The sequence below is a fragment of the Sphingomonas zeicaulis genome (assembly GCF_050433225.1).
Classification (GTDB): domain Bacteria; phylum Pseudomonadota; class Alphaproteobacteria; order Sphingomonadales; family Sphingomonadaceae; genus Sphingomonas_D; species Sphingomonas_D zeicaulis.
Genome location: NZ_JBNPXQ010000001.1, coordinates 1,882,640 through 1,934,305, shown reverse-complemented (window position 1 = coordinate 1,934,305; position 51,666 = coordinate 1,882,640). Strand labels below are relative to the sequence as shown.

The window sequence follows — 51,666 nt, the reverse complement described above, 5'->3', positions numbered from 1 at the left end:
CCCCAACAAAGGTACCGCCGAGATCAGCGAAGCTTGGCCACGCGCCACCAATCTTCGCGTCGATCCGAAATCGCCTTGTTTCGCAGCAGTCCCGCGAAAAGCGGGAGAGGGAGATCTCGCGCCACGTCCTGAAGGGCGGGCTTTGCCAATTCGTGGGGGTGCCGATACGCTCATGCCAGATATAACGAGGAGGGTGGCTGAGATGTCGGCTTGGCGCGGAGTCGAGGAGTTTCTGGCGGTGGTCTCCGCAGGGAGCTTCACTGGCGCGGCCGAAGAACTGGGCGTTTCCAAATCCTTCGTCAGCAAGACGGTGAATGAGCTGGAAGCGCGGCTGGGCACGCAATTGCTGATCCGCACCACCCGCCGCCTGTCGCTGACCGCGGCCGGCGAGATCTTCCACGAACAATGTCATGCGCTGCAGGAACGGCTCGTCGAGATCGAGCAGCGCGTCACCCAGTTCCAATCGGCGCCGGTCGGGCGGCTGCGGATCGGGCTCAGCGACATCTTCGGCACCGACTACATGTCCGCACTGCTTGCCGATTTCAGCGCGCTGCACCCCGATATCGTGATCGAGCCGGTCGCCTATCTCCACGAATCCGACGTGCAGCAGGAGCGGTTCGACGTCGTCATCCGCTATGGCCGGCTGCCCGATTCCGCTGCCAAGGCGCGGCTGTTCGGCTATCTTTCCTACTGCCTGTGCGCCTCGCCCGACTATGTCCGCGAACATGGCTGGCCAGCCGCGGTCGAGGATGTCTCGCACCACCAATGCCTGACCGACGCGACCGGCGTGTTCGAGTTCAACGGCGGCGATCGCGTGCGGCTGAAGGGGCGGTGGAAGAGCAATAGCGGCGTCGCCCTGCGCTGGGCGGCGCGGCGCGGGCTGGGGCTGGCGCATCTGCCGGTCAGCGTGATCCGCGCGGATCTGGCCGGCGGCAATATCCTGGCCTGCGATGCGGAATGGAGCTTCCACGACAAGGAAGTTTGGGTGGTCTTCTCACCCGGCATCATGCCGGCGGCGACGCGATCCTTCATCGATTTCCTCGCCGCGCGCTTCACCAAGCAGAAGATCCGGCCATGGGACTGGCCGCGCATGTCGCCCACCAACTATCCGCACGGGATTGTCCACGAGCAGGCATGATGCGTTTGCCGCGATGGGCTTTCTCTTTCGGGAGCGCGGTCTAAGCTTCCTCCATGGCCGCAGCAGACGGCCCCAGCGTTAAGGAGGCGAGGTTGCCGCAGGTCGAGCGTTTTCCGATGGGCATTCCCTTCGGCTGGTTCTTCGTCGGCTATGCCGACGAACTTGCGATCGGCGAGGTGAAGCCGCTCCATTATTTCGGCCGCGATCTTGTGCTGTTTCGCAATGAGGGGGGCGTGGCTGGGCTGCTCGATGCATATTGTCCGCATCTGGGCGCGCATCTCGGCCACGGCGGCACGGTCGATGGGGAGAGCATCCGTTGCCCGTTTCACGCCTGGGCGTTCAAGCCCGACGGCTTCTGCAGCGACATCCCCTACGCCAAGGCGTTTCCGCCAATCGCCAAGCGCGAACCGATCGCGCGGCCCTATCCGATCCGCGAGGCCAATGGCGTGATCTGGGCCTGGTATCACCCGCTGGGCGTGGCGCCGCATTATGATGTGATAGCGCATGACGAGTTCACCCGGCCGGGCTGGGCGAAGCCGCGCCGGTTCGACTGGCGCTTCGCGAGCAATCCGCAGGAAATCGCCGAGAACGGGGTGGACGTCGCTCATTTCGAATTCGTCCACAAGATGGACGCGGTGCCGGAGGGCACGACCAGCTATGACGGGCATGTCCGCCACAGCCACGCCGCCGGCGAACGCGCGGTGAAGCTGCCGGATGGCACGACGAAGGTCATCCCTTCCACCGTCACCACGATCCAGAACGGCGCGGGGCAGAAATTCACCCAGCTTACCGGGGTCGTCACCTTGTCTCTGATGGTGCTGGCGACGCCGGTGGAGGCGGATGAGGTGGAGCTTCGCTTCTGCTTCACCCATCCCGAGGTCGCGCCCGACAGTTTCGAGGCGCGCGCGATCGAGGCGGCGATCGCCAACACCTGCGGCCAGACCGGCGTCGCGGGCGACATTCCGATCTGGCACCACAAGATCCACCGGAAGCGGCCTTTGCTATGCGACGGCGACGGGCCGATCCTGCGCTTCCGCCGCTATTTCGAGCAGTTCTACGCGGATGCGGACACGCCCGGCAGCATCGCCGCGGCGTGACACGAACAGGGCCGACATGCGGACGCGGAAGGAGGCTCCTTTCGCGACCGGAGGATCGCGCCCGGCAAAGACGAGGAGAGAGGATATGAGCCGACTTCGCTATCTTCAGGGGCCCGCCGCGACGCGCTCGGCAGGTGCGCTGCGTAACACCGTGCGCAGCGTCCGTGCGGTCTATGAGACCGACGAGGCGGTCGCGCGCGCCTTGCTGCCTCAGCCGCTGGTCGGGATCGAGCGGCCCGAGGTGTGGTTGCAGATCGCCCATGTCGCGATGCATGTCGCCGACGATCGCACAGTCGAGATCGGCGCGCTGACGATGGGGATCAACTGCACCTATGAGGGCACGCCCGGCGCCTATTGCTTCCACATGGCGATGGAAGGGGAGAGCGTCGTCACCTCCGGCCGCGAGCGTTTCGGCGAGCCCAAGAAGGTTGCCGAGACCAGCTTCGAGCGCCAGGGCGATCATGTCCGCGCGACCTGCAGCCGCCACGGCATCACCTATTTCGAAATTGAGGGGCGGATCGGCGCGGAGAATGACGCACCGCGGGCGTTCGAAGAATATTTGTTCTGCTACAAGGCGCTGCCGTCGATCGACACGCCCGGCCAGTTCGACGGGGATGTGTTCCTGACCCGCCTCAACTGGAAGCGCAGCTATACCACTCGCCGCGACATGACGGGCGAGATCCGGCTGGCCGAGTCGCCCTACGATCCGCTGATCGACATTCCCGTGCGCCGGCTGGTTTCTATGGAGTATGTCGAGGGCGCGACGCAGACCAGCGGGCAGATCCTGCGCACCGTGCCGGGCGACTGGATCGCGCCGCACTGGATCGGTCGCTATGACGAGCCGACCAACGGCGGCGTCGATCTCGCCCAGCCGGCGGAGAAGGCGGCCTGATGCAGTCGTTCGCGGGGCGGGTGGCGGTCGTCACCGGGGGTGCCAGCGGGGTCGGTCGTGCGCTTGCCGAGCAGCTTGCGGCGGCCGGCGCGCGGGTGGTGATCGCGGATATCGACGCGGCAAAGCTCGATGCGGTGGCGGCCGAACTGGCCGGCGACGTGGCGGGCATCGCGGTGGACGTCACCAAAGAGGCATCGGTCGAGGCGCTCGCCGGTCAGGTGTTCGACCGGTTCGGCGCGGTGCACCTGCTGTTCAACAATGCCGGCGTCGGACTGGGCGAGGCGAAGAAGACGATCTGGTCGCTGCCCGCAAACGACTGGCATTGGGGCATCGACGTCAATGTGATGGGCGTGGTCCATGGCATCAAGGCGTTCGTGCCGCGGATGCTGGCGTCGGGCGAGGAGGGGGTGGTGATCAACACCTCGTCCACCAATGGCGGGCTGCGATCGCTGCCCAACACGCCGATCTATGCCGCGACCAAGGCGGCGGTGACGAGCATATCAGAGGTGCTCCACCAGCAATTGCTACGGGAAGGTGGGACGGTGCGTGCCGCGGTGCTGTTCCCGGGGCCGCACACGGTCAACACCGCGATCATGGCCTCTCGGCTGGTGCGTCCGCGCGAATATGCCGGCGCCGAACCCGAGGAGCCGGTCGCCTATCGCACGATGCAGGATCTGCTGAAGACCACCGGGCTGCAGATGCAGTTGACCGAACCGGAGGAGGTTGCCAGCTTCGCACTGGAGGGGGTGCGGAACGGAAGATTCTGGCTGCTCCCCGAAAGCGAGGAGGGGGACAGGATGATCCGTTTGCGCACGGAGACGCTTCTGGCACGCGCCAATCCGGCATCGGCCTGGTGACGGCGCCGCCGATGGCGTCGATCCTGAAAAAAGCCGCCCCGGCGAGCGATGTCCGCACCGGCGGCGCCTATCGCTGGTATGTCGTGTTCGTGCTGTTCCTGGCGTACAGCTTCAGCGCGATCGATGCGCGGGTGCTCACCTTGCTGGTGGTGCCGATCAAACGTGATCTGCAGCTCAGCGATTTCGAGATCAGCCTGTTGCAAGGCTTCGCCTTCGCGATCCTCTATAGTTTGGCGGCGATCCCGATCGGCCGCTTCGTCGATACCAGCCGCAAGCGCACGCGGCTGGTGGTAGGCGGTGTGCTGTTCTGGTCGGCGATGACGATGGTCTGCGGCATGGTCCGCAGCTTCGGCGCGCTGTTCGCCGCGCGGGTTGGCGTGGGCGTGGGGGAGGCGACATTGAGCCCCTCCGCCTATTCGCTGATCAGCGACTATTTCGATCGCAGCCGTCGGGCGTTGGCGATCAGCTTCTACGCGATCGGCTATCCGATCGGCAGTGGGCTGGCCCTGATCCTGGGGGCGGCGCTGCTCGACCATTTCACTGCGCGGGGGCCGATCGAGATGTTCGGCCTCGGCGCGCACCAGCCGTGGCAGATGGTGTTCATCGCCGTCGGCTTGCCGGGTCTGCTGATCGCCGCGCTGGTGATGACGATCCGCGAGCCGGAGCGGCGCGAGCTGGCGGCGGCGCATGGCGCGCGGATGCCGCTGTCGGCGGTGTTCTCCTATCTCGGAGAGCGCTGGCAGCTCTATGGCATGTTGCTGGGATCAACCGCGTTGATCGCCATGCTCGCGATCGGCACCAGCGTCTGGTACCCGACCTTCCTGATCCGCACCTATGGCATGAGCACGGCCGAGGTCGGCTTCTATTTCGGCACGGTGATGCTGGTGTGCGGCACGATCGGCACCCTGACCGGCGGCTGGTTCGCCGGGCGGTTGGTGCGGAGCGGGCAGGCCGATGCCAATATGCGCATCGTGCTGGTCGCGACGATCCTCAAGGGCGTCCCGTTGGTGATCGGCCCGCTGATGCCGACGCCGCAACTGGCATTGGCGTTCATGGCACTGGGCACATTGGTCGGGCAGGCCTCCCAGGGCGTGCTGCTCGCGGCGATCCAGGATGTGACGCCCAACCAGCTTCGCGGCCAGGTGACCGCGCTGACATTACTCGGCGTCAACCTCGTCGGCATGGGACTGGGCGGCTCGGTTATCGCGGCGATCACCCAGTTCGGCTTCGCCGACGAGGGCGCGCTGCGCTACTCGATCGCGATCACCGGGGCGGTGGTGCTGCCGTTGATCGTGCTGCTGATCGTGGCAGGAATGCCGGCGTATCGGCGGGGGCTGCAGGAGATGACGGATGGCCGGTAGCGCGGGATTTTAACCCCTCCTCTGAAGGAGAGGGGCTGAACATTCCTCCAAAACAAAAGGGGCCGGTCCTACGACCGGCCCCATTACCCCCTTCTGCCTGCGTGCTTACTCCGCGGCGGCGGCCATCGCATGGTCGTCGTTGGCGGAGCGGGGATCTTCGCTGACGGCGGTCGTCCATTCCCATTCGCCCGGCGGCGGCGGGTTGGTGATGCCGAATTCCTCGCGCAGATCCTTGATCTGCCAGTCGAGATAGTCGCGATAGGGGATCAGGAACAGCGGGTGCTTCCACGCCCGGCCCTGCGCGGCGCCGATATCCTCGGCGTCCAGCTCCACCTTGAAGGCCTCCGGATAGAAAAGGCCGCTCTTCAGTGTCGTCTTGGCCTTCAGATAGGAACTGACGCGGTTGAAGAAGGCGGCCAGCTCCGGCACGAAATATTTGTAGAGCGCGCGCGAATTGGCGGCGAGCAGCGCGACTTCACCAGCATGATTGGTCTCGAAGCCGGTAATCATATGCTCGATATCGTGGGTGTGCGTCCGTTCCTTCATGTAGAAGTCGAAGTCGGTCTTGATCTCCATTCCCTGGAAGAAATGGTCCATATTGTAGCCGCTGTTGACGACGAAGTCGTAGATCACCGCGCGCAACGTGCCGGGTTCGGCCCCGGCCAGTTCCTCGGTCTTGAACAGTGAGACCTTGCGGCCTTCAAGCCAGTTCTTGAACTCCGGCAGGCGAGCTTTCTCTTCCTCGAAGAGCTGGAAGATGCGCGGCCAGTTCTCAAGCTCCATCAGGATCTTGACGACATTGGGGATGAAGGCGGTGTTCGGCAGGTCCGGCCCGTTCCGGCGCAGCATCTCCTGCGCAATCAACGTGCGCAGCTCGCCATGGTTGAGATAGGGTGACGAACTGATCAGCGTCGAACTCTCGGTCGTGAACTTCTGGCCGCTGCCGTTGTAATAGGCGAAGTCAGCGTCGCTGACCCGCGACGAGATTTCATTATCCATGCGCTCTCTCCCAATGGCTGGGGCGCCAGGCGGTCGCTCGCACGCCGCCGGCATCCATTTCGGAACCTAATTCCTTAATTGGTTGACGGCAAGCGAAATGGCGGCGAGATGCTGGCCGTCCACCGCGATTTGCGTATCATCGGGCGCAGCATGATAACGCAGGAGATGATGATGGATGCGGATCGTCTGGCGATTGCAAATCAACTGGGGCGCTTTGCCCGTATCCTTGACGCGCGGGACTGGGCCGCGGTGGGCGAGGTGTTCGCAGAAGATGTCGCGTTCGACTATGGCGACGGGCAGGAGCAGGCGGGCATCGCCGCGCTGCGCACGCAGTTCAGCAGTCATCTTGATGGCTGCGGGCCCTCCCAACACCTGATCGGCAGCGTGATGATCGCCTTCGACGATGCCGGGGCGACCAGCCACGCCTATGTGCAGGCGCGGCATCAGGGGCGGGGGGATCGCAGCGATCGCATCTTCGATACACATGGCGACTATGTGGATCGCTGGGAACGCCGCGCGGAAGGGTGGCGGATCGTCCGGCGTGATGCGCATTGGTCGATGCACATTGGCGATCCCGCCATACTTGGCCCAGGCTGACCGAGAGGATCGTACATAGGATGTTTCGAGCGCGGCCGTTGGCACGGCCGGTGTCCGCGCGCTAATCGCAGGACAAAGAGGAAGGGAAGGATCATGGGGAGCATCATCGTCACCGGCGCGTTCGGCGCGCTTGGCCGTGCGGTCGTGGCGGAACTGGGCGCACGCGGGCTTGAGGTGGTCGCTGTCGATATCGCCCCCGCGCCCGATGGCTTCGGCGCGCGGCTGGCGCTGGGGGGTGTCGACCTTGCCGACGAGCAGGCGGTGGAGGCGGCCTATGCGACGGCAGCGGCCGAGACCGGCGCTATCGATGGCCTCGTCAACGTCGCCGGCGGCTTCGTGTGGCAGCCGGTCGAGGGCGGCGCGCTGGAGAATTGGGACCGGATGTATCGCATGAACCTGCGCACCGCGGCGGTCTCGTCGCGTGCGGTGCTGGCGCATCTCGCGGCGCCGGGCGGGGTGATCGTCAACATCGGCGCTGCCGGCGCGGCCCAGCCGGGGATGGGGATGGCGCCCTATGCAGCGTCCAAGGCGGGCGTGCGCGCGCTGACCGAGAGCCTGGCGGAAGAACTGCGCGGGCGCGGCATCCGCGTCAACGCCATCCTGCCGACGATCATCGACACCCCCACCAACCGCGCCGACATGCCCGAGGCGGACGTTTCCGGGTGGGTGCAGCCGATCGGCGTTGCCCGCACCGTCGCTTTCCTGCTCTCCGCCGAGGCGGGCGCGATCACCGGGGCGAGCATCCCACTGTCGCTGCCGGGCTAAGACGTTCGCTCAAAGGAGGGCCTAGGCAATTGTGCGGATCGACGCCGCGATGATGGCGCGTCGGGGCCGGCATCGGGTCTTGCGCTCGCGGTCGCTCGGGTGGCACGGCGGCCGTGACACGCAAAGGGAGATTGCCGATGGATGTCGTTGGGGTGATTGGCGCCGGCCAGATGGGCTCGGGCATCGCGCAGGTGGCCGCACAGGCCGGCATCAAGGTGTTGCTGGCGGACGTCTCGCTTGAGGTCGCCAGCAAGGGGAAGGCCGGCATCCTCAAAATGCTCGACCGCGCAGTCGAGAAGGGCAAGCTCGAAAGCCATGCGCGCGATGCCGCCGCAGCGGCGATCGAACCGGTCGGCGATCTCGATGCGCTGGCGGGTGCCGGGCTGGTAATCGAGGCGGCAACCGAGCGCGAGGATCTGAAGCGCACCATCTTCGGCAATGTCGGCAAGCTGCTCGGCCCCGATGCGGTGCTTGCGACCAACACTTCGTCGATCTCGATCACCCGCCTCGCCCAGGCGGCGCCCGATCCGGCGCGCTTCATCGGGCTTCATTTCTTTAACCCGGTGCCGCTGATGCCGCTACTGGAGATCATCCGCGGCCTCGGCACTGCCGACACGACCGTCGGGGTGGCCGAGGCGTTCGGCAAGAGGGTGGGCAAAACGACGATCATTGCCGCGGACAGTCCCGGCTTCGTCGTCAACCGCATCCTGCTGCCATTGATCAACGAGGCTTGCTTCGCGGTCGGTGAGCGACTGGCCTCGATCCCGGACATCGATGCCGGCGTCAAGCTGGGGCTGGGCCATCCGATGGGCCCGCTGACATTGGCGGACCTGATCGGACTCGACACGGTGCTGGAGATATTGCGCGTGTTCCAGGCGGATTTCGGCGACCCCAAATATCGGCCCGCGCCGATCCTGGCGAAGCTGGTGGAAGCCGGCTGGCTTGGGCGCAAGACCAAGCGCGGGTTCTATGATTATTCGGGCGCGGAGCCGGTGCCGTCGTTTTAATTCTTGCTTAATAGGGTGGGGGGCGGCGCTTTGGCGCCGGGCACTCGCCGTGCGAGCGTAACCCCTCATCCGACTGACCTAGGGCCTCAGCGATGCGCCGCCGTCGACCGCGATGACCTGGCCATTGATCCATTCGCCGTCCGGCGAGAAGAGCATGGCGACCATCGCTGCGATGTCCTCGCTTTCGCCCAGCCGCCAGTGACGATGCACGGCAAGCACCTGATCCTGGAATTCCTGCGGCATCGATTGCTTGATCTGCGCGGTCAGGACCATGCCGGGCGCGATCGCGTTGGCGCGCACGCCTTCCTTGCCCCAACGACTGGCGATGTGGCGGACGAGAGCGTTCACCGCCGCCTTCGTCATCGCGTAAGCCACGCGTTCCGGCTCGCCCATATGCGCTGCCGACGATGAGGTGACCACGAAGGCGCCGCGATTGGCGACGAGGTGGGGCAGGGCGTGGCGCGCGCAGCTGAGCGTGCCGCGCATGTTGACCGCAACGGTCGCATCGAACGTATCGAGCGACAAGGTCATCGCATCGCCGTCCTCGCGGATCGCGCGCATGTTGGCGGCATTGGCGTGCATGAAATCGAGCCGGCCGAAGCGCTCGACCGCAGCGGCGACCAGCGCCGCCACGGCGTCGTCGTTGGCCGCGTCATAAGCCATGCCGGCGCACATGCCGCCGGTTGCCTCGATCGCGGCAGCCGCCTGCACGGCCGAGCCACCATCGAGGTCGCCCAGCATCACCGCGCAGCCCTCTGCCGCCAGCCGCTCGGCGGTCGCGGTGCCGATGCCACCGGCACCCGCGACGACGGCGACCTTGCCCTCCAGCCGGCGCATTACGCCCATTCTGCCAGTGCGACGATGCCGGGGTGCGACAGCGCCGGCGGCTCAGCCGGTGCCAGTGTGTCGCGCGCATCGAGCGATCTTACGGTCAGCGCTTGATCATGCGGCCATTGCATCGAATAGGCGATGCGGCCGGTACGCTCGGCGGCCGGCAGATGGCACATGTCGAGCACCGTCTCGGCGAGATAGGCGACATCCTCGGTCGGATAGCCCTCCGGGATCAGCTGGGCCGCGCCCGGGGTGCGGATCGCGGTGGAGGGCGCGACGACATTGACCGCGATGTTCGCATCGACAAGCTCAGCGGCAAGGCCCTGGCTGAACCGGTTGAGTGCCGCCTTGACTGCGGCATAGACGGTGTCGCCGCCGGCGCGGGCATAATCAAGATAAGGGCGGATCGGCGGCAGCGCGGTGACCGAGCCGATATTGACGATCCAGCCGCCGCCCGCCGCGCGCAGCCGGGGCGCGACAGCGCGGCTGAGCGCGAAGGGCACCTCCAGATAATGGAGCATGGTGCGCGCGAAGGTATCGTCGGTCATGTCTTCGACGCGCGCATAATCGGCGAAGCCGGCATTGTTGACGAGGATGTCGAGCCCGCCGGCGGCTTCCGCGGCACGGTCGATCAGCGCTTCGCGCTGCCCACGGTCTTCGAGGTCGGCGGGCAGGGCGATCGCCTTGCCGCCCGCCGCCTCGATCAGCGCCACCGTTTCGTCGAGCGTGCCGGCCACCCGCTGCTCGGTGCCGAAGCGAAGCAGCGCGGCCGGCGCCGCCGCCGAGCGCGCGGTGACGACCACCGTCGCGCCGGCTGCGGCCAGCCGCTGGGCGATCGCGCGCCCGATCCCACGGCTGGCCCCGGTTACGAGCGCGACGCGCCCGTCGAGCCGGGGGGCGTCAGAATGCGAAGCCGAGTTCGACGCCATAGGTCCGTCCTCTTTCATAGGTGCCAACCAGCGACAGCACTGGCGCGCCGAAGGCGATATAATCCTTGTCGAAGATGTTCTGACCGAACGCCGAGATCGAGATCTTGCTGCCGCCGATCGGCAGGTCGACGAGGCCGACGCGCGCGTCCACCAGCCAATATCCAGGCTGACGGTTGAGATCCTCCAGCGCTTCCTGGCCGGTGGTGATGTTGATGAAGGGCGTGGAGGTCAGATAATAGGCGCTGCGGTAGCGCCCTTCCACGCGGCCCTGCAGATGGCTGCCGTTGGCGAATTCGGGCGCGTCATATTGCGCCGACGCACGGGCCGTCCACCGCGAATTGTAGGTCGTCCGTGCGACGTCCGCGACATCGACGCCGTTCAGGATGAAAGTTTTATAGTCGAGGTCGGCGAGACCGATATTGCCGCTCAACGTCAGGCCAGGCAGCGGGATCAAATCCGCTTCGACTTCGAACCCCTTGATCGATGCCTTGCCGGCATTATCAAAGAACTGGCGTCCATTGATGAAGTTCTGTGTCTGCAGATCCTTGTAGTCGCTGTAGAATGCGGCGAAGTTAAGCCGCAGTCGGTTGTCGAAAAGCTGCGTCTTGGCGCCGACTTCGTAGGAGATCAGAGTCTCAGGCTTGTAAGGGATGCCGCTGAGAATGCCGCCCGCCACATAGCCACTGGAGATCTTGCCATAGAGAGTGGCGGTGTTGGTAGGCCGCCAGGTTACGATGCCGGTATAGTTGAGCTTTTCGAAAGAGACCTTGTATTTGCCGATGCCGAGCTGGCCACCCTGGCCGCCGGCAATGCTGAAGATCTCCAACTGGCGATCGTCGATCGTGTACCGCAGGCCCGCTGCGATATCGATCGTATCGCCGATGTGAAACGTGCCCTGCGCATAGCCCGCCATCGAATCGTTGATCGACAGCGTGTCGGTGGTGCCGCTGCCGAACGCGGCGTCGAGCGGGCTCGGCACCACTCGGCCGCCGGGGATCGGCGAGAGAATTCCGAGCAGATCGACCGCCGGCGAATTCTCGTGGAAGTAGAAGAGACCGGCCGTGAGATCGAAATTGTCGGTCTGTACCTGGAACTGAAGTTCCTGGCTGAACTGCTTCTGCCGCGTGTCACGCGATGTAAGCAGCGAATAGAAATAATCGTTGGGTCCCGGCGCATTGGCCGGGTTGAACAAAATCCCTTGAATCTGCGCCGGCGTCAGCCCCGGCGTGATGAACGCCGCGAACTGAGCGAAGCTGAAGCGCAGACCGCCGGTCGCCGCGAGATCATAGATGTTGGGATCCTGGCGGAACTTGCGGAAGGCGGTAATGCTCTTCACCGTCAGCACGTCATTCGCTTCCAGCGCCAGTGTCAGGCTGTGGCCTTGCGTCACGACATGCTCGACGCTGGTGCCGTTGGCCACCGCATCGAGCCGTTCGTCGGGCGCGTAGTTGGTGATGCCGCCGAAGAAGGGCTGAAGGTTGACGATCGGCTGGAGCAGTTGGCCCGACTGGTCGGGTATCACACCCAGGCTCTGGATCGCGCGGCCGGTGGTGCGCGCGTCGGTATAGTCGAAGCGATAGTCGGCGGTAAGGTTGCCGAACTCACCGCGCACCGCGACCTGCCCGCCATCGATATTACGCACGCCCAGCTTGCGCGCGAAGGTCAGCCTGCCGAAGCGGGGATCGCGCAGCGACAGGTCGATCGTCTGGCCTCCCAGCAGATTGGTCGCATCGCCATCGATCTGGTCGTGCAGATAGGCGAGTTTGATCGAGAAGGGTCCGAACTGCGGCAGGTTGATCACGACCTTGCCGCGGATCGCGTCATAATTGCCGTAGGAGACGTTGCCGCGCACCTCGAACTCGCCGGTGGGCGGCGCGCTGACGAGGCTGATCGCACCGCTGGTCGCGTTGCGGCCGAACAATGTGCCTTGCGGACCGCGCAGCACCTCCACACGCTGGATATCGGCAAGATCGAAGATCGAGCCGACGGTGCGGCCAATATAGACGCCGTCCAGATAGATGCCGACCTTGGGATCGACCGCATTGTTCGACACGCCCGAGGCAACGCCGCGGATCGCGATCGACGGGTTGCTTTGCAGGCCCTGCGTCTGGATCTGAAGGCTGGGCGCTAGGCCAGCGAGGTTCTTGACGTTGGTGACGCGCAACGTGTCGATCGCCTCGGCGCCGATCGCGGTGACGGCGACGGGCACTTTCTGCAGGCTTTCCTCGCGCCGTTGCGCGGTGACGACGATATCGCTGAGCGCGGTCTCGCTGACCGGGTCCGCCTGGGGTGCCGGGCCTTGGGCGGCATCCTGCGCGTACGCGACGGTCGAAAAGCTAGAAACGCCGGCAAGCGCCAGCGCGACGATTGTGAAGCGCATTAATCCTCTCCTGGATCGACGCCGTTTCTGGACGGCCGCATGTGCGGCCAGCCCGGTCAACACGCCCGTATCGGGTTCGCGCTGAACGGGTTTTAGATCATGTCGCCATCCGCGCCGGCTGCTTGCTCTTTGCGCGGTCCGGCGCGGCATTCGCTACGCGGAAAATCCCTTGGCCATCAGATTGCCCCTCTCCTTCGTCTTTATGACTTGCGCTTTATAACACGACGCTCTTTACGCAAACAGTGAAGCGAGTGCTGATCGAATGGCTAAACCAATCAAGCGGGGCGTCAAGAGGGTGATCGACCAAAAGCCCATGCATTGGTGTTTTTATGAGCGGGAGAGGCGGGATAATGGGCGAGATGAATGGACGCGTGGCGATCGTAACGGGCGGCAGCGACGGCATCGGCCGCGCCACTGCCGCGCTACTGGCGCGCGAGGGTGCGCATGTCGTCATCTGTGCACGGCGGCCGGAGGTGCTGCGCGCGGCGCGTGACGAGATCGCCGGGCACGGATCGGTCGAGTCGCATGTGCTGGACGTGGGCGATGCCGCGGCGTTCGCTGCCCTCGTCGCTGATATTACGGCGCGCCATGGCCGGCTGGATGCGATGGTCAACAATGCGATGGCGGTCACTTACAAGGATGTGCTCGATCTCGAGATTGCCGAGTGGCGTTCGGATTTCCGGGTGAATGCGGAGGCGGTGTTCGTCGGCACGCAGGCGGCGATGCGAGTGATGATCCCGCAAGGCTCGGGCGCGATCGTCAACATTTCCTCCCTGAATGGGCTGCGGGCGATGCCGGGCATGGCAAGCTATTCGGCGTCGAAGGCGGCCCTCATCCATTTCAGCGCGGTCGCCGCGGCGGAGGCGGCACCGCACGGGGTACGGATCAACGTCGTGGCGCCTGGGCAGGTAATGACGCCGGCGACGATGGCGTTCGCAGCCGCTGATCCGGAGCGCAACGCGCGCGTGTCGGAAACAATCCCGATGCGGCGCGGTGGGCGGCCCGAGGAGATTGCGGAGGCGGTGCTGTTCCTGCTCTCCGACCGGTCCTCGTTCGTGACGGGGGCATGTTTGCCAGTGGATGGGGGCAAGGTGGGACAGTTGTTCGTGCCGGGGTGATGTGACGCAAGTCCATCGGGCACGTCGCTAAGGTCCGATCAGCGTTTTCATCGATCGTGCCACCGCCAGCACTGCGTGCCACTCCCCCGGCAACGCCGCCGTGCGCCGGTCGTCCAGTTCGATCGCGCGCAAGTCGGCGCGGAAGGCCTCGATGCGTTCGCGCATCCGCGCCACCCCCAACGGCGACAGCTTCACGGTTTCCGCGCCGAAGATTGTCTGCGGATCGGCATAGTCGATCGAAGAGAAGAACTGCTTGAGGTTGCGTTCGAAATGGCGGCGCATCGGCACGCGCTGCCACGCATGGGCGGGGCTAAGTCGCGCGCGGACGCGGCCGCCGGGGAGTCGGTCGACCAGCGCCAGCCGTTCCAGCTTGGCGACATGGCGTTCGACCACTTCGGGGGGAATATGAAAGCCCTCGGTCGCCTCGCTCAGCGGCCAGCCCTTCACGATCAGGAAGAAGATCGTGGAGATGTTGGGATCCTGGGTCAGCGCCTCTTCCTGCGCCAGCGTCAGATGATCATTTTCCTGCGCCGCCAGTCTGCTTTCGTCGGTGAGTTCGGCGAGGCTGGTGCCGGCGAGCGTTGCGAGGCGGCCAAGCGTATTGAGGCTGAGCCCGCGGCCATGCAGCCAGCGCTTCACCGTGGCACTTCCGACACCCAGTTCGGCGGCAAGGCGGGACTGCGTCCAGCCCGCACCGCGCAGTGCGCGACGGAGGGCCGCAAGCAGCGCCGCCGTCTCGCCAGTCGCTGGATCATCCGAAGGCGCGTCGGGGATCGTCGCGTGATCCGTCATGGCAAAGCTCGCACGACGCGCGGATGGGGCATGGCTTAGTCTCTCCCTCGCGATGTCCGGGCCGTTGTTCGACGCCAGCGGTCCGGCGTCCAACCCTTGACTGATCCGGCCGCAGGCGCTGCCCGCGGCCGGATCTCTTATTTGCCACTACTTTCGGAATGTTTCAGCCCAAAGGTCAACGGCCGCCATTCGCCGGAATGTCGATGCCGTTGATGAAGCCCGCGCGCGGATCGGCCAGGAAGGCGACGACATGCGCGATATCGGCGGGTTCGCCGATGCGTCCGGCGAAGTTGGAGATCATCTCGTCCTGCACATGGGCGGTGATCGATGCCCAGTCATCGTCCCACCCCTGCGTCTTCGCCATGCCTTTCAGCCAGCGGTCGGGCCCGTCCGAATGGGTAAGGCCGGGGCTGATGCTGTTGCTGGTGATGCCGGTGCGCGACAGCGCCATTGCCAAGCTGCGGGTGAGCGATCGGATCGCCAGCTTCGCAGCCTGATAGTCGGGGATCACCGTCATCGGAAAATCGGCGCTTTCGCTGGACAGCTGGATGAACCGGCCCCACCCGCGTTCGCGCATGCCGGGCACCGCCAGCCGCACCAGCCGCACGATCGAGCCGACGTTCGAGTTGTAAGCCCTGTTCCAAAGCTCCGCGTCGACATCGAGCCATTGCATGGTGCCGGTGCCGGCAGATTCGCCACCGGCATTGTTGACGAGGATGTCGATGCCGCCGAGCGCGGCCTCGGCGCCCGCGAACACGGCGGCTGCGCCGTCGTCGTCGGAGAGCGAACCACTGACGGCATGGACGACGCCGCCCGCCTGCGCCACCCGGGCACGTGCGGCCGCCAGTCGTTCCTCATCGCGCCCGTGCAGGCAGACCGCGGCACCTTCCTGCGCGAGCCGCAGCGCGATGCCTTCCCCAAGCCCGGAACTCGAACCGGTGACGAGTGCACGCTTGCCATCGAGAGGGCCAAGCATCAGCTATATTCCAGCTTGATGCGGGTCAGCCGCGTCGCCGACATCAGCCAGCGATCGCCGACCTTCGTATAGCGATCCTCATAATGGCCCCAGCCATGCATCCGCCCGGGTGGGAGCACCGGATGCCCCTCGGGCACCCAGAGCCAGTCCTCCATCGACCAGATCGCCTTAGCCTCGGTCTCCGAGACGATGTCGATCCGCGGCATATAGCCGAAATGGGCGGTCTTCACCTGGCCCAGCACAAAAGCGTTGTTCTGCGCGAACGCCCTGGGATCGTGCGACAGCAGGTCCGGATTGTGCGGCTCCACCGCCTCGCGCATGTCGGTTTCGGCGTCGGGCGTGAAGTTGGCGACCAGCGCCTCCCAGTCCTGCTCGTCGATGCAGCGGAAATATTCCGCCTTGCAGCGCTTGACCGCCTCGATCGCGATCAGCGTGTCGAGCGGGCTCATGCCGGCACCTTTTCGTTGAGGAAGGCGGCGCGATAGTCGGCGAAATCATGCTCCACCTGTTCACGAGTGAGGCCGAAATCCTCAAGCGCATAGCGGTGCGGCGCGCGGCCCTCGCGCTTGTTGGCCTCGACCCATTCGGCCATGCCGGCCACGATTTCCGGTGTCACAGTGATGCCGGCCTCGGTCAGCACGCGCTTGCCTTCCTCGATCGGCTTGGTGGTGGTGTCGGTGTAGCGGACGTCGATAAAGCTCTCCGCGCCGGCCTTGCTGCGCACCGACATGAACAGGTCGAGCAGTTCGGCGAGGCGCTTTTCCCAGAAGGCACCGATCCGTTCGCGATCGACCGTCGACGCCATGTGATAGAGCGTCGTCATCATCGAGCAGTAGGAGGGGACGGTCTGCACCGGATCGCGGTGCGTCATCACGATCTTCGCGTCTGGGAAGGTCTCGAGAACGCCGTCCAGAGCCATCAGGTGGCCCGGCGTCTTGAGCACCCATTTCGCACCCTTGCGCCCCTTGTCCTGCCACTGAAGTGACTGCAGAATCTCCTTGAGATCCGCATAGCAGCGCGTGCGGCTGTTCTCGACAAGCCAGCGGGCGTAGCTCGGAACGTAATACATCCCCTCGATCATCGTAGACGAGAACAGAAGGCCGAGGATGATGAGTTCCTCGTCCGACTGGTCGATGCTCATCGGATGGATCGACATCAGGTCGGGTGCATGTTCGAGCATGTAATCGAGATAATATTTGGCGGCTTCGCGACGCGGCTCGGGATTCCCCGGCTGCTCGTCCGCGAACGGTGCATAATTCTGCGCCTCCCACCATTTTACTCCAGTCATCCCCGGCGCCGAGGAGAGCATGCGATGGAGCATCGTGCTGCCGGTGCGCGGCAGGCCGACGACGACCGCGGCGACATCGATCTCCTCATCGAGGATCTCGGGATGATCCTTGATGAGCTGAACATGACGCAGGCGGTTGGACAGCGCGGTGACGATCATCGTCTCGGCACCCGCCACACCGATCTCGGTCAGCTCGGACTCACTGTTGAGCACCGGGATCAGTGCGTCGAGATTTTCGAAGATCCACGGATCCCCGAAATCGCTCAACCCCGTCGCCGCCTCGGCGCGCGCGGCGAGCGTCGCGCGGTCGCTTACCTGGCTCATAGTCTTTCCCCTCCGCTCGATCAGATGCCGTAGCCGCCCGCTACGGCGAGTTGTTGTCCGGTGGTGTAGCCTGCGCGTGTCGAGGCGAGGAAGGAGACGGCGTGGCCGATCTCCTCCGCCTGGCCCCAGCGGCCGAGCGGCAGTTGCGCCTTCACCTCGGCGACCCATTTGTCGTCGAACTGGCCCTGGGTGAGCAGTTCGTGGAACATGCCCGCGTCGATCACGCCGACCAGCACGGTGTTGGCGCGGATGCCATGGCCGCCTTCCTCGCGCGCGATGCCGCGCACCAGCGACTCGTTGGCGGCCTTGGGCGCCACCGACAGGCCGTCGCGCGGCGGCCAGGCGAGATCGCCCGCCGAGCCGAGATGGACGAAGGAGCCGCCGCCCTGTTCGCGGAAATGCGGGATCAGTGCCTGGGTGGCGGCGAAGAAACCGTGGACCTCGACGTCGATCGCGCGCTTCCATTTCTCCAGCGGCGTCTGCGAGAGATAGAGCTGGTCGACCAGCGGCCCCGCCGCCCACACCATGGTGTGGACGCGGCCGTGCGTGGCGACGGCGGCGTCGCGCGCGGCATCGATCGTCGCCGGATCGGTTGCGTCGACCGCGTGGAGCGAAACGCTGCGACCAAAGTCGCGCAATTCGTCGGCGATGGCCTCGGCGGCATCGCGCTTCGACCGGAAGCACAGCGCGATATCGCTGCCGTCGCGAGCCAGCGCGCGCGCGGCGGCGGCGCCGAGACCACCGGTGCCGCCCATCACCATGGCAGCGCCTTTAGGGAAAATCGCTTCTGTCATGCCCGATCCTCTCGGCTGGCATCCGCTTCGCATTCCGGCGGATTGCTCGTTTCGGTTCGTTAAATTGCAGAATGAAGTTCGCAAATCAACACGCAAAGCTTGACATATTGCGTCGATATGCCGAGTCTTGCGTAACAGAGCCGGTGTCAGCCGGCCGACAGGAGGATGCGGATGGGACGACTCGCCGGCAAGGTTGCGATCATCAGTGGCGCAGCACAGGGGATGGGTGCGGCGACCGCGCGGCTCTTCGCTTCGGAAGGGGCGAAGGTGGTGCTGGGCGACGTGCTGGACGAGAAGGGCCATGCGGTCGCAGCCGAGATCGGCGACGCGGCATCCTTCCGGCGACTGGACGTGCGCGAGGAAGAGGATTGGGCCGCGATCGTGGCGCACGCAGGGGAGCGGTTCGGCAAGCTCGACATCCTCGTCAACAACGCCGCGGTAACCCATTTTGGCGCCGCCGAGGAATTGCGCAAGGCGGATGTCGAGCGCGTGCTCGGCATCAACCTCATCGGCACGATGATGGGGGTGAAGCATGCGGTGCCGGCGCTGAAGGCGAATGGCAAGGGCGTGATCGTCAACATCTCGTCGGTGGACGGGCTGCGCGGCTGCAATGGTCTCGTCGCCTATACCGCCAGCAAATGGGCGGTGCGCGGCATCACCAAATCCTATGCTTATGAATTCGGGCCGTGCGGCATCCGCGTCGTCTCGATCCACCCTGGCGGGGTGAATACGGAGATGGGCAATCCCGGCGGCGAGACGGCGGAAGCGGTCAACGCACGCCATTTCAGGCGTGTGCCGCTACAGCGCATCGGCGAGCCTGAGGAGATCGCACGCGCCACCCTTTTCGTATGCAGCGACGAGGCGAGCTACATCAGCGGCGCCGAGATTGCTGTCGATGGCGGCTGGACGGCGGGTCATTACGAACCGGCGCTGCCCGGCTGCGCGCCGAGCCTGATGGCCTGAACCATGGGAACGCTCGACGGCAAGGTGGCACTGGTCACGGGGGCGGGGCAGGGCGTCGGCCGGGGTATCGCGCTTGCGATGGCCGCGGCCGGCGCCCGGGTCGCGGTGGTTGGCCGCACGCAGGCCAAGGTGGAGAGCGTCGCGGCGGAGATCGCGAGCGCCGGCGGACAGGCGGAGGCCTTCGCCTGCGATGTGAAGGATCCGGCGTCGATCGCTGGGCTGGTCCATGCTGTCGCGGCGGCGCTCGGCGGCATCGATATCCTCGTCAACAATGCGCAGGAAGTGCCATTGGGTCCGCTTGCGGATGTGACCGACGCGGCGTTCGAAGCCGGCTTCGCGTCCGGCCCGCTGGCGAGCTTCCGATTGATGAAGGCGTGCCACCCGCACCTTTCGCGCGCCGCGGGCGGGGTCATCGTCAACCTCGCCACCTCGGCGGCGCGGCGATGGGATATGAGCGGCTATGGCGCCTATGCGGCGGTGAAGGAGGCGACGCGCGTGCTGACCCGCGCCGCCGCTGCCGAATGGGGTCCGGACGGCATCCGCGCGCTGACCATCGCGCCGCACGCGGACTCGCCAGGCCTCAAGGCCTGGATCGAGGCGCGGCCGGACGAGGCCGAGGCGTTCTTCCGGACGATTCCCCTGCGCCGGGTGGGGCGTTGTGAAGAGGATATCGGCCGGGCAGTTGCGGCACTGTGCGGCCCGGAGTTCGGCTATCTGACGGGGGCGACGGTGCCGCTGGATGGCGGCCAGGCGAATTTCGATTGAGGTGGGCGATGACAGCTGAGGTCGCGCCGAACCTAGCCCCTCCCCTTGAGGGGAGGGGGTGGGGCGGGGGAGTCAAAGCCCTCGCTCGATATCGGCGGTTTGGCGCGACGGTCGGTCGTCTGGCTTGCCGCGCTCGCCCTCACCTTAACCCCTCCCCTGAAGGGGAGGGGCTTCGAAGGGAGCTATCCCAATGAGCATCGCATTCACGCCGATAAAAGTCGGCCCCGTCACGCTGCCCAACCGCTTCATCCGCTCGGGCGCGAACGAAATGATGACGCGCAACTCCGTCCCCACCAGATCGCTACTCGAATTCCACCGTCGCCTCGCCGCCGGCGGCGTCGGCATGACCACGCTGGCCTATATCGCGGTTTCGCCTGATGGACGGACCTTTGCCAGCCAGGGGGTGATGAACGCGACCAGCGTGCCGCATTATCGTGCGATCGCCGATGCCGTGCATGCCGAGGGCGCCTTGATCTCGGCGCAGATCACCCATGGCGGCAGCTTCGTGCAGCACAAGGAATTGTCGACGCCGCGGGCGATGTCGTCCTCGGGCGGGATCGACAAGATGGGCGTGCTCATGGGCCGCTATTTCCAGCGCCAGATGAACCGCGCGGACATGGATCAGGTGCGCGACGAGTTCGTCGCGGCGGCGCGGCTGGCGGTGGAGGCGGGGTTCGATGCGGTCGAACTGCATATGGGCCATGGCTATCTGCTCAACCAGTACATCTCGCCGCTCTCCAATAAGCGGCGTGACGATTATGGCGGCACCGCCGAGAAGCGGGTGCGCTTCCCGGCAGAGGTGCTGGCGGCGGTGAAGCAGGCGGTTGGCGCGCGCATCGCGGTGCTCGCCAAGATGAACCTCTATGACGGCGCCAAGGGCGGCGCGACGGTGGAGGACGGCATCGTCACCGCACGCGCGCTCGAGGCAGCGGGCGCGGACATGCTGGTGCTGTCCGGCGGGCGCAACATCGAGTCCAGCTATGTGATGTTCTCCAGCCCGCTGCCCTATGACGATCTCGCGGCGATGCAGCCGGGCTGGCTTTCGAAGCTGCAGTTCAAGCTGCTCAAGATGGCGACGCCCAAGACGGTGCGCTTCTCCGAACTCTATTTCCTCGAGGCGGCGCGGCAGGTGCGCGCGGCGGTGACCTGCGGCCTCGGCTATCTCGGCGGCGTGCTGTCGCTGCCGGCGGCCGAACTGGCGCTGTCCGAGGGCTTCGAGGCGGTGGTGATGGCGCGCTCGCTGGTCCACGATCCGGATCTGGTCGCGCGCTGGCGCGAGGATGCCGCGCACCGTTCCGGCTGCACCGCGTGCAACCGCTGCGTTGCATTGATGTATGGCCCGTCGGGCACGCACTGCCCGGTGACGGCGAATGAGATCGACCCAAAACTCAACAGGATATGGGCGGGAGAGGAGATGGCTGATGCTGCTTAAGGACAAGGTGATCGTCGTCAGTGGCGTAGGCCCCGGCATGGGGCAGTCGCTTGCCAAGATCGCGGCGGCGGAGGGGGCGAAGGTCGGCCTCGGCGCGCGCAACAAGGCGTTCCTCGACGAGGTGGTCGCCGACATCAAGGCGAAGGGCGGGGAGGCGATCGCCTTGCCGACCGACGTGACCAACGCCGATCAATGCCGCGCGCTCGCGAAGGCGACCGAGGATGCGTTCGGCAAGATCGATGGGCTGATCAATTCCGCCTATATGCACGGCGAATGGCTGCCGACCGACATCGCCGATGTCGAGGAATATGCCTCCGTCTTCAACGTCAATTGCGCCGGCGCGCTGCGCATGGCGCAGGCCTGCCTCGAGGCGCTGAAGGCCTCGAAGGGCGCGATCGTCAACGTCTCGACAATGTCGACGGTCAATCCCTTCCCGGGCGAGGGCGCCTATTCCGCCGGCAAGGGCGGCATGAACGCGCTGACCCGGCACATGGCCAAGGATTTCGGCAAATATGGCATCCGGGTGAACGTCACGCGGATGGGCTGGATCGGTGGCGCGCCGGTGTGGGGCCATATCGACCGCGAGGTGGCGGGTGGCCGCGACCGTGACGAGGTGGTCGGCGAGATCACCGCGCGCATCCCGATCGGCATCATTCCGCCTGAAGAGGATTGCGCCAAGGCGGTGCTGTTCATGGTCTCCGACTATGCCAAGGTGGTCTCCGGGGCGTCGCTCGACGTCAATGGCGGCCAGTATATGGCGCCATGAGCCGGGGTGGGGATCGCGTCGCGCCGGGCGAGGCCTGGCGCGACTTCTGCCGCCGGCTGGAGAAGACCGGCGAACTGGTGTTCAACGCCGAAGTCGCCGGTTCGCCGATCGACCAGGCGGAGGGCTATCGCTATCTCTCGCGCCTGCTGCGCATCGCGCTCGACATGCATATGGAGAATGCGGACACCGATTTTCCGTCCTTCTACCAGGCATCGCATCCGACCGCGAAGATCGGCGCCGACAATCCGGACAATCTCTACCTCAACGCCTCGATCGACGGCGCGCGGCGCTATCGCATCACCGGCAAGCGCGGTACCGTTCCGATCCTGAGCTTCGGCACCAAGGCCAATCGCTATGCGGTGGATGGCACGATGGCCTCGACCGGGGAGATCGATTCCGCCAACATGCATTTCGAGGCAGATGGGAGCTTCGAGATCATCGCCTCCAAGGATCATGCCAATGGCAATTGGCTGAAGCTTGCCGACGACAGCTCGATGCTGCTCGTCCGCCAGACCTTCCTCGATCGCGACAATGAGGTGCCGGCGACGGTGAAGATCGAGGCGATCGATCCGCCGCGCGCGACGCCGGAGCCGCTGACGCTGGCCAAGCTTGAACAGGGCTTCACCAAGGCGGTCGCCTTCGTCGAGGGCACGGCGAAGACTTTTCTGCGCTGGACCGACCTGTTCAAGGCGGAGCAGCTCAACCAGCTCGCCACCACCGACCAGACGATGTTCTTCAAGGCCGGCGGCGATCCGACGATCTTCTACTTGCACGGCTATTGGAAGCTGGAGCCCGGCGAAGCGCTGGTGATCGAAACGCCGGTGCCCGATTGCACATTCTGGAACTTCCAGCTCGACAATATCTGGATGGAATCGCTCGATTACCGGTTCCATCGCGTCCATGTGAACAAGCATAGCGCGAAGCCCAATGCGGATGGGTCGGTGACGATCGTCGTCGCCGCGCGCGACCCCGGCCATGGCAACTGGGTCGACACCGCCGGGCACGACCAGGGCACGATGCTGCTGCGCTGGACCGGTGCCAGCGAACATCCCGTTCCCCAGACCAAGGTGGTGAGACTCGATGGCTGATCTGGAAACCCGCATCGCGCGGCTGGAGGCGGAGAGCGAGATCCGCAAGCTCAAGGCGCGCTATCTCAACGCCTGTGACGCCAAGGATGTGGACGCGATCCGCGCCTGCTTCACCCCCGATGCCGAGCTGGATTATCAGCCGGTCGGCAAGTTCGGGCCGGACGGACTGATCGAGGCGTTCACCCAGATCGCGGTGAACAGCCCGATCGTCGACGTCCACCAGATCCACAATGGCGAGATCGAGATCCTCGATGCCGACAATGCGACGGCGCGGTGGAGCCTGGGCTTTTCGACCTATGATCCACGTGCCGGCAGCTTCCGCCTGATCGGCAGCTTCTATCATGACGAATATGTCCGCACCCCGGCGGGTTGGCGGGTCTCGAAATCGACGCATGAGCCGCGCACGATCGTCGACGGCACGATCGGCGAGCGGGGCGTTTCTGCGCGGTCGATCCTCGGATGAGCAACCTGCTCGATGAGGCACGGGACTGGCTGACCGCCGCGCTCGACGGGCCGTTCGCGGATCTGCGCGGCATTGCCGATCTCTCCAGCGCCTATGACCGGCGCAAGGCGTGGGAACTGGCGCTGGGCGAGGCGGGGCTGGGCGCGGTCGGCTGGCCGGTCGCGCATGGCGGGCGCGGCGCGACGATCGCTGAGCAGGTTGCGTTTGCCGAGCTCTACGCACGGCTGCGTGCGCCCTCGCGGCTCAGCCATATCGGCGTCGAACTGGCGGGGCCGACGATTATCGCCTTCGGCAGCGAGGCGCAGAAGCAGCGCTTCCTGCCGGGCATCGCCTCTGGCCGCGAACTCTGGGCGCAGGGGTATTCCGAACCCAATGCGGGGTCGGACCTCGCCAATGTCCGTACCCGCGCGCGGCTGGTCGGCGGGCGCTGGGTGATCTATGGGCAGAAGATCTGGACGTCGCTGGGGATGATTTCCGATTGGGCGTTCGTCGTCGCGCGCACCGAGGAGGGGAGCAAGGGGCCGAAGGGATTGTCCTACCTGCTGGTGCCACTCGACCAGCCCGGCATCACCCGTCGCCCGATCCGCCAGATGACGGGGGAGGCGGAGTTCGCCGAACTCTTCTTCGACGGCGCGGTAACCGATGCCGACAATATCGTCGGTAGCCCGGGACAGGGCTGGGGCATCGCGATGGCGACATTGGGGTTCGAGCGTGGCGTCTCTACCGTCGTCCAGCAGATGCAGTTCGGCAATGAACTCGCCGCGCTGATCGCCACCGCACGCGCCAACGGTGCCGACCACGATACCGGCTTGCGCCGCCGGATCGCCGATGCCTGGATCGGGCTGGAGGTGATGCGGCACGGCCTCGTCCGCACCTTGTCAGACGAGGCGACCGAGGAACTGGGCGAGGAGGCGCTGACCTCCAAGCTTTACTGGTCGCGCTGGCACCGCGATCTCGGCGATCTGGCGATGGATGTGCAAGGGCTGGCGGGGCAGGTGGCGGAGAGCGACGAGTATCGCTTCAACCCGCTCACCCACATGTATCTCGCGAGCCGTGCGGACACGATCTACGCGGGATCGAGCCAGATCCAGCGCAACCTGATCGCTGAGCGCGGCCTGGGTCTGCCGCGCGAGCCGCGCGGGGACCGTTGAGGGGACGGAGATGGAAAAGCTGATCTACGCCCTCTGGCGCGATGAGGCAGAGCCGCGCGTGGCGTTCAACGATCGTCTGCTGGGCGCCGTGGCCGCGGAACTCGCGCCGCACACCCGCGCCTTGCGGATCAACGTGCAGGACGAAAGCGTCGCCACCGGCAGCAGCCCCCATTTCATCGTCACTCAGCCGCAGATGGAGGCGATGGTGCAGATGTGGGTCGATACCGCTTATCCTCCGGCGCGAGCGCCGATCGAGAAGGCGCTGGCCCGGGTGGCACCGCGGTACGAGGGCTGGCTGGTCAGCGAATCGATCCCGCTGCCCAACAGCGCCTGCCCGCCAGGCCTGCCCACCGACGGCTTCGCGCAGGTGGTGTTCATCGAGAAGCCGGCGGCGCTCGATCATGAGACATGGCGGCGTAACTGGCAGGACGGGCACACCGACGTCGCGGTCGAGACGCAGAGCAACTTCGAATATGTCCAGAACCTGGTGGTGCGGCCGCTGACCGAAGGGGCTGGGCCCTATGCAGCGGTGGTCGAGGAGTGTTTCCCGCTGGCGGCGCGTACCGACAAGGCGCTGTTCTACGATGCGGTCGGCGATGCGGCGCGACTGGAGGCGAATGAAGCGCGGATGATGGCGAGCTGCGCGAATTTCATCGGCGAGAAAGGCTGCGACTGCATCCCGATGCGGCAATATCAGATCAAGCAATTTGCGTAAGTGATCGGCTGGATGCGTTACGCAAAGCGTTGACGCGTGTCGGCGATGATCCGAATATCGAGCGACAGCCCGGCACGAACCGGCGAGGCGAGGAGATGATGCACATGGCCGACGATCTGAACCTGCCCGATTACCCCGAGGATAGCACCGTCCGGTCCGAGGTGGTGACCATCGACGCGCCCGCCTCGGTGGTGTGGGAGGTGCTGACCGACATGCCCAATTATGGCGCGTGGAACCCGTTTTGCATCGCTGCGGAATCGACGCTGGAGATGGGCGCGCCGGTGTATATGACGCTCGCTAATTATACGATGCCTGGCGAGACCGCGCAAAACCTCGAATATGTCTGCGCCAAAATTCCTGAACGGCTGATCTCGTGGGAGTTGAAGGATAATCCGGCCTGGCCCTATCCGGCCCGGCGCGATCAGATCATCGAGGCGCTGGGGCCGGACAAGTGCCGCTATTGGTCGACCGATGCCTTCTTCGGGCGGAACGGCATTCATGTGATGCGCTTTTGCGGCCCTTGGGTGACCCGCGCGTTCAACGACACTGCGCGCGCACTGAAGGCGCGGGCGGAGGCGATCCATGCCGGGCGGCAGGCGGCCGCGGCATGAGCCTGCGGCTGGAGGATATCGAGCTCATCCGCCGGCTGAAATGCACCTATTCACGGGCGATCGACACCGGCGACATGGCGACGGTGAAGAGCCTGTTCACCGAGGATGCGACGGTCGACTATCGCGGCGGCAGCTATCATGTGCAGCTTTCCGGTCGCGCGGCGATCGTCGAGGCGCTGGCGGGCATGTTCGTGTCCAGCTTTGTCGGCTCGCACACCGTCCATATGCCTGTGATCGACGTCCATGACGATGATACGGCGGACGGCACCTGGACGCTGATCGACTATGCGCTGAACCTGGCGGAAGGCAACAAGACCACCGTCGGCACCGCGATCTATCGCGACCGCTATGTGAAGCGGGACGGTCGCTGGCTGATCGCGCAAAGCGAATATGACCGGGTCTATGAGCGCGTCTATACCGATCCCGCACCCGGCCTGACCGCGCATTATCTGGCGACGCAGGCATGAGCCCCGATCCCGCGGCGCTGCAGGAACTGCTCGATCGCGAGGCGATCCGGCAGCTCATCACCACCTACTGCAACGCCGCCGACCGCCATGACCATGAAAAGATGCGCAGCCTCTATCATGAGGATGCGATCGACGAGCATGGCCACATGTCCAAGGGGCCGGCGATGGATTTCATCGACAAGCTGCCCGAGATCCAGGCGCCGATGGAGATCCTCCATCACAACGTCACCACCATCAACATCGCTCTGGACGGCGACCGGGCGGAGGGCGAGGTCTATCTGATCGCGCTGCACCGGGTGAAGGGGGCGGAGGGGCCGTTCGACGTGCTCGTCGGCGGCCGCTATTTCGACAAATATGAGCGGCGCGAAGGCCGCTGGAAATTCGCGCATCGCGCGATCGTGGCAGATTGGGCCAATATCCATTCGCCCTCGATCGTCGATCTGGAGCATCCATTCCTCCACGGCGCTTATATCGGCAAGCCGGGCCCCGAAGATCCTTCCTATGCCTTCTTCGGTCTGTTGGGACGCGGCGCATGATCAAGTCGATAGCCCTGCTGCGCCGGCGCGCGGATCTCAGCCGTGAGGCGTTCATCGCCTATTATGAGCAGAACCACGCGCCGCTGATCCTGTCGCTGATGCCCGGCATCGTCGACTATCGCCGCAACTTCGCGACGTTCGACGGCGCGTTCGTCAGCGATGGCGCCGCGCCTTTCGATTTCGACGTGGTGACGGAATTGTGGTTCGCTGATCAGGTCGCCTATAACGCCGCGATCGCCGTCGCGACCGCGCCCGATGTGGCGGCGCGGATCGCCGCGGACGAGGAGAATTTCCTCGATCGCACGGGCACGCGGATGTTCGTGGTGGAGGAGCGTCGGAGTGCCGTCGCACCGGTCATGCCGGTATCCGATCATCCTTGAAGCACCGCCGGGACGGGAAGGACACCGTTCCGAAGCGGAGCAACAATATTCTTCACAGACGCAATTTCGTCGTTAGGCTACCCGCCATGCACCGGCTTCGAAAAGCCGGAACCAATGGAATTCGGGAGTCGCCACTACATGGCAGAAACGAAAGGGGAGGCAGGTACGCCTCCGGTCGAGTTGTCCGCTGTTCCGCTGGACGGCGGGCGGACCTGGTTCGGCCATCCGCCGCAGCTTGCCCGCCTGTTCACGATCGAAATGTGGGAGCGGTTCGGCTTTTACGGCATGCGGGCGCTGCTGACGCTCTATCTCGCTAACCATTTCCTCTTCTCGCAGGGCACCTCCAACGGCCTCTACGGCGCCTATACCAGCCTCGTCTATCTCACCCCGCTGATCGGCGGCTGGGTTGCGGACCGCTATCTCGGGTCCAAGGGCGCGGTGAAGCTGGGCGCGGTGCTGATGTCGATCGGTTATTTCACGCTCTGCTTCGGTGGTCAGCAGGCCAAGCCGCACGCGATCATCGACGGCCAGCGCTATGAGGTGGTGATCGGTGGCGAGCGCGGCCAGGAAGCGCCGCCGCAATATGCGGTGGTGGACGGCCGGCAGCTCCAGATCCGCGGCAATGATGACAAGACGGTGTCGCTGCTGGCGGCAGACGGCACCGAGGCGCGCAAGATCCCCGCGGGCAATTTCCGCTCGGATGCGGATCGCTCGCCCTTCTTCGTGCTGGTCATGCTGCTCGGCCTTTCGGCGGTGTCGATCGGCAACGGATTCTTCAAGCCCAATATCTCGACAGTCGTGGGCACGCTCTATGCGCCCGGCGATCGGAGACGCGATGCCGGCTTCACCATCTTCTACATGGGCATCAACGTTGGCTCGCTGCTCTCGCAATTCGCGTGTCCGCTGCTCGCGGTCTATGTCGGCTGGTGGGCGGGCTTCCTGCTCGCGGCCCTTGGCATGCTGTGCAGCTGGGCGCTGGTGCAGTTCGATGGCGGCAAGCTCGATGGCTATGGCGAACCGCCCGCGGGCGTGGCGGATCGGCGGCTGCTGATCATCGTCCTCGCGGTGCTGGCGATCCCGCTGATGTACTTCCTTTTCTCCAACGTACTGGCGAGCGGCGATGCCGCGACCAAGGCGGCGCAGGAAGGTGCTGGCGTGCTCGGCTATATCCGCTCGCTGCCGGTGCTGGGGCAGTTGATGTTCGGCAGCTTCCTGCTCGCGGTGATCGGCATCCCGATCTGGGCGTGGCGGATCGGCAACGCCCAAGAATTCCAGATGATGATGGTCGCCATCATACTGGTGGTGTTCAACGTCGTGTTCTGGACCTTATTCGAGCAGGCCGGATCCTCGCTGACCTTCTTCGCGCAGAGCAACACGGAACTGCAGATCGGCGCCTACACCATGCCGGCAGCGCAGGTGCAGGTGTTCAATCCGCTGTTCATCGTGATGTTCGCGCCGGTGATGGGCTGGCTGTGGGGCGTGCTCGGCCGTAAGCGGCTAGAACCCTCGATCCCGGTCAAGTTCGCGCTGGCGCTGGTCGGCGCGGGCGCGGGCTTCCTTGTGCTGGTGTTCGGCACCCAGTTTGCGGGCGACAATTTCAAGGTTGCGCTGATCTGGGTCGCCGCCACCTATCTGATCCACTCGATCGCTGAACTGTGCATCTCGCCGGTGGGGCTTTCGATGATCACCAAGCTCTCGATCGCCCGCGTGGTCGGGCTGATGATGGGCACCTGGTTCCTGTCGATCGCGGTCGCGCAATATGTCGCTGGCATCGTCGCCCAGTTCGCCAGCGTGGAGACGGTCGGCGGTCAGGTGACCAACCTCAAGGTCTCGCTGGATACCTATACCGGCGTGTTCCAGACGATCGGACTGATCTCGGTCGGCATCGGCGTCCTCCTCCTCATCCTCTCTCCGCTGATCAAGAAGTGGATGCACGGTGTTCAATAAGCTCACCACCGTCCTCGCGATCGCCTTGCTAATCGGTGGCCCGGCGACGGCCGCGAAGAAGAAGAATGATGCCTCCAGCCGCGCCGAGCGCGCGGCGCGGGCACCCAATCCCGATCCTTTTCCGTCGACCTACAAGCGCTATCCCAACGCGCCGACATTGGTCACCAACGTCAAGATCTTCGACGGCGAGGGCGGACGTATCGACAATGGATCGGTGCTGTTCGCCGACGGCAAGATCGTCGCGATCGGTGCCGACGTCGCGGCGCCCGCTGGCGCCACGGTGATCGACGGTCGCGGCAAGGTGCTGACGCCCGGCATCATCGACGTCCACAGTCATCTCGGCGACTATCCGTCGCCCGGTGTCGAGGCGCTGTCGGACGGCAATGAGGCAACCGGCCCGGTCACCGCTGACGTCTGGGCGGAACATAGCGTCTGGCCACAGGATCCGGGCTTCAGCCGGGCGCTCGCCAATGGTGGCGTGACCACGCTGCAGATCCTGCCCGGTTCGGCCAATCTGTTCGGTGGCCGTTCGGTCACGCTGAAGAATGTCCCCGCGCGCACCATGCAGGGCATGAAGTTCCCGGGTGCACCCTACGGGCTGAAAATGGCGTGTGGCGAGAATCCCAAGCGCGTCTATGGCTCAAAGGGGCGCCAGCCTTCCACGCGGATGGGCAATGTTGCTGTCGATCGCCAGACCTGGGCGAAGGCGGCCGAATATAAGCGCAAGTGGGACGAGTATCTGGAAGATGGCGGCGACGTGCCCAGCCGCGACATCGCGATGGACACGCTGGCTGGCGTCCTCTCGGGCGATATCCTCGTACACAACCATTGCTACCGTGCCGACGAGATGGCCATCGTCATGGATATGGCCAAGGAGTTCGGCTACCACGTCACCGCTTTCCACCACGCGGTGGAAGCCTACAAGATCGCCGATCTGCTGAGGCAAAACGAGACCTGCGCGGCGGTGTGGGCCGACTGGTATGGCTTCAAGATGGAAAGCTATGACGGCATCCGCGAAAATCTCGCGCTGCTGCAGAACCAGGGCGCCTGCGCCATGATCCATTCGGACGATCAGGACGGCATCCAGCGGTTGAACCAGGAGGTCGCCAAGGCGCTGTTCGCCGGGCGCCGAATGGGCATCGATATTTCTGATGAGCTGGCTTGGACGTGGTTGGCGATCGGCCCCGCGAAGGCGCTGGGCATTGCCGATCGCACCGGTAGCCTCAGGGCGGGCAAGATGGCGGATGTCGTGCTGTGGAACGGTGATCCGTTCAGCGTCTATAGCCGCCCCGAAAAGGTCTGGGTCGATGGCGCGCTGCTCTATAACAGCAGCGATCCGAAGCGCCGGCCGGTGTCCGACTTTGAACTCGGCATGCCGGGTGAGGGAGATGTGAAATGAAGGCCGCGCTTCTCGCCGCAGCGGCGGCGCTGGCTCTCGCCGCCAGCCCTGCCGTGGCGCAGACCATCGCCTTCACAGGTGGCACCGTGGCCGTCGGCGATGGCTCCGCGCCGATCGAGGGCGGCACCGTCGTCATCAGCAATGGCAAGGTCGTCGCCGCAGGCAAGGATGTGCCGGTGCCCGCCGGTGCGAAAGTGATCGACGCCACCGGCAAATGGGTGGCGGCTGGTATCGTCGCGGGGATGAGCACGCTCGGTATTTCCGAGGGCTATGGCGTCGATACGATCAACGATGCAGTCGCCGCCAAATCTCCGTTCAGCGCGGCTATCGACGTGGTGCCGGCGATCAATCCAGCCTCGCCGCCGATCGGCAACGAACGCGCGGGCGGCGTGACCCGCGCGATCATCGCGCCGGCCACCGCCAGCTCGATCTTCGCCGGCATGGGCGCGGTGATCGATCTGGGGGCGGACAGCGATCCGGTGACCCGCGGCCGCGCGTTCCAATATGTTGAGCTGGGCGAGACCGGCAAGGACGCGGCCGGCGGCAGCCGCGCCGCCGCGCATGTGCTGTTCCGATCGGTGCTGCAGGAGGTGCAGGATTATCGCCGCGCTCCCGCCGCGTTCGGGCAGAGCGGCCAGATGCTCAAGCGCGCCGACGCCGCCGCACTGGTGCCGGTGCTGGACGGCACGATGCCGCTGCTCGTCCATGTCGAGCGCGCCAGCGACATCCGCCAGACATTGGCGCTGAAGAAGGAGTTCCCGACGCTCAGGCTGGTGCTGGTCGGCGCCACCGAGGCGTGGCTGGTGGCGACCGAGATCGCGGGGGCGCGGGTGCCGGTGATCGCGGCAGCGCTTGCGGATCTGCCGGCCTCGTTCGAGATGCTGGCGGCGACTGAATCCAATGTCGGCCGCCTGACCCGGGCCGGTGTGGTCACGGGTATATCCACGCTCGACATCGGGCCGCCGCCCCAGCAGCGCAACCTCACCCAATATGCCGGCAACCTCGTCGCCATCGCGCGCGTGCCCGGTGCGACGGGGCTCGACTGGGGTGCGGCCTTCGCGTCGATCACGTCGAAACCGGCGGCGGCGGTGGGGCTCGATGGCGAGATCGGCTCACTGCGCCCCGGCCGCCGTGCGGACGTGGTGGTATGGAGCGGTGATCCGCTGGAATTCTCGTCCGAGGCCGAGGCGGTGTTCATCGATGGCGTGCAGCAGCCGTTGAACAGCCGCCAGCACAAGCTGCGCGATCGCTATCGCAGCGCCGCGGAAGGGGAGCTGCCCAAGGCCTATGAGCGCTAGGACGCGCAACCACTTTTAACGTCGCCGGCCGGGTGAATGGCGTACAACGCCATAGGTTGCCCGGCAGGTGACGTATGCAAGCCTTGATCGTCGCGCCATCCTTCGGGCTGGCGCCCGCGCTTTCGATCCTTGTGGCGCTGGGTGCATGGTCGTGCCCGACGCAATCCGGTGCGCAGACGATGCACAGTGATGCGCAGGCCTGGCCGTCGCTAACCGTGGTCGTGCCGGTCGCCAAGCGGCTCGATCTCAGGGCGGACGCGGTGCTGCAGCTTACCGACGATGGATCGCATCTCGGGAGGCAACTCTATCGGGCTGTTCTGCTCGTCCGGCTTGACGACGATCTGTCAATCGGCGGCGGCTATACCTGGACGCGCATCGACCCCGGCGCCGCACCCGCGCAGGTCGAACATCGCGCGGTGCAGGATATCGTCTTCCGCAAGGCGGTGGCACCGGGCGGGCTGACCCTGATGTTACGAAGCCGGCTTGAAACGCGCGTGCGAGAGCGCCGCGATGGCGTGTCGTGGCGGCTGCGGCAACTCACGAGGCTGGAGGTCCCGGTGACGCGAAGCGGTGTCCGCGCTGTGGCCTGGAACGAATATTTCCACGGTTTTAACCGCACCGAATGGTCGGGACCGGCGGGGTCGGCGCTGATGCTCAGCTTCGTCGGTGTGCAGGTGCCGGCGGGACGACGCGTCGTGGTGGAGCCCGGCTACCTCAACCAGACCGGCTTCGATGCGGGGCGCAACAGCGTGCGCCATGTCGCATCCGTCACGGTGGTTTTGCGACTGTAAGCGCTCGAGATTGTATCAAAGGATGGCTTTGTGACAAATATTGTCTCAGCTTTTCCATATCTTATTCCGAATTGACCCCCTGTTGCGGCTGAGGCAACTGCGCCTCGGGCGTTTGATAATCAATTGCATTAGCTAAGGGGGTATAAGATGCTTCGCTTCTCCGAACGGCGTTCGCGCCGAACGATGACGCGCGCCAGCATGGTCGCGATCACGCTGTTCACCGCGTCGCAGGCAGCGGCGCAGGATCGCACGCGCACCGTCAATGATACGGCGGCGGAGGATGCCGAGCGCGACGACGGCAAGCGTCGTTCGGGCGTCGCGACGAGCGGGGATGAGATCGTCGTCACCGCCGCCGGTTTCGAGCAGAAGCTGGTTGATGCCCCGGCGAGTATCAGCGTGATCGGCCGCGAGGAATTGCAGGAGCGCCGCTTCGGCAGCCTTGCGGAAGCGCTGGTCAACGTCGAGGGCGTCGATGTCGGGCAGACCGCGGGCAAGACCGGGGGCCTCAACATCTCGATCCGCGGCATGCCGAGCGACTATACGCTCGTCCTGGTCGACGGCCGCCGCCAGAACGCGCCGGGTAATGTCACCCCCAACGGCTTCGGCGAGACCTCGACGAGCTTCCTGCCACCTTTTTCGGCGATCGACCGGATCGAGATCGTCCGCGGACCGATGTCCACGCTGTACGGTTCGGACGCGATGGGCGGCGTCGTCAACCTGATCACGCGCAAGGTTGGTGCGCGCTGGGCGGGCACCGCCACCGCCGAGACGACGCTTCAGGAAGACAGCGATTTCGGCAATCAATATTCGGGCAACGCCTATTTCCAGGGGCCGATCGTCAAGGATCTGATCGGCCTCACCGTGCGCGGTTCCTATTTCTACCGCGAGGCCGCCGACCTCAGCTACGACGATGTATCGGGCGACCCGGTGGAGGTCAGCAAGCGCGGGCCGAGCCCGGTGGAATCGGAAATCTATACCGTCGGCGGTCGAGTGACGCTTACCCCGCATCCCGATCATGACGTCTGGTTCGAGGCGGACTTCAACCGCCAGTGGTACGACAATTCGGATTCTCAACTCGGCACCGGCACGGTGCAGGGCGGCTATGGCCCGGAAATGAAGTTCAACCGCGACAATTATGTGCTGGCGCATAGCTGGCGCGCCGGTTTCGCGATGATCGACACGACGCTGACGCGCAATATCACCGAGACGTTCGGCCGCACCATCCCGCCCGGCACGCCCGGCAAGGTGGCGGGCGAAGCGCGCGAACTGAAGGCGACCAACACCATCGCCGACACCCGCGCGATCATCCCGCTCGATCCGCTCACTGTCACGGTCGGCGGCCAATATTGGAAGGCGGAGATGGTCGATGGCGTCGCAGTCGACAAATATGAGTTCGTGCAATGGGCGCTGTTCGGCGAGGCGGAGTGGAAGATCATTCCCGATCTCTCGCTGACGGTGGGCGGCCGGTACGACGACCATGAGACGTTCGGTGGCAAATTCTCGCCGCGCGCCTATGCGGTGTGGTCGGTCACCGACGCGTTCACCGTGAAAGGCGGCGTCAGCCGCGGCTTCAAGACCCCGCGGCTCGACCAGATCGCGCCCGGCATCGTCGGCTTCGGCGGGCAGGGAACGATCCCGCAGATCGGCACGCCGGGGCTGAAGCCGGAAACCAGCACCTCGGCCGAATTCGGCGTCTATTATGACGATGGCGGCTTCTTCTCGGGCAACGTCACCGTCTTCAACAACGAGTTCAAGGACAAGATCGCCGCCGGTACGCCGATCCCGAACTGCACCTGGTCCGTCCAGCGCGATCGGCCGGGCTGCCTCAACCTCGGCGAATTCCCGCGCGCGGAGAATTTCGGCCAGACCGTCAATGTCGACGAGGCGGTGACCCGCGGCGTAGAGGCCGCAGTGCGCTTCGAGTTCTCGCCCGAAGTGACGCTCGGCCTCAACTACACCTATACAGAGAGCGAGCAGAAGAGCGGGGCCGAAGCTGGCGAGCCGCTGGTCAACACCCCCAGGCATATGGTGAACGGCAATCTGCGCTGGCGCGTCACCGACAAGCTGGCGACGTGGCTGCGCGCCGAGATCCGCTCCAGGCGCTATCGCGGCGCCGGCGCGGCGCAGGACGCGCTGGGCAGCTTCAAGGGCTATTCGCAGTTCCACCTCGGCGCGAACTACGAACTGACCCCGGTCGTGCGGCTGGGCGCTGCGGTCTACAACGTGTTCGACAAGGATTTCACCGGCTACCTGCCTTACGAGAGCAGTGGCGCAGTGACCTATACCTCGGCCTATGCGAACCTTATGGAACCACGGCGATTGTGGTTGTCGGCGACCGTGGATTTCTGATCCATCCCGCTGACGGTGGGCGGGGACGAAGGACACCAATCCACCGCCCCCGCACACCGCGTCGCAACATCGCGATTGACTCGAATCATGCGCCGGGCCAAGCGTCGGCCCGTCGCCACCGGTCAAACGGTGGATGGACGCGCGGGAGAGCGTGGTGCCGGTTCGCCGGTGTCGCCGCCGAAGGAGCAACCGCCCCGGAATCTCTCAGGTCAAAGGACCGCGCGGACAGTCGACACTCTGGAAAGCGTCCGGTGAAAGCCGGGCCACCGAAGGGGTAAGCCCGGCACGTCCGGGTCAAAGCTCTCAGGTCCCGTGACAGAGGGGGTATCGGATCATTGGGACGGCATGGCCGTCCTGTGTCCGGTGACCTTGCTGACATGGAGACGCGCGTGGCGGACGTAGCCGAAGACGATATCGAACAGCCCATCCTGCCGCTCGACGGCTGGCACCGCGCGCAGGGCGCGCGGATGGTGGATTTCGCCGGCTATCAGATGCCGATCCAGTATGAGGGCATCCTCGCCGAGCATCTCTGGACGCGCGAGCATGCCGGGCTGTTCGACGTCAGCCATATGGGCCAGATCTTCCTTTCCGGCGAAGGGCTGGACGAGGCGCTGGAAGCCGTGCTTCCCGCCGACATCGCCGGGCTGAAGCCGAGCCGCATGCGCTATTCGCTGCTGCTCGACGAAAGCGGCGGCATTCTCGACGATCTCATGCTCACGCGCTGGGCCGATGGCATCTACATGGTCGTCAACGGCGCGGTGAAGCATGACGATATCGGCTGGCTGCGTGAGCATCTGCCCGACGAGATCAACATGAACCATCTCGAGGACCATGCGCTGCTGGCGCTGCAGGGCCCGAAGGCGGCGGAAGCGCTCGCTCGCCACGTTACCGGCGAGCAGGGCCTCGACGCGCTGACGTTCATGACCGGCGGCCGCTTCACCATCGCCGGTGTCGAAGCCTGGATCAGCCGCTCGGGCTATACCGGCGAAGACGGGTTCGAGATCTCGATCCCCGCCGAGGCCGCCGAAGCAGTCGCGACGCTGCTGACCGGCGAGCCCGAGGTGAAGCCGATCGGCTTGGGCGCGCGGGATTCGCTGCGCCTCGAAGCCGGGCTGCCGCTGTACGGCCATGATCTCGATCCGGAGACGACGCCGATCGCGGCCGATCTCGGTTTCGCCATTTCGAAGCGCCGCCGCGAGCAGGGCGGCTTCATGGGCGCCGATCGCGTGCTTGCCGAACTCGCCGATGGCGCGACCCTGAAGCGCGTTGGTCTGTTCGTCGACGGGCGTCAGCCAGTGCGAGAAGGCGCCGTGGTGCTCGATAGCGAGGGCAGCGAGGTTGGCCGCGTCACCAGCGGCGGCCATTCGCCCAGCCTCGGCGGGCCGATCGCGATGGCCTATGTGCCCGTCGCCAGCGCCGTACCCGGCGCCACGATCCGCGTCAGCCAGCGCGGTAAGATCCATGATTGCACGGTCACCAGCATGCCGTTCATCCCCCACAATTATCACCGCAAGGGAGCAGCCAAATGAGCCGTTATTTCACTGATGAGCATGAGTGGATCGACGTCGATGGCGAGGTCGCGACCGTAGGCATCACCGATTATGCGCAGAGCCAGCTCGGCGACATCGTGTTCGTCGATGTGCCGGAAGCCGGCAAGACCGTCTCCAAGGGCGATGACGCCGCGGTGGTGGAATCGGTGAAGGCCGCGTCTGACGTCTATGCGCCGGTTTCCGGCACGGTGATCGAGGGCAATGCGGCGCTGGCGGACGAGCCGGCGCTGGTCAATTCCGATCCCGAGGGCGAAGGCTGGTTCTTCAAGCTGACCTTGGCGGATGCGGGTGAGCTCGATGGCCTGATGGACGAGGCCGCCTACCAGGCGTTCGTCGAGAAGCTCTGATCGATGCGTTACCTTCCCCTCCAGCAGGCCGACCGCCAGGCGATGCTCGCCAAGGTCGGCGCCGCCTCGATCGACGATCTGTTCGTGGACGTGCCCGAAGAGGCGCGGCTCGATGGCCCGGTTTCGGGCTTGCCGAACCACGCCAGCGAGATGGCGGTCGAACGCCACATGTCCGCGCTCGCGGCGAAGAACCTGTCGGCGGGGCAGGCGCCCTTCTTCCTGGGTGCGGGCGCCTATCGCCACCATGTGCCGGCGACGGCCGACCACATCATTCAGCGCGGCGAGTTCCTGACCGCCTACACGCCGTACCAGCCTGAAATCGCGCAGGGCACCTTGCAGGTGCTGTTCGAGTTCCAGACGCAGGTTGCGCGGCTGCTCGGCTGCGACGTCGCCAATGCGTCCATGTATGACGGCTCGACCGCCTGCTGGGAGGCGATCACGATGGCCCGCCGCGTCACCAAGCGCGGCAAGGCGATCCTCTCCACAGGCCTGCACCCGCATTATGTGTCGGTCGCGAACACGATGGCGCGCTTCACCGGCGACACGCTGGTCACCGGTGCGCCGAGTCTGACCGCGGAGACCGACGCGCAGGCGCTGCTCGACGCGATCGATGGCGAGACCAGCTGCGTCGTCGTCCAGTATCCGGACATTCTCGGCCGCATCACCGACCTCGCGCCGATCGCGGCGCGCGCGCATGAAAAGGGCGCGCTGCTGGTCGCCGTCGTCACCGAGCCGCTGGCGCTGGGTGCGATCCGGTCGCCGGGCGAGATGGGCGCCGACATCGTCGTCGGCGAGGGCCAGTCGCTCGGCGTCGGCCTGCAGTTCGGCGGCCCCTATGTCGGGCTTTTCGCGTGCAAGGAGAAGTTCGTTCGCCAGATGCCCGGCCGTCTGACCGGCGAAACGGTGGATGCGGAAGGCAAGCGCGGCTTCGTGCTGACCCTTTCCACGCGCGAGCAGCATATCCGCCGCGAAAAGGCGACGTCGAACATCTGCACCTCCAGCGTGCTGTGCGCGCTGGCCTTCACCGTCCACCTCACATTGCTCGGCGAGAAGGGGCTGCGCGATCTCGCCATGCTCAACCATGGCCTCGCAGTGCAGGCGGCGGATCGGCTGGCGAAGGTGCCGGGCGTGACCGTCGTCAATGACGGCTTCTTCAACGAGTTCACCGTGCGGCTCGGCAAGGAAGCCCGTCCGATCGTCCGCAAGCTGGCGGACAAGGGCGTGCTGGCGGGCGTTTCGCTCGGCCGGCTCTACCCCGACGAGATGGCGCTCCATGACGGCCTGATCGTCGCGGTCACCGAAACCGTCACATCCGAAGATATCGAAGCCTTGGCCGCTGGCCTTGAGGAGGCGCTGGCATGACGATCAACCAGAGCGGCTGGCGCCCCGAAATGGGCAGCGCCGAGGGCGGCGGCACCGCTGGCACCTTCACCGGCAATCGCGGGCTGATGCTGGAGGAAGCGCTGATCTTCGAGATCGGTGACACCGAGACCACCGGCGTCGATCTGGCGGAGGCGCCCAAGGTGGCCTCGCGCCTTGGCGGGCTTGAGCGCAACCGTGAGATCGGTCTGCCGGGCCTCTCCGAGCCGGAGGCGATGCGGCATTATACCCGCCTCAGCCGGCAGAATTACGCGATCGACCTCGGCCTGTTCCCGCTCGGCTCGTGCACGATGAAGCACAATCCGCGGCTGAACGAGAAGGTCGCGCGGCTGCCCGGCTTCGCCGATCTCCACCCGATGCAGCCGATCGACACGATCCAGGGCGCGCTCGGCGTGATCGATCAGCTCGCGCATTGGCTGAAGACGCTGACCGGCATGCCGGCGGTGTCGATGAGCCCGAAGGCAGGCGCGCATGGCGAGTTGTGCGGCCTGCTCGCGATCCGCTCCGCGCTGGAAGCGCGCGGCGATCCGCGCGCGGTGATCCTCGTGCCGGAAAGTGCGCATGGCACCAACCCGGCGACCGCGGCCTTCTGCGGCTACAGGGTGGAGAATATTCCGGCGACCGCCGCGGGACGTGTCGATCTCGCCGCGCTCGAAGCACGGCTGGGGCCTGATGTTGCGGCGGTGATGATCACCAACCCCAACACCTGCGGCCTGTTCGAGCCGGACATGAAGAAGATCGCGGACGCCGTGCATGCGGTGGGCGCGTTCGTCTATTGCGACGGCGCTAACTTCAACGCGATCGTCGGCCGCGTGCGGCCGGGCGATCTCGGCGTCGATGCGATGCACATCAACCTGCACAAGACCTTCTCGACGCCGCATGGCGGCGGCGGGCCGGGTGCCGGGCCGGTGGTGTTCTCGGAAGCGCTGGCGCCGTTCGCGCCGCTGCCGTTCGTTGAGGAAACCGAGCATGGCCTCGTGCTGGTCGAGGAAGAGACGGCGGGCGAGCATCACGCGCAGAGCTTCGGCCGCATGGTTGCCTTCCACGGCCAGATGGGCATGTTCACCCGCGCGCTGACCTACATCCTCAGCCACGGCGCCGATGGCCTGCGGCAGGTGGCGGAGGATGCGGTGCTCAACGCCAATTACATCCTGCGCAGCCTCGACGACCTGCTCGATGCGCCGTTCGGCAGCAGCGGCCCGTGCATGCACGAGGCGCTGTTCAGCGACGAAGGCTTCGCCGAAGGCTTCTCGACGCTGGATGTTGCCAAGGGCTTGATCGACGAGGGTTTCCACCCGATGACGGTCTATTTCCCGCTCGTCATCCATGGCGCGATGCTGGTCGAACCGGCCGAGACCGAGAGCAAGGCTTCGCTCGACCAGTTCATCGGCGCGTTTCGCCATGTCGTGGAGCGCGCGAAGGCGGGTGACCAGGCGCTCAAGAGCGCCCCGCACTTCGCCCCGCGCCGCCGGCTCGACGAGACGCTCGCAGCGCGCAAGCCGGTGCTGGTGTGGAAGGAAGCTCAGGTGGCCGCGGCGGCCGAATGACCGCCCGGCTGGATCCGCTGACGCCGGCCGACTTCGCGTCGGCCGGCGCGCTCGCGCGGATCATCTGGCACACCCATTATGATCCGCTGATCGGTGCGGCGCAGGTCGATTATATGCTCGACCGGCGCTTCACCGAAGCGGGCCTCGCCGCCTATGTCGACGCCGCCGATCGCGGCTTCGACCTGTTGCGCGATGGTGAGGCCCTGGTCGGCTATTGCAGCTATGGCCCGAGCGGCGCGCCCGGCGAACTGAAGCTGGAGCAGCTTTATCTGTTGCCGGAGCGGCACGGGCAGGGGCTTGGCCGGCTGATGATCGCCCATGTCGAAGCCCGCGCGGGGGCATTTGGCTGCGACCGGATCATGCTGATGGTGGCGAAGGCCAACACCGGATCGAAAGCGGTCTACGAACGCGCGGGGTTCAGCGTGCGCGGGCCGGTGACGGTGGATATCGGCGGCGGGTTCGTGATGGACGATTATGTGATGGAAAAGCGGCTGGGGTAGGGGCGTGTCTCAGGATCCCGACCCCGTTCGTTCCGAGCGAAGTCGAGGGACGAGTCACACGAAAGTCGGGTCAAACATCAGCACGAGTCCTCTCGTCCCTCGACTTCGCTCGGGACGACCGGAGGAGGGGGCGTCTTTGAACGCCCCTACCACCCTCAAAAATCCATGCTTGCCGAGAAGCGCACCTGCCGTGCCAGCCCAACGTAGAACACGCTGCCGCCCGTCGACCAATAGCGCTTGTTGGTGATGTTATCGCCATTCACCCGGAAGGTGATCGCCCGGTCGCCGTCCAGCCGCAGCTTGTAGTTCGCGCCGAGGCTGTAGGTCGTATAGGCCGGCAGTTCGAACGTGTTGAGCGCATCGGCATAGCGCAGGCCGGTGTGATAGACGCCGCCGTTGATGCCGAAATCGGGCAGCGCTTCGGGCCGATATTCCACAAACACCGATCCGCCCCAGCGCGGCGTGTTGTCGACGCGCAGGCCGTTCTGCGCGGCGACGCCGGTGTCGCGCTGTGTCGCCTTCAGATATTGGCCGGCGATCGCCACCGAAAGCTGCGGCGTGAGATTGCCCTGGAGCGAAGCTTCGACGCCCTCGTGGATCGCGGTGCCGTCGACGACGTAGAGATTGTCGGTATTGATATAGCCGAGCGCGCGGTCGATGCGGAAATAGGCCAGCGAGGCCAGCGCGCCCAGCACCTCGACGCGGCCGCCCGCCTCGATCTGCTTCGAGACGACGGGGCGGAGGATATCGCCCTCATTCTCGGTGCCTGCGGGCGCGGTGCCGGCGCTTTCCAGGCCCTCGATATAGGTGAAGTAGAGGCTGGTCTTCGGCGTCGGGCGGAAGACGATGCCCGCGGTCGGCGTCCACGTCTTGATCGTATAGTCGTCGCCGGCTTCCTCGGTGTCGTAGATCACCCGGCGCACGCCGCCGATCAGCAGGATCTTCTCTCCCACATGCGCGATGTCGAGCGCGTAGAGGCCGGTGTCGATGTTGACGCTGCCGGGCTGCAGGCGCGTGGTGGTAAAGACGAGATCGTCGAACGAGATGTCGACCGGATCATAGATGTTCTGCGCGACCGCGGTGTAGCTGCGCTGGTTCTGGTCCTTCTGGATCTGGCGGTTGCGCGCGACGCCGAACAGCAGTTCATGCGAGATGCCGAACGTGTCGAGCTTGCCCGCCAGTTCGGCGCGGAGATACTCGTTCCGATATGACTGGTCGGGCGTATAGTTGCCGCTGATCCGGCCGATGCCGGTGGTCGGCCCGGTGATCGTCGAGGTGAAGCTGAAATCGGCGCGGCTGCGCTGGCGGCGCGACTGGGAGACGCCGGCTTCGGCGCGCAGCGACCAGCTTCCGCCCAGCGCATAATCGGCGCGGCCGAGAATGTTGGTGGACCAGGTGCGGTAGGGCGCGTTGACCGGCGCATAGCGGTGATGCGGATCGGGGATCTCGGTCAGCAGCCGCGCCGCGGCCAGCGCGATGCCGCCCGGTTCGTCGGTCGCTCGGCGATAATGCTCGACGTCCAGCTTCAGCGAGAGCCGCTCGCTCACCTGCCAGTCGAACGCGCCGCTGGCGAGGTAGCGATAGCCGTTGACGCCATCGATCGGGGTTTCGATGTGGCTGGCATAGCCGTTGAGGCGCACGCCGAACTGGTCGTCCGGCCCCAAGGTGCGGCCGATATCGAGCCCGCCGCCGATGCTGCCCTCGGCATCGCCATTGACGTAGAAATTGGTCACCGGCCGGTCGCCCGCGCGCTTGGCGACGACATTGACGATGCCCGACGGCGTCGACAGGCCATAATAGAGCGCGGAGACGCCCTTGAGCAGTTCCACGCGCTGCTTGTTCTCGATCGGCACCGGGCTGAGATTGATGATCTGCAGCGCGCCGTTGAGGCGGTAATTGGTGCGTGCCTGGATCAGCACACCGCGATTGACGAAATTGTTGCTCGTCGTCGGGCTGGTGGCCTGCTGGGTGACGCCGGGCGTGTTGCGCAGCGCTTCCTCCAGCCCGGTCGCGCCCTGCGCATCGAGCAGCGCCTTGGGGATCACCGCGATGCTCGACGGCGTATCGAGGATCGACTGGTTGCGGAACGCACCGACCTGGACGACCTCGGTCTTGAACGTCGGCCGCTGGCCAATGACGATGATTTCCTCGTCCAGCTTGCGCTCGACGGTTTCGCCGCCGGCGCCCTGTTCGGCCGCGGGGCCGGGGGCGGGAGCGGCAGACTGCGCGGCTGCGGCAGCGGCGATGAGGAGAAGGTTCATTGGCCCCCGAAATGATTGTGATTGTGCGTTGCAGCGCCCTTAGAATTAATGATAATGGATCGCAATTGCGTTCTGCAACATTTTCATACAAAGGGACGGTACGGAAGAGGGTGCCGAGCCTGCGGGGGTCGCGTGACGAGACAGTTCTTCTTCCAGATTCACTGGTTCCTCGGGATCACTGCGGGGATCGTGCTGGCGCTGATGGGCGTCACCGGCGCTGCGATGAGCTTCGAAGACGAGATCGGCGAGGCGCTGTCGCCGCGCATCTACGCGCCCGGCGTGCCAGCCGGTCCAGACCTTTCACCCGATCGGCTGATCGCAAAGCTGGAGGCCGACAATCCCGGCTATTATGTAACGCGGCTGGATTGGGAAGCGGATCGCGCACGCTCATTTCGCGTGCGGATGAACGCCAGCGAGGGCCGCGGCCGCAAGCAGGGGCAGGTCGATCGTGCGACCGGCGCCTGGCTGGGCGATTCCAGCGCCGAGGGCTTCTTCCACACGATGGACGAACTGCATCGCTGGCTGGCGCTGCCCGGCGGCGGCAACGGCATCGGCCGCCAGTTGACCGGGTTCAGCGCGATCGCGTTGATCTTCTTCGCGCTCTCGGGCCTCTATCTGCGCTGGCCGCGCAAGGCGCTCGACTGGCGGTCATGGCTGGTGCTCGATTTGCGCAAGACCGGCCGTAACCTGTGGCGCGCGCTGCATGTCACAATCGGCACCTGGGTGCTGTGCTTCTATCTGATCAGCGCGTTCACAGGCCTTTGGTGGTCCTATGACTGGTATCGCCGCGGCGTGACCTACGCGCTTACCGGCAAGGTCGCGGGTGAAGGCGAGGGGCGCCCGAAGCGCGACGGCAACCCCGCACCGCGTCCCGCGATCGATCCGAGCTGGGCGACCTTCATTCGCGACAATGGCCAGGATTATGCCTGGGCGCGGCTGACCCGCCCGGCGCCGGGCGCGCCGATGAAGGCGATCAATGTCGATGCGCGGCCTGAAGGTGCGCGCCACCTGCGCCAGACCGACAAGTTCAGCTATGATACGAAGACGGGGGCGCTCAAGAAGACCGACCTTTATGATCGCCGTCCGCTCGGGCAGGTGATCACGCAAAGCATGTTCGAAATCCACCGCGGCGCCTTCTTCGGCTTGCCCGGGCGGGTCATCATGCTGATAACCAGCCTCACCATGCCGCTGTTCACCATCACCGGCTTTATGCTCTATCTCTCGCGGCGCAGGCGCAAGCGGGAGGCAAAGGCGCTCGCTGCCCAGGCGGGGGGCGAGACGGGCGGCGGCGATGGCGGTTTCCTGATCGTCTACGCCACGCAGACCGGCAATGCCGAACTCAGCGCGCGGGGGGCGGCGCGTGCGCTTGGCGCCGGCGGTATCGCTGTGGAAGTCGTTGCGATCGCGGCGCTCACGCAGGATAGGCTGCGCCGCGCCGATCGCGCGCTGTTCGTCGTCAGCACCTATGGCGAGGGCGATCCGCCCGATGCCGCCCGCGGCTTCGCCCGGTCGATGATGCGCAAGCGGCTGAAGCTCGCGCATCTTGATTATGGTGTGCTCGGGCTGGGTGATCGCCAATATCCCGATTTCTGCAATTTTGGCGTCGAACTCGATGCCTGGCTGGCCGAGTCCGGCGCGCAGCGGCTGTTCCCACTGATCAAGATGGATGGCAGCGACAGCCGCGCCTATGCCGCATGGCGCCGCGAACTGGTCCGCCTCGGCGCGGCCGAGAAGGGCAGCGAACCCGCCGCGGACGCCTTCCGCCGCTGCCGCCTGGTCATGCGCGAAGTGCTGAACGAAGCCAGCGACCATGCCAAGGCGTTCCACCTCCGGCTGGAGCCGCTCGAGGGCGATGCGATGACGTGGGAGGCGGGCGACATCGTCGAGATCCAGCCGCGCAACGCGCCAGCCGATGTCGAGGCGCTGTTGCAGCAGGCCGCGCCCGATGGGGAATTGCTGGAGGATGTAGCGGCGCTGCGCGAACAACTTGCCGCCGCGGTGCTGCCCGACGATGGCGTGTTCGCGCGCGACAAGGCGGCGACCTTGCGGCCGCTGTCGACGCGCGAATATTCCGCCGCCTCGATCGCGGCGGATGGCGCGATCGACCTCGTCGTGCGGCAGGTGCGGCGCGACGATGGCCGCTTCGGCATCGGATCGGGCTGGCTGACCGCGCATGTGCCGACCGGCGAAACGGTGATGTTGCGCGTCCGGCCCAACCCTGGTTTCCGCCTCTCCGGCTTCAGCGGGCGGCTGATCCTGATCGGCAACGGCACCGGCATCGCCGGGCTGCGCGCCCATCTGCGCGCGCAGGCAAATATAGGCCGCCAGGGTCATTGGTTGCTGTTCGGTGAGCGGGAACGCGCGCACGCCTTTTTCGACGCCGAGTTGCAGGGCTGGCTGGACGATGGCACGCTGGGCCGCCTCGACCGCGCCTATTCGCGCGATGCCGATTGCGGGCGCTACGTGCAGCATCTGCTGCAGGCGGCGAGGGCGGACGTGCTGCGCTGGATGGATGATGGCGCCGCGATCCTCGTCTGCGGCAGCCTTGCGGGCATGGCGCAGGAAGTCCACGCTACGCTCGGCGAGATCATCGGCGAGGAACGGCTCGAGGCGCTGATCGAAAGCGGCTGTTACAAGCGCGACGTCTACTGAGCGGCGCCAACCCGAACCGATCTCGCCGCGTTAACCGAACGCCGCCGTTCCGCTGAGCGATGGATGTAGAAAGGCGCTGCTGACCGGAGCGCTGGCGAAGACGGCGATTGTCAGCGCTGCCATCGCGTCATAGTCACATGGCGGTGCGAGGGGATGTGCGGTGCGGCTTCGCACCGGGGACAGGGGGATGGTCATGATGATGAAGAGGTTGATCGCGGGCGTTGCGCTGTTCGCCGCCACCGGCGCGTTGGCGCAGGGTGCTGCACCTGGCGCCGCCTGCCCGGCGGGTACGCGCTATGCCACTGTCCGGCACAGCCTGATCATGCCGGGCAAACTCGCGGTGTTCGAAAAAGCGGTGGCTGCGCACAACGCCTGGTACGCCGGCAAGAAGAACGCCACGACGACGCGCGTGATGCGATTGGTGGAAAAGGGCGCGCTGGTCGAAAGCGAGGCCGCGACGATCACGCTCTATGCCGATGCCCCGATGCCGGAGCGCGATGCCGCGTTCCAGGCATTCACTGCGCTCTACCGCGACAGCACGACGATCAAGGATGAACTACGCGGCTGCCTGCCCGCGCTGTAAGGGTTGCGGGTGCTCGCCCCACCGCCGCCGATCGGCGACGGTGGGGCAGGGTTGATCAGTTGCTGGCAGGGATGCGCGCGACCACCTTGATCTCGAAATCGAAGCCGGCCAGCCACGTCACGCCCACAGCGGTCCAGCTTGGATAGGGCGCCTCGCTGAAGACCTTGTCCTTTGCTGCGAGCACCTTCTCAAACTGCGTTTCGGGATCGGTGTGGAAGGTCGTCACGTCGATGATGTCGTCGAAGCTGGCGCCTGCGGCTTCCAGCACCGCACCGAGGTTGGTGAAGGCGCGCTCCACCTGTTGCGCGAAATCTGGCTCGGGCGAACCATCCTCGCGGCTGCCGACCTGGCCAGATACGAACAATAGGTCGCCCGATCGTACGGCCGCCGAATAGCGATGGATGTCGTACAGCGCCTGCCGGCCTGCGGGGAAGATCGCGTCACGCTTTGCCATGATGTCACTCCATGAAAGTCGGCGCACTCGCCCATTGATATACGCGCCGTATGCCCGCATATTGTGACATACGTCTCGTATGTCAATTGGCATACGGGGCGTATGCAGAATGAGGAGATGAAACGTGGTCGCGCGGCGTCGGGCAGAGATGGTGGAGGGAACGCGTGCCAAGTTGATCGCGGCCGCGCGCCGGGCCTTCGCGACAAAGGGGTATGCGGCAGCGTCGATGGACGACCTGACAGCCGAAGCCGGCCTTACCCGCGGCGCGCTTTATCATAATTTCGGCGATAAGAAGGGGCTGCTGCAAGCGGTGATCGAGCAGATCGACGCCGAGATGCTCGCGCGTCAGCATGCGGTACAGGAGCGGGCGCCGACGCGCTGGCAGGGGCTGCTCGATGAAGGTGTCGCCTATATCGAGATGTCGCTCGATCCTGAAATTCAGCGCATCGTCCATCTCGATGGACCTGCGGTACTGGGGGATCCCTCGCGCTGGCCCAACCAGACCGCCTGCCTTCGCGCTACCACCGAAACCATCGAGACCCTGATCATGGAGGGCGTCGTTCAGCCCGTCGATGCTGAGGCCGCGGCGCGGCTGCTCAACGGCGCGGCGCTGAACGCGGCGCTGTGGATCGCTGCGGCGGAGGATCCGCCCGCGGTGATGGTGCGCGCGGTCGATGCGTTTCTGCGGCTCGCCTCGGGGCTGCGACGGCAGGACTGAGGCTGAGGCGTGTTCAGCCCGCCTTGGCCACCTGATCATATTTCATGTCGGCCATCACATGCTTGTGATCGTCGCGCACTGGTCGGTGATCGCCTTGCGATAGGCGGGGCGGTCGAGGCAACGATCCTGATAGGCGGTGAGTGTCGGCAGGCCTTCCGTCAGGCCCAGGTTGCGGGCGATCTTCAGGACGGACGCCATCATCAGGTCAGCGATGGTGAAGCTGTCGCCGGCCAGCCATTGCCGCTCACCGAGCGCGGTCTGAAGCTGTTCGAGCCGCTGCCCGGCGGCCTCAACCACCGGCGGCCGGCGTGCCGCCTTCTGCGCCTCGTCCTCCAGGAAATATTCGACCTCGGCGACGTTCATCAGGAAGGGTTCAACCGAGTTGAGCGCCGCGATTAACCCATGTGAGGACGAGCGCACGGGCGTCACCCTCTGGCGGAATTAGCTGGCCAGCGCGGGTTGCTACATCAATTATGATTGCGCCTGTTTCGAACAGCGGCGGGCGGCCATCCTCTTCCAGATAGGGCAGCTGCCCGAAAGGTTGGCGCGTGCGGTAGGCGTCGGATGCCTAGTCGGTCGCGTCGATCAGCCGCACCTCATAAGGCCAGCCCACCTCGTTGAGGATCCATCGTGCGCGATGATCGCGCACCTGGCCGGCAGCGAAGGGCGGCGCCCATTTCATCGCGGTGATCGTGATCATTCGACCTCTCCGGCCGCCTCAACTTGCCGGCAGCGATATGGTCGCGTCTATGATGCGCGCGGGCGGCACAGCCTGTGCGCAGGAGACGATATCTTGACCCGATCCCTCGACGATTTCGCGATCACCCGGCGCTGGCCGGCGCAGCACCCCGATCGGCTGCAACTCTATTCGCTGCCCACGCCAAACGGCGTGAAGGTGTCGATCATGCTGGAAGAGGTCGGCCTGCCCTACGAGGTTCACCGCGTGGACTTCGGCAAGGGTGACCAGCGCACGCCCGAATTCCTCAGCCTCAACCCCAACGGCAAAATCCCTGCCATCCTCGATCCGGACGGGCCGGACGGCGTGCCGATGGGGCTGTTCGAGTCGGGCGCGATCTTGCACTATCTGGCGGAGAAGACCGGCAAGCTGCTGCCCGCCGATCCCGCCAGGCGCTGGCAGGCGATCCAGTGGATCTATTTCCAGGTCGGTGGCGTCGGCCCAATGTTCGGTCAACTCGGGTTCTTCCACAAGTTCGATGGCCGCACCTGGAACGACAAGCGCGCGCTCGATCGCTACGTGGCGGAAAGCCAGCGGCTGCTGAGCGTAATGGACGCGCATCTGGCAGCCCGCGACTGGTTCGTTGGCGACGCGTTCAGCATCGCCGACATCTCGATGCTCGGCATGGTGCGCAATCTGATCGGCTTCTACGACGCCGGCGCGCTGGTCGGCTTCGATCGCTATGCGCATGTTGCGCGCTGGCTGGACCGCGGTCTAGCGCGGCCGGCGGTTCAGCGTGGCGTCACGATCCCGGGCGAGGCGACGTAGGCCGCCCCCGCTTGCCGAGGCTCACTCCGGCACGCGTGGCCCGTCCTTCGCCGGATTCCACACGTCGAAGCGGAAGGTCCGCGCTGGCCGTTCGGGGCGGACCTCGAAGATAAGGGTCTCGCGCGCCGCCCAGCCTTGCGGCCGCGTTACGCTGACTGTGGCGGTGTGTATGCCGGGCGCCAACGTCGCGGGCACCTTCCAGCCCTTATAGGGATCGCCGGGCGCCAGATTTTCCAGCGTGTGGCTATGGCCTGACAGATCGAGCGCCTTGCGGCCCGCCAGCAGCGCGTAGACTTCCGGCGCATTATCGGTCTGGTGCGCCCATCCCTTGCGATTGTCGAAGCCGACCAGCGGAATGTGGTGGCCGAGCACGATCAGTTTGCGGCGCCACGTGTCCGACGCGTCGGCGTCGCGATCGGCATCCTAATCATAGTCGTGATTGCCCTGCACCCACCATTGCGGAACCTTGAGCGTGCCGAGCACCTCTTCCAACCGCGGGATCAGCCCGAGATCGTCGCCGACCAGTTCGCCGAGCCGCGAGCCGAACGCCTCCAGCGCCACCTGCGTCCGCGCGCAGACGAGGAATATATTGCCGATCTGCTCATAGGCGCCGAAGCAGAGAAACACCGCGAGCAACGCCTCGGTCACCCGCACCAGATTCCGCGCACCCGCCGAAGTGGGCACATCGGCCGCGGCGGGGGGAGGGGGCAGGGGGGGCGGTGCTGGCGGCAGCGGCCCCGTCGCGGGCATCCGCCGCACCGCGAGATGAGAGCCCAGCAGCCTGATCAAGACCGCCACCGCCGCCGCCATCATGCTCCACCGCCAGCCGCCCAGCACCGCTAGCGCACCGCAAAGGAAGGGGCCGTAGATCACCCCGGTGTTGAGAAAGCCCAGATGGAAGGCGAAGCCGCGCCGCCGCGCCGCATCGTCTCTGAACAAGGTTTCAACGACGATCGAGAGATTGCCCTTCAGCGTGCCCGCGCTGATGGCGAACAGCACCAGCCCGGGCAGGAAGAAGATCCGCGTCGGCATCGGCAGCAGTCCGGCGACCATCGCCCCGCCGCCAAGATAGACGGCTCCGCGCCGCTCCGCGGCCCGATCCCCCAGCAGGCCGCCCAGCGGCACACCGAAGGTTAGAGCAGGACATTGGCGATGCCATAGATCTGTGAGGCGAAGCCGGCGGCCGAAAGCGGCCCGAACCAATTCTCCAGCGCCCGCTCCGTGGCGCCGGATCCAACCACGTCTTCCCGCCCGACGACATGATCGATCAGCACAAGGGTGAGCATCGACTTCAGCCCGGCAAGCGCCGCTCCCAGAACTCCGTCCCCGCGAGCGCCAGAAACCCCTTCGGCAACTGCAGCCGCCGCGCCACCGACCTCATTACGCCCGTCATTCTGCACCGCCTCGTCGTCGCGGCGGCTTATCGGGCGATTGGTGGCAGGCCGATGACACGCGCTGGCGCCACCCGGCGATCAACGCTTGCGCACGAACTGCGCACGCAGCACCAAGCCCTTGATGCCGTCGAACTTGCAGTCGATCTCCTGCGCGTCGCCGGTCAGGCGGATCGACTTGATGAGCGTGCCGCGCTTGAGCGTCTGCCCGGCGCCCTTCACGTCGAGATCCTTGATGAGCGTCACCTGATCGCCGTCCGACAGGATATTGCCGACCGCGTCGCGAACTTCGGGCTGCGCGGCAGCGCGCTGCCGTTCGGCGAGTTCCGAGGCGGGAAGCCATTCGCCGCTCTCCACGTCATAAATATAATCGTCTTCGCTGTCCGTCATTTGCTCTTGTCCGTTTGCAGTTTCAACCGCACGCCGCGCCCGCTGCCGAGGCTTGGAGCATTCTCACCGATCAATTCGACACCTTCGCGCTCAAGCGCGGAGATCACTTTGACCAGCGTCTCGACGACGCCGCGCACCTGCCCATCCGATGCTTCCATCCGCTGGATGGTCGGCAACGATACGCCAGCCAACTCCGCCAGACGCTTCTGGTCGATCCCGAGCATGGCACGCGCGGCTCGCATCTGTTGAGGAGTGATCATCTGTCACCATTGATGCATGAGACGTCATCATTCAAGCATTATAAATGATAGCCGGTGTGGCGCCGACACCCGGTCGGACCGGAGGTTCGCATGTGAACTTTGATGCGGCTCATTGATTGTGGTTAAGGCGGCGCGTGCATCGATCGCGCGCCGGCTGGGGAAGAAGCGTTTCGTGACCATCTCGCACCACGCTCCCACGGTGTTGCCGGTCGGCCAGTTGGCTCCGGTTGCCGAGGGTGAGCTTTCCGACATCGACCTGCTGCACAGGATCAGCGTTGCGCTCATTAACGAGCAGGATCGCGTCGAACTTTATCGCAAGATCGTCGATGCCGCCGTCACCATCACGGGATCGCAGTTCGGGACGATGCAGCTACTTTGCCCCGCAGACGATCCGTCCGGTCATGGCGGCGAACTGCAGCTTCTGGCGCAGCATGGCCTCTCGCCCGCGGCGATCGGCTTTTGGCAATGGGTCAGCCCCGCTGCCTACAGCAGTTGCACGTTGGCGCTGAAATTCGGTCAGCGTGCGATCATCCCAGACTTTGAGGCATGGAGCGATATCGCGGCAACGCCCGATCTCGATGCCTTTCGCGAAGCGGGCATCCGGTCGGCACAGACGACACCGCTGCTGTCCCGCAGTGGCAAGCTGCTCGGCATGATCTCCACGCATTGGAGCATGCCGCACCAGCCCTCGGAACGCGACCTGCGGATGCTCGACATCGTGGCGCGGCAGGCGGCCGACATTCTGGAGCGAACTGTCGCGGAAGAGGCGCTGCGCCAGCTCAATGAAACGCTTGAGACTCGTGTGGAGGAGCGTTCGCGCGAACTCATGGCCTCGGAAGATCAGGTTCGGCAGCTTCAGAAAA

At 65.5% G+C, this 51,666-nt stretch carries 54 protein-coding genes and 1 riboswitch (1 of these 55 running past the window's edge); of the genes, 36 read left to right on the top strand and 18 right to left on the bottom strand.

Annotated elements, in window-relative coordinates; all coding sequences use genetic code 11:
- Nucleotides 1–202: 202 nt before the first annotated feature.
- The 5 genes from FHS96_RS09090 to FHS96_RS09070 all read left to right on the top strand — a co-directional run bounded on the left by FHS96_RS09090 (nucleotide 203) and on the right by FHS96_RS09070 (nucleotide 5,345).
- Entirely contained in the window at nucleotides 203–1,138 is a 936-nt protein-coding gene (locus FHS96_RS09090; protein ID WP_429589550.1) for a LysR family transcriptional regulator, read from the top strand.
- A 92-nt stretch (nucleotides 1,139–1,230) separates the two neighbouring features.
- Entirely contained in the window at nucleotides 1,231–2,235 is a 1,005-nt protein-coding gene (locus tag FHS96_RS09085) for a Rieske 2Fe-2S domain-containing protein (RefSeq protein WP_429589547.1), read from the top strand.
- Nucleotides 2,236–2,320: 85 nt separating this feature from the next.
- Nucleotides 2,321–3,127: an acetoacetate decarboxylase family protein gene (locus tag FHS96_RS09080; RefSeq protein ID WP_429589544.1), complete on the top strand. Its 807-nt coding sequence runs from the start codon at nucleotides 2,321–2,323 to the stop codon at nucleotides 3,125–3,127.
- Complete coding sequence (locus tag FHS96_RS09075; RefSeq protein ID WP_429589541.1) at nucleotides 3,127–3,984, top strand: SDR family NAD(P)-dependent oxidoreductase; 858 nt, start codon at nucleotides 3,127–3,129, stop codon at nucleotides 3,982–3,984. The genes FHS96_RS09080 and FHS96_RS09075 overlap by 1 nt, the downstream gene beginning before the upstream one ends.
- Nucleotides 3,985–3,995: 11 nt before the next feature.
- On the top strand, nucleotides 3,996–5,345 hold the full coding sequence (locus FHS96_RS09070) for an MFS transporter (RefSeq protein WP_429589538.1): 1,350 nt from the start codon (nucleotides 3,996–3,998) through the stop codon (nucleotides 5,343–5,345).
- 105 nt (nucleotides 5,346–5,450) lie between these two features.
- Here FHS96_RS09070 and FHS96_RS09065 read toward each other — a convergent pair whose 3' ends face one another.
- Complete coding sequence (locus tag FHS96_RS09065; protein ID WP_429589534.1) at nucleotides 5,451–6,344, bottom strand: Coq4 family protein; 894 nt, start codon at nucleotides 6,342–6,344, stop codon at nucleotides 5,451–5,453.
- 171 nt (nucleotides 6,345–6,515) lie between these two features.
- On the opposite strand from FHS96_RS09065, the gene FHS96_RS09060 reads away from it, so the two are divergent.
- From FHS96_RS09060 to FHS96_RS09050, 3 genes are all read left to right on the top strand, one after another.
- Nucleotides 6,516–6,941, top strand: coding sequence for a nuclear transport factor 2 family protein (locus FHS96_RS09060; RefSeq protein ID WP_429589531.1), 426 nt, complete (start codon nucleotides 6,516–6,518; stop codon nucleotides 6,939–6,941).
- 93 nt (nucleotides 6,942–7,034) lie between these two features.
- Nucleotides 7,035–7,706, top strand: a complete 672-nt coding sequence (locus tag FHS96_RS09055) for an SDR family NAD(P)-dependent oxidoreductase (RefSeq protein ID WP_429589528.1) — start codon at nucleotides 7,035–7,037, stop codon at nucleotides 7,704–7,706.
- A 137-nt stretch (nucleotides 7,707–7,843) separates the two neighbouring features.
- Nucleotides 7,844–8,713 carry a 3-hydroxyacyl-CoA dehydrogenase family protein gene (locus tag FHS96_RS09050; RefSeq protein WP_429589525.1) on the top strand — a complete coding sequence of 290 codons (870 nt, stop codon included), beginning with the start codon at nucleotides 7,844–7,846 and terminating at the stop codon, nucleotides 8,711–8,713.
- Nucleotides 8,714–8,791: 78 nt separating this feature from the next.
- On the opposite strand, the gene FHS96_RS09045 is transcribed toward FHS96_RS09050, so the two are convergent.
- The 3 genes from FHS96_RS09045 to FHS96_RS09035 are packed head-to-tail and all read right to left on the bottom strand — an operon-like array spanning nucleotide 8,792 to nucleotide 12,853.
- Nucleotides 8,792–9,559 carry an SDR family NAD(P)-dependent oxidoreductase gene (locus tag FHS96_RS09045; protein ID WP_429589522.1) on the bottom strand — a complete coding sequence of 256 codons (768 nt, stop codon included), beginning with the start codon at nucleotides 9,557–9,559 and terminating at the stop codon, nucleotides 8,792–8,794.
- Complete coding sequence (locus FHS96_RS09040) at nucleotides 9,550–10,473, bottom strand: SDR family NAD(P)-dependent oxidoreductase (protein ID WP_429589519.1); 924 nt, start codon at nucleotides 10,471–10,473, stop codon at nucleotides 9,550–9,552. The genes FHS96_RS09045 and FHS96_RS09040 overlap by 10 nt, the downstream gene beginning before the upstream one ends.
- Entirely contained in the window at nucleotides 10,445–12,853 is a 2,409-nt protein-coding gene (locus FHS96_RS09035) for a TonB-dependent receptor (RefSeq protein ID WP_429589516.1), read from the bottom strand. Before FHS96_RS09035 ends, FHS96_RS09040 begins: the two co-directional genes overlap by 29 nt.
- A gap of 371 nt (nucleotides 12,854–13,224) precedes the next feature.
- Here FHS96_RS09035 and FHS96_RS09030 point away from each other — a divergent pair, with 371 nt between their 5' ends.
- Entirely contained in the window at nucleotides 13,225–13,971 is a 747-nt protein-coding gene (locus tag FHS96_RS09030; protein ID WP_429589513.1) for an SDR family NAD(P)-dependent oxidoreductase, read from the top strand.
- 27 nt (nucleotides 13,972–13,998) lie between these two features.
- Here FHS96_RS09030 and FHS96_RS09025 read toward each other — a convergent pair whose 3' ends face one another.
- From FHS96_RS09025 to FHS96_RS09005, 5 genes are all read right to left on the bottom strand, one after another.
- Entirely contained in the window at nucleotides 13,999–14,763 is a 765-nt protein-coding gene (locus FHS96_RS09025) for a helix-turn-helix domain-containing protein (RefSeq protein ID WP_429589510.1), read from the bottom strand.
- Nucleotides 14,764–14,938: 175 nt separating this feature from the next.
- Nucleotides 14,939–15,739 (bottom strand): SDR family NAD(P)-dependent oxidoreductase, encoded by an 801-nt coding sequence (locus FHS96_RS09020; protein ID WP_429589507.1) that lies wholly within the window; start codon nucleotides 15,737–15,739, stop codon nucleotides 14,939–14,941.
- Nucleotides 15,739–16,188, bottom strand: coding sequence for a nuclear transport factor 2 family protein (locus FHS96_RS09015; protein ID WP_429589504.1), 450 nt, complete (start codon nucleotides 16,186–16,188; stop codon nucleotides 15,739–15,741). Before FHS96_RS09015 ends, FHS96_RS09020 begins: the two co-directional genes overlap by 1 nt.
- Entirely contained in the window at nucleotides 16,185–17,351 is a 1,167-nt protein-coding gene (locus FHS96_RS09010) for a sulfotransferase family protein (RefSeq protein WP_429589501.1), read from the bottom strand. Before FHS96_RS09010 ends, FHS96_RS09015 begins: the two co-directional genes overlap by 4 nt.
- A gap of 20 nt (nucleotides 17,352–17,371) precedes the next feature.
- A complete protein-coding gene (locus FHS96_RS09005) occupies nucleotides 17,372–18,145 on the bottom strand; it encodes an SDR family NAD(P)-dependent oxidoreductase (RefSeq protein WP_429589498.1) in 774 nt (257 codons plus the stop codon).
- A 171-nt stretch (nucleotides 18,146–18,316) separates the two neighbouring features.
- Here FHS96_RS09005 and FHS96_RS09000 point away from each other — a divergent pair, with 171 nt between their 5' ends.
- The 22 genes from FHS96_RS09000 (at nucleotide 18,317) to FHS96_RS08895 (ending at nucleotide 40,590) form a co-directional block, all read left to right on the top strand.
- Nucleotides 18,317–19,108 (top strand): SDR family NAD(P)-dependent oxidoreductase, encoded by a 792-nt coding sequence (locus tag FHS96_RS09000; RefSeq protein ID WP_429589495.1) that lies wholly within the window; start codon nucleotides 18,317–18,319, stop codon nucleotides 19,106–19,108.
- Between the two features lie 3 nt (nucleotides 19,109–19,111).
- Nucleotides 19,112–19,873: an SDR family NAD(P)-dependent oxidoreductase gene (locus tag FHS96_RS08995; RefSeq protein ID WP_429589492.1), complete on the top strand. Its 762-nt coding sequence runs from the start codon at nucleotides 19,112–19,114 to the stop codon at nucleotides 19,871–19,873.
- A 190-nt stretch (nucleotides 19,874–20,063) separates the two neighbouring features.
- Nucleotides 20,064–21,305 carry an NADH:flavin oxidoreductase gene (locus tag FHS96_RS08990; protein ID WP_429589489.1) on the top strand — a complete coding sequence of 414 codons (1,242 nt, stop codon included), beginning with the start codon at nucleotides 20,064–20,066 and terminating at the stop codon, nucleotides 21,303–21,305.
- A complete protein-coding gene (locus FHS96_RS08985; RefSeq protein WP_429589486.1) occupies nucleotides 21,295–22,071 on the top strand; it encodes an SDR family oxidoreductase in 777 nt (258 codons plus the stop codon). The genes FHS96_RS08990 and FHS96_RS08985 overlap by 11 nt, the downstream gene beginning before the upstream one ends.
- The gene (locus FHS96_RS08980; RefSeq protein ID WP_429589483.1) at nucleotides 22,068–23,159 is read left to right on the top strand and encodes a DUF1214 domain-containing protein; all 1,092 of its coding nucleotides are present in this window, start codon (nucleotides 22,068–22,070) and stop codon (nucleotides 23,157–23,159) included. Before FHS96_RS08985 ends, FHS96_RS08980 begins: the two co-directional genes overlap by 4 nt.
- The gene (locus FHS96_RS08975) at nucleotides 23,152–23,622 is read left to right on the top strand and encodes a nuclear transport factor 2 family protein (RefSeq protein WP_429589480.1); all 471 of its coding nucleotides are present in this window, start codon (nucleotides 23,152–23,154) and stop codon (nucleotides 23,620–23,622) included. The genes FHS96_RS08980 and FHS96_RS08975 overlap by 8 nt, the downstream gene beginning before the upstream one ends.
- Nucleotides 23,619–24,773, top strand: coding sequence for an acyl-CoA dehydrogenase family protein (locus FHS96_RS08970; RefSeq protein ID WP_429589477.1), 1,155 nt, complete (start codon nucleotides 23,619–23,621; stop codon nucleotides 24,771–24,773). Before FHS96_RS08975 ends, FHS96_RS08970 begins: the two co-directional genes overlap by 4 nt.
- A 10-nt stretch (nucleotides 24,774–24,783) precedes the next feature.
- Nucleotides 24,784–25,488: an EthD domain-containing protein gene (locus FHS96_RS08965; RefSeq protein ID WP_429589474.1), complete on the top strand. Its 705-nt coding sequence runs from the start codon at nucleotides 24,784–24,786 to the stop codon at nucleotides 25,486–25,488.
- 104 nt (nucleotides 25,489–25,592) lie between these two features.
- A complete protein-coding gene (locus FHS96_RS08960) occupies nucleotides 25,593–26,099 on the top strand; it encodes an SRPBCC domain-containing protein (RefSeq protein ID WP_429589471.1) in 507 nt (168 codons plus the stop codon).
- On the top strand, nucleotides 26,096–26,566 hold the full coding sequence (locus tag FHS96_RS08955) for a nuclear transport factor 2 family protein (protein ID WP_429589468.1): 471 nt from the start codon (nucleotides 26,096–26,098) through the stop codon (nucleotides 26,564–26,566). The genes FHS96_RS08960 and FHS96_RS08955 overlap by 4 nt, the downstream gene beginning before the upstream one ends.
- Nucleotides 26,563–27,102 carry a nuclear transport factor 2 family protein gene (locus FHS96_RS08950; RefSeq protein ID WP_429589466.1) on the top strand — a complete coding sequence of 180 codons (540 nt, stop codon included), beginning with the start codon at nucleotides 26,563–26,565 and terminating at the stop codon, nucleotides 27,100–27,102. Before FHS96_RS08955 ends, FHS96_RS08950 begins: the two co-directional genes overlap by 4 nt.
- Nucleotides 27,099–27,482, top strand: coding sequence for an EthD domain-containing protein (locus FHS96_RS08945; RefSeq protein ID WP_429589463.1), 384 nt, complete (start codon nucleotides 27,099–27,101; stop codon nucleotides 27,480–27,482). The genes FHS96_RS08950 and FHS96_RS08945 overlap by 4 nt, the downstream gene beginning before the upstream one ends.
- Before the next feature lie 138 nt (nucleotides 27,483–27,620).
- Nucleotides 27,621–29,429, top strand: coding sequence for a peptide MFS transporter (locus tag FHS96_RS08940; RefSeq protein WP_429589460.1), 1,809 nt, complete (start codon nucleotides 27,621–27,623; stop codon nucleotides 29,427–29,429).
- Nucleotides 29,419–30,828: an amidohydrolase gene (locus FHS96_RS08935; RefSeq protein ID WP_429589457.1), complete on the top strand. Its 1,410-nt coding sequence runs from the start codon at nucleotides 29,419–29,421 to the stop codon at nucleotides 30,826–30,828. Before FHS96_RS08940 ends, FHS96_RS08935 begins: the two co-directional genes overlap by 11 nt.
- Nucleotides 30,825–32,126 (top strand): amidohydrolase family protein, encoded by a 1,302-nt coding sequence (locus FHS96_RS08930; RefSeq protein WP_429589454.1) that lies wholly within the window; start codon nucleotides 30,825–30,827, stop codon nucleotides 32,124–32,126. Before FHS96_RS08935 ends, FHS96_RS08930 begins: the two co-directional genes overlap by 4 nt.
- A 74-nt stretch (nucleotides 32,127–32,200) precedes the next feature.
- Nucleotides 32,201–32,917: a DUF2490 domain-containing protein gene (locus tag FHS96_RS08925; protein WP_429589451.1), complete on the top strand. Its 717-nt coding sequence runs from the start codon at nucleotides 32,201–32,203 to the stop codon at nucleotides 32,915–32,917.
- A 147-nt stretch (nucleotides 32,918–33,064) separates the two neighbouring features.
- The gene (locus FHS96_RS08920) at nucleotides 33,065–35,266 is read left to right on the top strand and encodes a TonB-dependent receptor domain-containing protein (RefSeq protein ID WP_429589448.1); all 2,202 of its coding nucleotides are present in this window, start codon (nucleotides 33,065–33,067) and stop codon (nucleotides 35,264–35,266) included.
- 132 nt (nucleotides 35,267–35,398) lie between these two features.
- Nucleotides 35,399–35,496: riboswitch (glycine riboswitch) on the top strand.
- 159 nt (nucleotides 35,497–35,655) lie between these two features.
- Nucleotides 35,656–36,795 (top strand): glycine cleavage system aminomethyltransferase GcvT, encoded by a 1,140-nt coding sequence (gcvT, locus tag FHS96_RS08915; protein WP_429589445.1) that lies wholly within the window; start codon nucleotides 35,656–35,658, stop codon nucleotides 36,793–36,795.
- On the top strand, nucleotides 36,792–37,163 hold the full coding sequence (gene gcvH / locus FHS96_RS08910) for a glycine cleavage system protein GcvH (RefSeq protein ID WP_429589442.1): 372 nt from the start codon (nucleotides 36,792–36,794) through the stop codon (nucleotides 37,161–37,163). The genes gcvT and gcvH overlap by 4 nt, the downstream gene beginning before the upstream one ends.
- 3 nt (nucleotides 37,164–37,166) lie before the next feature.
- Entirely contained in the window at nucleotides 37,167–38,525 is a 1,359-nt protein-coding gene (gene gcvPA / locus FHS96_RS08905; RefSeq protein WP_429589439.1) for an aminomethyl-transferring glycine dehydrogenase subunit GcvPA, read from the top strand.
- Between the two features lie 29 nt (nucleotides 38,526–38,554).
- Nucleotides 38,555–40,090, top strand: coding sequence for an aminomethyl-transferring glycine dehydrogenase subunit GcvPB (gcvPB, locus tag FHS96_RS08900; protein WP_429589716.1), 1,536 nt, complete (start codon nucleotides 38,555–38,557; stop codon nucleotides 40,088–40,090).
- The gene (locus FHS96_RS08895) at nucleotides 40,087–40,590 is read left to right on the top strand and encodes a GNAT family N-acetyltransferase (protein WP_429589436.1); all 504 of its coding nucleotides are present in this window, start codon (nucleotides 40,087–40,089) and stop codon (nucleotides 40,588–40,590) included. Before gcvPB ends, FHS96_RS08895 begins: the two co-directional genes overlap by 4 nt.
- A 155-nt stretch (nucleotides 40,591–40,745) precedes the next feature.
- On the opposite strand, the gene FHS96_RS08890 is transcribed toward FHS96_RS08895, so the two are convergent.
- Nucleotides 40,746–42,851, bottom strand: a complete 2,106-nt coding sequence (locus tag FHS96_RS08890; protein WP_429589433.1) for a TonB-dependent receptor — start codon at nucleotides 42,849–42,851, stop codon at nucleotides 40,746–40,748.
- A 132-nt stretch (nucleotides 42,852–42,983) separates the two neighbouring features.
- Here FHS96_RS08890 and FHS96_RS08885 point away from each other — a divergent pair, with 132 nt between their 5' ends.
- Together FHS96_RS08885 and FHS96_RS08880 are read left to right on the top strand one after the other, a co-directional pair.
- The gene (locus FHS96_RS08885) at nucleotides 42,984–45,503 is read left to right on the top strand and encodes a PepSY domain-containing protein (protein WP_429589430.1); all 2,520 of its coding nucleotides are present in this window, start codon (nucleotides 42,984–42,986) and stop codon (nucleotides 45,501–45,503) included.
- A 196-nt stretch (nucleotides 45,504–45,699) separates the two neighbouring features.
- Nucleotides 45,700–46,086: a hypothetical protein gene (locus FHS96_RS08880; RefSeq protein ID WP_429589427.1), complete on the top strand. Its 387-nt coding sequence runs from the start codon at nucleotides 45,700–45,702 to the stop codon at nucleotides 46,084–46,086.
- A 55-nt stretch (nucleotides 46,087–46,141) separates the two neighbouring features.
- Here the strand turns inward: FHS96_RS08880 and FHS96_RS08875 are convergent, their stop codons facing one another.
- Nucleotides 46,142–46,540 (bottom strand): RidA family protein, encoded by a 399-nt coding sequence (locus tag FHS96_RS08875; protein ID WP_429589424.1) that lies wholly within the window; start codon nucleotides 46,538–46,540, stop codon nucleotides 46,142–46,144.
- A 148-nt stretch (nucleotides 46,541–46,688) separates the two neighbouring features.
- Here FHS96_RS08875 and FHS96_RS08870 point away from each other — a divergent pair, with 148 nt between their 5' ends.
- The gene (locus FHS96_RS08870; RefSeq protein WP_429589713.1) at nucleotides 46,689–47,258 is read left to right on the top strand and encodes a TetR/AcrR family transcriptional regulator; all 570 of its coding nucleotides are present in this window, start codon (nucleotides 46,689–46,691) and stop codon (nucleotides 47,256–47,258) included.
- A 54-nt stretch (nucleotides 47,259–47,312) separates the two neighbouring features.
- Here FHS96_RS08870 and FHS96_RS08865 read toward each other — a convergent pair whose 3' ends face one another.
- Together FHS96_RS08865 and FHS96_RS08860 are read right to left on the bottom strand one after the other, a co-directional pair.
- Entirely contained in the window at nucleotides 47,313–47,678 is a 366-nt protein-coding gene (locus tag FHS96_RS08865) for a glutathione binding-like protein (RefSeq protein WP_429589422.1), read from the bottom strand.
- 148 nt (nucleotides 47,679–47,826) lie between these two features.
- Nucleotides 47,827–47,958, bottom strand: coding sequence for a thioredoxin domain-containing protein (locus FHS96_RS08860; protein ID WP_429589419.1), 132 nt, complete (start codon nucleotides 47,956–47,958; stop codon nucleotides 47,827–47,829).
- Nucleotides 47,959–48,051: 93 nt separating this feature from the next.
- On the opposite strand from FHS96_RS08860, the gene FHS96_RS08855 reads away from it, so the two are divergent.
- Nucleotides 48,052–48,762 (top strand): glutathione S-transferase family protein, encoded by a 711-nt coding sequence (locus FHS96_RS08855; protein WP_429589416.1) that lies wholly within the window; start codon nucleotides 48,052–48,054, stop codon nucleotides 48,760–48,762.
- Nucleotides 48,763–48,783: 21 nt separating this feature from the next.
- Here FHS96_RS08855 and FHS96_RS08850 read toward each other — a convergent pair whose 3' ends face one another.
- From FHS96_RS08850 to FHS96_RS08830, 5 genes are all read right to left on the bottom strand, one after another.
- Nucleotides 48,784–49,134 carry a hypothetical protein gene (locus tag FHS96_RS08850; RefSeq protein ID WP_429589413.1) on the bottom strand — a complete coding sequence of 117 codons (351 nt, stop codon included), beginning with the start codon at nucleotides 49,132–49,134 and terminating at the stop codon, nucleotides 48,784–48,786.
- Nucleotides 49,135–49,185: 51 nt separating this feature from the next.
- Entirely contained in the window at nucleotides 49,186–49,887 is a 702-nt protein-coding gene (locus tag FHS96_RS08845) for an MFS transporter (protein ID WP_429589410.1), read from the bottom strand.
- Nucleotides 49,888–49,895: 8 nt separating this feature from the next.
- A complete protein-coding gene (locus tag FHS96_RS08840) occupies nucleotides 49,896–50,048 on the bottom strand; it encodes a hypothetical protein (protein WP_429589407.1) in 153 nt (50 codons plus the stop codon).
- A gap of 186 nt (nucleotides 50,049–50,234) precedes the next feature.
- A complete protein-coding gene (locus FHS96_RS08835; RefSeq protein ID WP_429589404.1) occupies nucleotides 50,235–50,543 on the bottom strand; it encodes an alkylphosphonate utilization protein in 309 nt (102 codons plus the stop codon).
- Nucleotides 50,540–50,803: a helix-turn-helix domain-containing protein gene (locus FHS96_RS08830; RefSeq protein ID WP_429589401.1), complete on the bottom strand. Its 264-nt coding sequence runs from the start codon at nucleotides 50,801–50,803 to the stop codon at nucleotides 50,540–50,542. The genes FHS96_RS08835 and FHS96_RS08830 overlap by 4 nt, the downstream gene beginning before the upstream one ends.
- Before the next feature lie 172 nt (nucleotides 50,804–50,975).
- Here FHS96_RS08830 and FHS96_RS08825 point away from each other — a divergent pair, with 172 nt between their 5' ends.
- On the top strand, nucleotides 50,976–51,666 hold the 5' end (the start) of the coding sequence (locus FHS96_RS08825; protein ID WP_429589398.1) for an ATP-binding protein. Its footprint extends 1,112 nt past the window's final position; 691 of the gene's 1,803 nt are visible here — the first part of the coding sequence; its start codon is at nucleotides 50,976–50,978; the stop codon falls past the right edge of the window.

Coding starts and splice junctions, on each gene's coding strand:
- FHS96_RS09070 (WP_429589538.1), top strand. CDS start 3,996: ATGGCGTCGATCCTGAAAAAAGCCGCCCCGGCGAGCGATGTCCGCACC.
- FHS96_RS09000 (WP_429589495.1), top strand. CDS start 18,317: ATGGGACGACTCGCCGGCAAGGTTGCGATCATCAGTGGCGCAGCACAG.
- FHS96_RS08930 (WP_429589454.1), top strand. CDS start 30,825: ATGAAGGCCGCGCTTCTCGCCGCAGCGGCGGCGCTGGCTCTCGCCGCC.
- FHS96_RS08955 (WP_429589468.1), top strand. CDS start 26,096: ATGAGCCTGCGGCTGGAGGATATCGAGCTCATCCGCCGGCTGAAATGC.
- FHS96_RS09025 (WP_429589510.1), bottom strand. CDS start 14,763: ATGACGGATCACGCGACGATCCCCGACGCGCCTTCGGATGATCCAGCG.
- FHS96_RS09005 (WP_429589498.1), bottom strand. CDS start 18,145: ATGACAGAAGCGATTTTCCCTAAAGGCGCTGCCATGGTGATGGGCGGC.
- FHS96_RS08830 (WP_429589401.1), bottom strand. CDS start 50,803: ATGATCACTCCTCAACAGATGCGAGCCGCGCGTGCCATGCTCGGGATC.
- FHS96_RS08945 (WP_429589463.1), top strand. CDS start 27,099: ATGATCAAGTCGATAGCCCTGCTGCGCCGGCGCGCGGATCTCAGCCGT.
- FHS96_RS08835 (WP_429589404.1), bottom strand. CDS start 50,543: ATGACGGACAGCGAAGACGATTATATTTATGACGTGGAGAGCGGCGAA.
- FHS96_RS08840 (WP_429589407.1), bottom strand. CDS start 50,048: ATGCTCACCCTTGTGCTGATCGATCATGTCGTCGGGCGGGAAGACGTG.
- FHS96_RS09035 (WP_429589516.1), bottom strand. CDS start 12,853: ATGCGCTTCACAATCGTCGCGCTGGCGCTTGCCGGCGTTTCTAGCTTT.
- FHS96_RS08985 (WP_429589486.1), top strand. CDS start 21,295: ATGCTGCTTAAGGACAAGGTGATCGTCGTCAGTGGCGTAGGCCCCGGC.
- FHS96_RS09075 (WP_429589541.1), top strand. CDS start 3,127: ATGCAGTCGTTCGCGGGGCGGGTGGCGGTCGTCACCGGGGGTGCCAGC.
- FHS96_RS08975 (WP_429589480.1), top strand. CDS start 23,152: ATGGCTGATCTGGAAACCCGCATCGCGCGGCTGGAGGCGGAGAGCGAG.
- gcvPB (WP_429589716.1), top strand. CDS start 38,555: ATGGGCAGCGCCGAGGGCGGCGGCACCGCTGGCACCTTCACCGGCAAT.
- FHS96_RS09015 (WP_429589504.1), bottom strand. CDS start 16,188: ATGAGCCCGCTCGACACGCTGATCGCGATCGAGGCGGTCAAGCGCTGC.
- FHS96_RS09090 (WP_429589550.1), top strand. CDS start 203: ATGTCGGCTTGGCGCGGAGTCGAGGAGTTTCTGGCGGTGGTCTCCGCA.
- FHS96_RS09055 (WP_429589528.1), top strand. CDS start 7,035: ATGGGGAGCATCATCGTCACCGGCGCGTTCGGCGCGCTTGGCCGTGCG.
- FHS96_RS08980 (WP_429589483.1), top strand. CDS start 22,068: ATGAGCCGGGGTGGGGATCGCGTCGCGCCGGGCGAGGCCTGGCGCGAC.
- FHS96_RS08870 (WP_429589713.1), top strand. CDS start 46,689: ATGGTGGAGGGAACGCGTGCCAAGTTGATCGCGGCCGCGCGCCGGGCC.
- FHS96_RS08890 (WP_429589433.1), bottom strand. CDS start 42,851: ATGAACCTTCTCCTCATCGCCGCTGCCGCAGCCGCGCAGTCTGCCGCT.
- FHS96_RS09045 (WP_429589522.1), bottom strand. CDS start 9,559: ATGGGCGTAATGCGCCGGCTGGAGGGCAAGGTCGCCGTCGTCGCGGGT.
- FHS96_RS08940 (WP_429589460.1), top strand. CDS start 27,621: ATGGCAGAAACGAAAGGGGAGGCAGGTACGCCTCCGGTCGAGTTGTCC.
- gcvPA (WP_429589439.1), top strand. CDS start 37,167: ATGCGTTACCTTCCCCTCCAGCAGGCCGACCGCCAGGCGATGCTCGCC.
- FHS96_RS08970 (WP_429589477.1), top strand. CDS start 23,619: ATGAGCAACCTGCTCGATGAGGCACGGGACTGGCTGACCGCCGCGCTC.
- FHS96_RS09065 (WP_429589534.1), bottom strand. CDS start 6,344: ATGGATAATGAAATCTCGTCGCGGGTCAGCGACGCTGACTTCGCCTAT.
- FHS96_RS08950 (WP_429589466.1), top strand. CDS start 26,563: ATGAGCCCCGATCCCGCGGCGCTGCAGGAACTGCTCGATCGCGAGGCG.
- FHS96_RS09010 (WP_429589501.1), bottom strand. CDS start 17,351: ATGAGCCAGGTAAGCGACCGCGCGACGCTCGCCGCGCGCGCCGAGGCG.
- FHS96_RS08895 (WP_429589436.1), top strand. CDS start 40,087: ATGACCGCCCGGCTGGATCCGCTGACGCCGGCCGACTTCGCGTCGGCC.
- FHS96_RS08960 (WP_429589471.1), top strand. CDS start 25,593: ATGGCCGACGATCTGAACCTGCCCGATTACCCCGAGGATAGCACCGTC.
- FHS96_RS09060 (WP_429589531.1), top strand. CDS start 6,516: ATGGATGCGGATCGTCTGGCGATTGCAAATCAACTGGGGCGCTTTGCC.
- FHS96_RS09020 (WP_429589507.1), bottom strand. CDS start 15,739: ATGCTTGGCCCTCTCGATGGCAAGCGTGCACTCGTCACCGGTTCGAGT.
- FHS96_RS08920 (WP_429589448.1), top strand. CDS start 33,065: ATGCTTCGCTTCTCCGAACGGCGTTCGCGCCGAACGATGACGCGCGCC.
- FHS96_RS08860 (WP_429589419.1), bottom strand. CDS start 47,958: ATGATCACGATCACCGCGATGAAATGGGCGCCGCCCTTCGCTGCCGGC.
- FHS96_RS08965 (WP_429589474.1), top strand. CDS start 24,784: ATGGAAAAGCTGATCTACGCCCTCTGGCGCGATGAGGCAGAGCCGCGC.
- gcvH (WP_429589442.1), top strand. CDS start 36,792: ATGAGCCGTTATTTCACTGATGAGCATGAGTGGATCGACGTCGATGGC.
- FHS96_RS08880 (WP_429589427.1), top strand. CDS start 45,700: ATGATGAAGAGGTTGATCGCGGGCGTTGCGCTGTTCGCCGCCACCGGC.
- FHS96_RS08995 (WP_429589492.1), top strand. CDS start 19,112: ATGGGAACGCTCGACGGCAAGGTGGCACTGGTCACGGGGGCGGGGCAG.
- FHS96_RS08925 (WP_429589451.1), top strand. CDS start 32,201: ATGCAAGCCTTGATCGTCGCGCCATCCTTCGGGCTGGCGCCCGCGCTT.
- FHS96_RS09050 (WP_429589525.1), top strand. CDS start 7,844: ATGGATGTCGTTGGGGTGATTGGCGCCGGCCAGATGGGCTCGGGCATC.
- FHS96_RS08875 (WP_429589424.1), bottom strand. CDS start 46,540: ATGGCAAAGCGTGACGCGATCTTCCCCGCAGGCCGGCAGGCGCTGTAC.
- FHS96_RS09040 (WP_429589519.1), bottom strand. CDS start 10,473: ATGGCGTCGAACTCGGCTTCGCATTCTGACGCCCCCCGGCTCGACGGG.
- FHS96_RS09080 (WP_429589544.1), top strand. CDS start 2,321: ATGAGCCGACTTCGCTATCTTCAGGGGCCCGCCGCGACGCGCTCGGCA.
- FHS96_RS08990 (WP_429589489.1), top strand. CDS start 20,064: ATGAGCATCGCATTCACGCCGATAAAAGTCGGCCCCGTCACGCTGCCC.